The organism is Planococcus rifietoensis (assembly GCF_001465795.2).
Classification (GTDB): Bacteria; Bacillota; Bacilli; order Bacillales_A; family Planococcaceae; genus Planococcus; species Planococcus rifietoensis.
Genome location: NZ_CP013659.2, coordinates 519,045 through 574,880 on the forward strand (window position 1 = coordinate 519,045; position 55,836 = coordinate 574,880).

A 55,836-nucleotide genomic window follows, 5' to 3' on the forward strand; every position below is an offset into this window, starting at 1 on the left:
TACAAACATGCCAATCCCTCGCTTTTTAAATAGTATGCCTTCGTCGACAAGCTGGGTGATGCCTTTGGAGACGGTTGCGTGATTGATTTTGTAGAAATTGACCAATTGATTCGTCGATGGAGCTTGGTCGCCTTCTTTTAATTGATCGTTGACGATTTGGTCTTCGATCAATTCGCGGATCTGCAAAAATAAAGGTTTCGCTGAATCAGTTGGGTTGACCATGAAAACACCTCCTTGGGTGATTAGGTAATATGGCTATATACTTATGTGTATAACCATATAACGTAAACTTTTGTTTGTCAACAAAGTTGTCAGAAAAATTTCAGGCATAAAAAAGAAGCCGCATGAATAGCGGCTTTCAAGAGTGTGGAAAGAATTCAGACAGTGATTGTCCAACTAATTGGATAAAGTGGTCAATCTCGTCGTTGGTGGTTTCTTTATGGAAGGAAACCCGGACGAATTTTTTTGCGGCGTCGCTTTCCGTTCCCATCGCAAGCATCGCAGACATCGCTTCACCGTAGCCGATTTTGCAGGCGGTGCCTGTGGAAATGGCAATCTGTGCGCGGTTGCAGGCGAGCATCATCCACTGCCCTTCAACATGCGGCAAAACAAGTCCATGAATGAACGGGGATTTCGATTTTATGTCGCCCGTCGCGATGATGCCTTCGGGTAAATGTTCAATCAAATAGTCCTGAAGCTTGCGTGCGTGCTCATAGTTCGCGGGTTGTTCCATGACGGCGTGTTTTGCGGCGATGGACGCGGAGACGATTCCCGGAACATCGATTGTCCCGGCGCGGAAACCGCCTTGATGCGTCGTTCCTTCGTACACCGATTCCCAGTGAATGGCCGGGTCGAGGTAGGCGATGCCGACACCTTTGGGGCCGCCGATTTTATGCGCTGAACAAACAGCAGAAGCGACGCCCCATGATCCGATGTCGACTGGCAGCTTTCCGAAGCCCTGGACGATATCCGAGTGAAGCGGCACGCCGAATTGCTGGGCGATCTTCGCACATTGTTCGACCGGCTGTACGGCGCCCATCTCTGAGTTGACGAGCTGCATGACGACGAGCGCCGTTTGCGCGTTGACCAATTGTTCGTAAGCATCCAAATCGATGCGCCCAAATTCATCGACGGGAACATAGGTAATGTCATAGCCTTCCTGTTCGAGTTCATGAAACACAGATAAGACGGAAGCATGTTCGAGTTGCGTCGACACGATCGACCGGCAATGCTCGGGACGTCCTTTCAATAAAGAGCGTATGGCGAGCTGGTTCGCTTCTGATGCGTTGCCGGTGAAATAAATGCCATCTTGTCGCACGTTCAGGAATTGTCCCCATAATTTCTTGCACGATGCGAGATAGTCTGCTGCGAGAGATCCTGCATCGTGCAAGCTTTGCGTATTGCCGAATGCATTGTTAGCCGCTTCCACGTAAGCGTCGATCGCTTCTTTTCTCATCGGGGCGGTCGCCGCCGAATCCAAGTAAATCGTCATTTTCCATCAACTTCTTTCCCTAGCCGAGTTTCTTCTTGTAATCACTGTATCTTTATGTCATTAATAGTGTCAAGACACTTGTAAAGAAGGTGTAAAGTTTGTTCGATGTTTGCATCATCGGGGGAGGCGTCGCCGGGCTCATGCTTGCGCGTTCGCTACCAGACAATTATTCCATCGCAGTCGTCACGAAAGAACATGACGGGACAGGAAATACAAGCCTTGCGCAAGGTGGAATCGCCGCAAGCCTGAGTTTTGATGACCGTCCCGAATCCCATGCCACGGACACTTTGCTCGCCTCGGCACATCACGCCGACGCTGGGCGCGTAGAAATTTTGGTCAATGAAGGATCGGAGCTCATGAAGAATTTGCTGAAGCAAGGGCTGCCATTCGACGGGGATGAACGCGGGCTGCCAGCGCTCGGCATGGAAGGCGCACACAGCCAGCGCCGAATCGTCCATGCAGGAGGCGACCAGACCGGCAAGATGCTCATCCACTATCTAATGGAAGAAACGTCCGGAAAAATCATGCGTTTCGCTTTTCATCAAGCCTTGGCATTAAAGATGAAGAACGGCCACTGCACTGGCGTCGTCGTTTCGGATCGGTCCGGACAACGTTCAGTCATTCAAGCACGCCACGTCGTCCTCGCGACAGGCGGCATCGGGCAATTGTACAACGAAACGTCCAACTCATCCGTTGCGACAGGCGACGGATTGTCACTGGCCTATCACGCAGGCGCCGTACTGGAAGATCTCGAATTCGTCCAGTTTCATCCGACTGTCCTGACGCTAGAAGGCAAGTCGTGCGGGCTCATCTCAGAAGCTGTGCGCGGTGAAGGCGCTGTATTGGTGGCTGGAAATGGCAAGCGTGTCATGGACGGCATCCATCCGCTCAAGGAACTCGCACCGCGCGATATTGTTGCAAGGGCGATCGAACGGCATTGGCAAACCAAAGGGCCGGTCTTTCTCGACGCCAGGCATGTGGCTGATTTCCAACAGCGCTTTCCATCGATTTATGACAATTGCTGGAACCATGGAATCGATCCAACGAAAGAGTTACTGCCAGTCCGTCCGGGCGCCCATTTTCATATGGGCGGTGTCAGGACGGATAGTTGCGGCCAGACGTCCATTCCTGGGCTTTATGCTGTCGGGGAAGTCGCGTCGACCGGTGTCCACGGCGCCAACCGCCTGGCGAGCAATTCATTGCTGGAAGGCTTGGTATTCGCTAGGCGGCTTGCGGAGCGGATCAACCAAGAGCCGCAGCCATCCGAAAAGATAAAATCAGTGCAAGCAGATCATGAACTGCCATGTACATATTTTCACGGCGTTGATGAAAATCAGCTGAAACGAAACATGACAGAAACGGCAGGGATTTTAAGAGAACCGTGCGCACTGCAGAAGTTTTTACAAGCACATCCCTTAAAAGTGCAAGCGCTCGAGGATTATAAGGATGAAGTCATCGCACAGATCCACCGGGAAACCTCCTGCAGCCTTATCGCAACTGCAGCCTTATTGCGGGAAGAAAGCAGGGGCGGCCATTACCGGGTCGATGCGCCTGAACCGAAAGCCGAATGGGACGGAAAAGTCATCGGCATTTCAAAAAGCGGCGTCCATTTAATTACACGAAATACGAAGATCAAGGAGACCATATGATGAATCGCTTAAAAGCAGAACAAGCATTAACACAATTTCTACTCGAAGATATTGGAGACCGCGATGTCTCCTCTGTATTGTTCGATCGAACGGATACAGGCGCAGCGCTCGTACGCATGAAACAAAGCGGCGTCGTGGCAGGTCTCGATTGCTATGAATGGGGCTATCGCCTGCTCGACGCGTCGGTCGAAGTGGAATTATTGAAACAAGACGGCGACCGTGTAGAAGCGGGAGAGGCGATCGTGAAAATCACGGGACCCATCGCTTCGCTCCTGGCGGGAGAGCGGGTGCTGTTGAACTTGGTCCAGCGCATGAGCGGCGTTGCGACATTAACGGCGAAATGCGTGGAGGCATTGGACTCTGGCCATACGCGCATCGTCGATACCCGCAAAACGACGCCAGGGTTGCGAATGTTCGAGAAATACGCGGTCCGCGCGGGCGGTGGTTTCAACCACCGAAACGGCTTGTACGATGCGGTCATGCTAAAAGATAACCACATCGCAGCGGCCGGATCGATTACCGAAGCGGTGAAAAAAGTACGCGATTCGCTCGGCCACATGACGATGATCGAAGTGGAAGTTGAGACAGAGCAGCAATTGATGGAAGCGATTGACGCACGTCCCGACACGATCATGTTTGACAACCAGACCCCGGAAACGATCCGGCGCTGGGTGCAGCTGGTGCCAGATACGATCCGCACGGAAGCGTCCGGCGGCATTGACCTCGAAAAGCTTTCCGATTACCGTGATACCGGTGTCGACGTCATTTCCATCGGTGCTTTGACGCATAGTGTTTCGAACCTTGATATCAGCATGAATCTTTCCATATCCCCGAAGGAGGCAGTAATTTCATGACTTCATTGCTTGAAGAACTTCAAATGGCAGATGCCATGCCAAAAAGCTATTTAACAGCATCAACAGATGAATTGCATGAACGCGCAAAACGTGCACGTGCAGTTCTCGGAGAACGATTGTATATCCTCGGCCATCATTACCAGAAAGACGAAGTGATCCATTATGCCGATGTGACCGGCGACTCGCTGCAATTGTCGCAAATCGCTGGTAGGCAGACAGCGGATTATATCCTGTTTTGCGGCGTCCATTTCATGGCAGAGACCGCAGACATCTTGACCGAGCCGCACCAAGCGGTCATTTTGCCGGATATGCGGGCGGGTTGTTCGATGGCGGATATGGCCAATATCGACCAAACCGAACGCGCTTGGCAAGAGCTTCAGAAATTGTATGGCGACACGATCGTTCCGCTTACTTACGTCAATTCAACAGCGGCGATCAAAGCGTTTGTCGGCCGGAACGGAGGCGCGACGGTGACTTCCTCGAATGCTGAAGAAATGGTCGAGTGGGCTTTGTCCCAAAAACAGCGCATGCTGTTCTTGCCCGATCAGCATTTAGGGCGCAATACTGCCGTGAAGCTTGGCATTCCGCTCGAGCACATGGCGGTGTGGGACCCGATCAAGCAAAAACTCGAACTCGGTTGTGCGGTAGAAGACGTGCAAGTAATTCTCTGGAAAGGGCATTGCTCGGTGCATATGAACTTCTTGCCGAAACACGTCGACAATTTGCGCTTCAAAGAACCGGACCGCAACATCCTCGTGCATCCGGAATGCACCTATGAAGTCGTCAGCGCCTCTGATTTTGCGGGCTCCACAAAATACATCATCGATATGATCGAAGCATCCGACCCAGGCTCCAAATGGGCGATCGGTACGGAAATGAACCTCGTCAACCGGCTCATCAAGGATTTCCCGGACCGCGACATTGTTTCCTTGAATCCTTTTATGTGCCCATGCCTGACGATGAATCGTATCGATTTGCCGCATTTTACATGGATCTTGGAAGAACTGGTGGAAGGCCGCGTCCTCAACCGTATCCAAGTGGACGAGAAAACGGCGAGTGAAGCGAAGATGGCTTTAGCGAAGATGCTATAGGAAGAAAACCCGCTGTCCTGGAGATGGGCAGCGGGTTTTTCATCGCCGGTTGATGGATTCAAAGAGGCTGCCCGTTCATCTCGCGCTTTAACCGATGCCGGTTTTCGTGTAAAATTTCCATGGAAGATAGTTTCTTTTCTGGATATAACGACAACGCAAAAACCCGCAGATCTGGTATCTGCGCAGAATTTTAGATACATGAAAGCCGGGGGATTTGAGATGGTTTCATCAAAAGATGTGGCAAAATATGCAGGTGTTTCACAAACTACAGTTTCACGTGTTTTGAATACTCCCGATCGAGTGAAAGGGCCTACTTACAAAAAGGTGATGGCTGCCATCGACGCGTTGAATTACATTCCAGACGCTAATGCGCGGTCGCTTGTTCAACAAAAAACCGATACGATCGCGTTGATTTCAGGTCCTTTATACAATCCTTTTTTCGTGGAAACGACGACTTCAATCGTTAATTACGCCAACGAAAATGGCTTTAAAATCAACGTTCATTTCTCCAAAAATGAAAATATTACCGATACGTATCATTCCATATTTGAAAACAAAGTGGATGGCATTATCCTGTCTTCGATTTTATTGGACGACCCCATTTTCGAAAAACTGGAGAAATCGGGAATTCCCTTCATTACATACAACAGAAAGCATGAGAGCAACAAAAATTTTGTGGAAATGGATAACGAACAGGCCGGTTTTTTGGCTGCGGATTATTTGCTTTCGCTTGGACACGAAGCGATTTGCTGGGTAGGCGGGCCGCTGGAAATCAGCACATTCAAAGGACGCTACGACGGCTTTTTAAGAGCATTCCAAAAGAACAGAATCGCGGTGGAGCAAGAGCGGATTTTCCTCACCGACACGAGCAAAGAACAACTGCGTGAAACTTTTTTGAAAATGGAAATGCTCGAGGAAAAGCCGACGGCAATTCATGCAGCAACAGATGCTATCGCTATCCAAATGATGGATTTCTATATTTCAGCAGGCTATCGCGTCCCGGAAGACATTAGCATTATCGGCATCGATAACGTCGAGATCGGCCAGCATGCCTCCATCAATTTAACAACGGTGGGCATTTCTTCGCCGGCGAACTTGGGGCAATTAGCCATCGAAACGCTGATTGACATGATTCAACAAAAAAATAAACCTTGTATTCAAATCACAAAAACTGTTAGACTATTCGAAAGAAAGACAACAATTGAAAGAAGGAGGGTATGAGCCCTTTTTTTAACGCAAAAATGGTTACGTAACCATTTTTTTCTAGTTAATTAATGATGGCGCTTTCATTTTCATGGCAGGATGAGTAAAAATCCATCCTGGTATCAAAGGGGTATTAATATCAATCAGAAACAGGGGGATGTATATGAAGTGGAAAGAGCGTGAGTATGGAGAAGAATCACCATTTATTCCAGCTGGGCCGTTTAAAATTCGCTTGCCTTTTATTCATTACCGATTTGAATGGCCGGATTATGTGCAAGGCTTGTTAATGTGTGCAGTTGATTTAGCAGCAATTCCATTATTGATTGAACTGCTCGGCATGCCATTTGAAGTCGCTTTGGCGATTGTATTGCTAAACGGAGTTTTTTATTTGTTGCACCATTTACTTGGGGATCCAGCCGTACCGGGATGGATTACACCAGCGATTCCGCTGATCATGTTGTATTGCATGCAATTTCCAGAAGGGACAGAGAGGGTGCACGCATTAATCGCTTTTCAGATGACTTTAGGGGTCTTGGCGATTCTTCTCGGTTCAACCGGTTTAGCGGCTAAAGTGGTATCCAGTATTCCTTCTGCCATCAGGGCCGGAATCATTCTCGGTGCCGGGTTTGCCGCCGTCGTGTCGATTTTCGAAGTAGGCGGGCGGTTTGAAACTTTCCCATGGACGATTTCAATCGCTGTCGGAATCGGTTTCTATTTACTGTTTTCAAAGCATTTCAACAAACTCAAAACGACGCATCCGATTTGGGGGCTGGTCGGGAAGCTCGGGATTTTCCCGATTATCATTATAGCCATCGTCATTGCGCCGCTGTTTGGCGAAGCGCCATGGCCGACGATCGAGTGGGGACTCATCTCGCCTGACTTTATGGGCTTATGGACAAACTATACAATGTTCGGTTTGGGCTTCCCGCCACTAATGCTGTTTGTCACTGGCATTCCAACCGTACTAGCCGCTTATATCGTCCTGTTCGGCGATGTATTGCAGACGAAAGCCTTGGTAAAAGAGGCAGATTTATCGCGTCCAGACGAAAAGCTCGACTACAACCCGAATCGTGCGCACTTGATTTTTGGCGCAAGAAACTCAGCAATGAGCGTACTCGGACCAGACGTCACAATGGCAGGTCCATTATGGGCAGCCATGCAAGTCGTCGTCGTTCAGCGTTATAAAGATGGCAGAAAAGCGATGGATTCTTTCATCGGGGGCGCAGGTTCCTTCCGTTGGGGAACGAATACCGGCTTATTGTTATTGCCAATCGTCAGCTTGGTTGAGCCGATTCTCGGAATTGCGCTCGCCTTGACGCTTTTGATCCAAGGGTATGTCAGCGTAAAAGTCGGTATCTTGGAAGCCAGAAGCCAAAGCGATTTGGGAATTGCTGGCATCATTGGGGCCGTATTGGTCATCAAAGGCGCGGCATGGGCATTCCCAGTCGGTATCGCATTGTGCTTATTGATTTACGGCAAAGACTTCTTCAAGAACGAATCGGATGAGACATTCACGAAAGACCTGGCGCCAGAAGCGAATGAAAACGTTTAAGAGATGAAAGGATGTCATGTATGAAAAAGAAACTTTATGTAAGCGGTCAATGGCAAGAAACGAAAGACTATGCAGAGTTGTTCTCTCCGTACTCCAATGAAAAAATCGGTGAAATTCCGAAAGCTTCCGTATCCGATGTGGAGGCAGCCATCGAAGCTGCGTCTAATGCACAGGAGGCCATGGAAGCATTGACTGCCTATGAGCGTGCGGCGATCCTTGAGCAATTGGTTGCGCTGTTCATTGAACATAAAGAGCAAGCAGCGAAAATCATCGCCCAAGAATCCGCCAAACCTTTGAAATTTGCCTTAGGGGAAATTGAGCGGACAATTGAAACGTATAAATTCGCGGCTGAAGAAGCGAAACGGCTGTCTGGGGAAATGATCCCGATGGACGCAGCAAAAGGCGGCAGCAATCGCTTAGCCTATACGATGCGCGAACCTTTGGGCGTCGTGGTAGCGATTACGCCGTTCAACTTTCCGCAGAATCTGGTCGCCCATAAAGTCGGGCCGGCGATAGCAGCCGGCAATACGGTCGTGTTGAAGCCGGCGTCCCAAACTCCGCTTTCGGCATTTTTCCTGGCTGAACTTCTCGATCAGACCGATTTGCCGAAGGGCGCGTTCAACTTGGTCACGGGCAGCGGCAGAACAGTCGGCGATGTATTGGTCGAGAGCGACCAAGTGAAAATGGTGACCTTTACAGGTAGCCCGGCTGTCGGCAAAGGCATCCGGGACAAGGCAGGACTGAAGAAAGTTGCCTTGGAACTGGGGTCAAATGCAGGGATGATCGTCGATGAAGGAGTCGACTTGGACGTGGTTGTGGAGAAGGCGATTGCCGGTGCCTTTTCGAACCAAGGGCAAGTGTGCATCTCCTTGCAGCGGATTTACATTATGGACAGCTTAGTGGATGAGTTTTTGTCCCGTTTCAAAACGGCGGCCAGTCAATTGGTGATCGGAGATCCACTGGATGCGAAGACCGATCTTTCAGCGATGATTTCCAAACAAGAGCAAGAGCGGGCTGTGCAGTGGGTCAAGGAATCGGTTGATGAAGGGGCCACGCTAATCGCTGGAGGGACAGTTGAAGATGAAGTGTTCCAACCGACTATCCTGTCGAATGTCGCAACAGATTCAAAAGTGTCGTGCCAGGAAGTGTTTGCGCCAGTCGTCATCGTCAACGCCATCCAATCGGTTGAGCAAGGCATTAACGAAATCAACAACTCGGATTTCGGACTTCAAGCCGGGATTTTTACGAATGATATCAAGACAGCTTTCCACGCATCGAAAAAGCTGCAGGTCGGCGGCGTATTGATCAACGATATTCCGACATTCCGTGTCGACCAGATGCCTTATGGCGGTGTGAAAGAAAGCGGCAACGGGAAAGAAGGACTTAAATACGCAATTGAAGAAATGACTGAAATGAAGTTGGTCATCTGGAATCAATCATAAAGAACTATAAAAAGGAGTGGATGATGTGTCGAGCAAAATCACATTCATGCCGATCAGCTATACCGGCTGGGGGGCATTGGAGCAATTAACGAGCGAAGCGGAACGCCTGAACGCGAGCAATATCCTCATCGTCACCGACCCATTTCTGGAAGAGCTCGGGATGACGCAAAAAATCGTCGAACCGCTCGAAGCAAAAGGGTGGAAGACGAGCATCTACACAGAAGTCGTGCCGGAGCCGCCGCTTGAAGTCGGTGAAAAATTGGTTGCTTATACGAAAGAAAATAAATTCGATTTAGTCATCGGCCTGGGCGGCGGCAGTGCCTTGGACCTGGCAAAATTAGCAGGTGTCCTGGCGACCCATGAAGGGAAAGTGGCCGACTATTTGAACTTGACGGGCAAGCGTTCCTTGACGGATAAAGGCATCCCGAAAATATTGATTCCGACGACGTCTGGAACGGGTTCCGAAGTGACCAATATTGCCGTATTGTCGCTGGAATCCTCAAAAGACGTAGTCACTCATGATTATTTATTGCCGGACGTGGCGATTGTCGACCCGGAATTGACGGTTTCCTTGCCGCCGAAAGTGACAGCTGCAACAGGCATCGACGCGTTGACGCATGCGGTGGAGGCGTATGTGTCGAAAAACGCCAACCCGGTAACAGATGGCCTGGCGTTGCAGGCGATCCGCTTGATCAGCGGGTCGATCCGCACGGCAGTAGAAGACGGGGAAAACAAAGAAGCGCGCACGAATATGAGCTACGGCAGTTATTTGGCAGGATTGGCCTTTTTCAACGCTGGCGTTGCCGGTGTACACGCCTTGGCGTATCCGCTTGGCGGTCAGTTCCATATCTCGCACGGTGAATCCAATGCTGTTTTGCTTCCGTATGTCATGGGCTATATCCGCCCGAGCTGTGAGAAGAGAATGAAGGACATTGTCGAAGCGATGGGTGTCGACGTCACACAAATGGATGACCAACAAGCTTCCTATACATGCGTCGAGGAGTTGAAAAAACTCGTCGCCGACGTGAATATTCCCGTGTCGCTGAAAGGCTTCGATATTGGGGAAGACGCCTTGGACAGCTTGGCGGACGATGGCATCAAGCAAACAAGAATCTTGGCGAGAAGCCCGATGCCGCTTGAGAGAGAAGATATTTACGCAATCTACCATGCCGCCTATTCAGGAGAAGTCGCTGAAAAGAAAACGGTATGATATGAAAAGTTTGGAACCTTTACTTGAAAAGAAGGGTTCGTAGTACAAAAGAATTCTTCAAGTATGAGATATGAATCTCTGCTTATATCAGTGAAGTGGAAGCCGGCGACTCCTGCGGGAACAGTGACGCAGCGAAGCGAAGGAGCGACACGAGCCGAAGATCCTGCAAGCGAATGAACGAAGTCATTCGTTTGCGAAGCTCGAACTTTGTGAGAGTTGAGCAGGAGGTTTTTAGCGTCAGCGACTGTGCCCTGGCAGCTGGCAGCGCGACGTCCTGTCGCGCCAGCTGCATGACCCACATCCTGTGGGCCCGAAAACGTCCGGCTGGAACGAAACATAAAAAGCTGAAGCAGGAACCCATTCAGGTTCCCGCTTCAGCTTTTGTGTTTCTATAGAAGAAAGTGAGATTTACAGTTTAGCGAACTCAGGGTCAGCGACTTTCACCAATTGCTTGCCGAGGTTGCTGCCTTCGAATAGACCAAGGAATGCTTCCGGTGTTTTCTCGAAGCCTTCTACAATCGTTTCTTCGTATTTCAGTTTGCCTTCTTGCAGCCATTTGCCGAGATCTTGTGCGCCTGTTTTGAAATCATGCGCGTAATCGCCGAGCGTGAAGCCTTTCATCATCGAGCTCGTCGTGATGAATTTCCACTGAATGCGCGGGCCGATATCTCCTTCTGGGTTGTTGTAAGCAGAGATGGCGCCGCACAACACGACGCGTGCGTTGCGGTTGATTTCAAAAATGACCGCGTCCGATACCTCGCCGCCGACATTATCAAAATAGACGTCAACGCCGTTCGGGACGGTTTTTTTGAATGCTTCTTTGAAGTTATCGTCTTTATAGTTTACGGCTTCATCGAATCCAAGTTCGTTGATCAGGTAGTCGATCTTATCCTGTGAACCGGCGATGCCGACGACGTGTGCGCCTTTCAATTTGGCGATCTGCCCGACGACTGAACCGACAGCTCCTGCTGCGCCTGAGACGACCACCGTTTCGCCTTGTTGCGGCTTGCCGATATCGAGCAGGCCGAAGTAGGCTGTGAGGCCAGTCAAGCCGAGTATCCCGAGACGAGTCGTAATCGGTGCAATGGATGGATCAACCTTCTGCACTGATTTCGCATCCGCGACATTATACTGTGCCCAGTCCAATGTGCCAGTGACGATATCGCCTTGTTTAAAATCATCGGAATTCGACTCGATGACTTCAGCCAGCACGCCGCCGGTAATGGCTTTGTTCAATTCGAACGGTGCCACATAGGATTTCTGGTCTTTCATGCGTCCGCGCATATACGGGTCAACGGAAAGGTATAAAGTTTTCAGCAATAATTCATCCGTACCGATTGTCGGGATATTTTTTTCGACAAAATTAAAGTCGCTGTCAGTCGGCGTGCCTTCTGGGCGGTTCGCCAATTGGATTTCTTTGTATGTGTTTGGTGTCATATGAATTCCTCCTTGGAATAAGTTTGCATAGAAGAGCGTACCACTCCCAAAGAAAGGAAGTAAAATTTCCAGCTCGCCAAGCTCGTATTGTTGTAGTTGTCCTAAGGCTATGATATTTTAATATAACTAACTTTAATTCAAGGGAAGAGGTAATTAAATGAACCCGCACTATAAACCATTATTCGAAGAAATCACGTTGCCAAACGGCGTTGTCCTATCTGACCGTTTAGGCGTCGCACCAATGACGACCTATTCAGGAAATCCAGACGGCACTGTCTCAGATGGCGAACTTTCGTATTACCAGCGCCGTGCAGGACTCGGCAGCCTGTTCGTCTCTGCCTGCATCGCAGTTTCCGAAAACGGCATCGCCTTCCCAAATCAATTCGTCGCATTTAAAGACGACGTCATGCCGCGCTTAAAGCAACTCGCGACTGAAATGAAATCACAAGGCAGCAAAGCCATCCTGCAAATGCAGCACGGCGGTCGCCAAGGCCAGCCGGATTTGATCCGAGCGGGCGAAACGGTCGCACCGAGCGCCATCGCGGAATCTGCGGACAAGCCGACACCGCGCGCGTTGACGGGAGAAGAAATCATCGACATCATCCGCGATTTCGGTGAAACGACTCGCCGTGCGATCGAAGCCGGATTTGACGGTGTGGAAATCCACGGCGCCAACACGTATTTAATCCAGCAATTCGTCTCAGCTACTTACAACCAGCGTGAAGACGAGTGGGGCGGCAGCTTAGAGAACCGCTTGAAATTCGGTTTGGCGGTCTTGGATGAAGTGAAACAAGTGGCTGCGAAACATGCAGACGACAGCTTCATCATCGGCTACCGTTTGTCACCGGAAGAAAACAATGCCGATTCCGTTGGCTACACGATCAAAGAAACGCAACAATTAGTCGAGCGTTTGATCGAAGGCGGCATCCATTATATCCACGTATCGCTGATGGAGTTCAAAAAAGCGCCGCGCGGCATGGAAGATGGGGACAGCATCGTTCAAATCCTGTCGAAACAAATCGATGGCCGCGTCGCATTTGTTGTAGTCGGCGGCGTCACCCAGCCTGAACATGTGGTAGCTGCGCTTGAAGAAGGTGCGGACATCGTCGTCATGGGCCGCCAAGCACTGGTCGATCCGGAATGGACCGAGAAAGTGAAGCAAGGAAACGAAGCAGACATCAACGAAACTATCCCGCAAGAACTGGTCGGCAAACTCGACATCCCGGAAACGATGTGGAACGCCATCACGTCTTACGGCATGGTCAAAGTTGACGCGAAAGTATAAAGAACAGCAAGCTCCCATGCCGGATATGGCCTGGGAGCTTTTTTGTACAACGAAAATGTCTTTGATAGACTGGTACTACTAATAATCATAAGGAGTGATTACGTGTCGCTGATTCCAGCTGAACACTTGAAGCAAATCTTTTCGGTCGAGGCAAAGTTTTATCATGTCGAAATAGAGAACGAAAAGATTCTCATGCGCCGTGAAGCACGCATCAGGCGAAATGGCGTTTTTACCACTCGAGCAGATGCGGTGATCGTCATGATCAACCCATCCAATTGTGCGCAAGCTGGCGAAACTTTAAAGAGCCCGCAGGACGCGCAGTGGATCCCCACCAAACCGAATCCGACGCAATACCAGTTGATGAATTTGATGGAGCGGCAAGAATGGAATTTGGTCACGCTCATCAATTTATCGGATATTTGCGAAGGGAACATCGGGAACTTCAACATCATTGAAAACCAGTTCAATAGAATGGGAATGTCCCACTCGCTATTTCAAGAAGATAATGCGCAAGAGCGTCAAGCTTTACTGGCGTCCGCAGATCATCTCATTTTTGCCTGGGGCTCGTCGACTGTCGCCAAAAGGCTCGCTGCACAGTTCGGCTTGTTCCAAGAGGGCAGCCCAGAAAAGTCGTATGCACATGCGAAAGCATGGGTGGCAGCTGATAATGGTTTCCCGCGCCACCCGAAACCCGCGACGGTTGCGGACCGGGTTATCTGGTTAGATAAGATGGATGTCTTGCTTCAATAATTGGAATAAGTTCATTACTTGAAAAATCCCTATGCTATTATTAATGTCTGTTCTATATAAAAGGGGGCGGCAGGATGGACTACCGGATCAAAGAGCAAACAGGATTCTCGCCGAAAGTCGGTGAACTTGTCTCGATGCTCGAGTATACGCGCGCGGTTACATTGGCGGATGTGGAAGGTTTGTCGACGGAAGAGCTTGATTATTTGGCTGACGGACATTCGAATTCGATCGGGGCGCTATTGATGCACGTGGCGGCGATTGAATTTGTCTACCAGGTCATCGCATTCGAAAACCGTGACTTGACGGAGCGAGAACTGGAGCAATGGATTGTCCCGCTTGAACTGGGGGACAGGGCAAGAAATGAAATTCGCGGCCATTCACTTGATTATTACCTGGATGAATTTAAAAAGGTCCGGGACCGTACGCTATCGCTATTGGAAAGTGTCGACGATAGCTGGTTGTACGAAGAAGGGCAGTACTTTAACGGAGTTATCTACAATAAGTATTATCTCTGGTTTCATGTTGTGGAAGATGAAACAAGCCACCGGGGGCAGATCCGGATTCTCAAGCGGATGCTTAAATCATGACACCAAAAAAGCTCAAGGCACACGACGCCTTGAGCTTTTTTTATGCGTCCGTCATGACGATGCTTGTGCTTTTACCTGTTCTAAAAAGCCAGTGGCATAGCGGATGAATTCCTGGACGGCGTCGGTTTGATGACGGTCTTTATGCCACACCAATCCGACGGTGCGTGTACAGACGGGCTGAGAGATTCTCAATTCTTTCACTGGCAGAGTCGAAAGGCGCTTGCTTCGGATGAGGGACGGGCTGAAAGCGACGCCGAGCCCTTTGGAGACCAGCTCATACGTGACACCCGTTTCATCTCCTTCAAACGCGAAGTCAGGATAGAAACCGGCTTCTCCGCAAAATTGCTCGGTCATGTCCCGGAACCCGTAGCCCGGGGGCATGACGATAAAAGGATCATTTTTTACTTCGATCAATGCGATGTCTTCGCGATCGGCAAGTGGATGGCTGGACGGGACGGCGAGAAAAATTTCTTCTTCGATGATCGGGCGCCATTCCAAATCTTCTCCTTCAATCGGAAAGGTGGAAATGGCGACATCGATTTCGCCGCTTTCAAGTTGGTTTTTCAAACGCTCCGCAAATGCCTGGTATTGGCGGAAGCGCGCATTCGGATAGACATCTAGAAACCCGGCGAGCAGTTCAGGCAAGATGGTTGGGATGGTCACGGCGACAGAGACGAGATTGTTTTGCTTTTCCGCCAAAAACGCCAATTCCTTTTCGCCTTTTTGGATTTCCCGAAAAACATTATCGACGACTTGTAAATAGGCCTCGCCAAGCGGGTTCAATTGGATTTTCCGGCCGGAGCGGTTGAATAGTTTATAGCCCAGGCGCTGTTCGAGCTTGGAAATGGTTTTGCTGAGGGCGGGTTGTGAAACGTTCAAAGCTTGTGCAGCTTTCGTTAAATGCTGGTGCTTGGCTACTTCCTGGAAATAGCGCATTTGCAATAAATCCATGGGGCGGGCTCCTTTCGCTGGAGGCGTGTTCTATCTGTCAGTTTAGCCTACCCCGAAGCCATTCCGCAAATCGATTCAAGAAAGCCGAAGCGTTTGATGGAAGCGTGTAAACCAAAAAAACCGTAGTTCCGAAGAACCACGGTCCAAGCTTATACGAGTGAGCCGCCTTCATCCAAGTAGCGCTGGATGCCTTCCGATGCACGGTAGGAAAGCGCGCCGAGCGTTCCGGTCGGGTTGAAGGAGCTATTGTGCGGGAAAGCGGAAGCGCCAACGACGAAGACGTTGTCAGCGTCCCACATCTGCAAATACGTATTAACGGCAGAGGTTTCAGGGTCTGTCCCCATGATGACGCCGCCTGTATTGTGCGTATTGGTGTCTTTATTGACGTTGAAATCGTTTTGGGTGTCGTTTGTATCAATGATATCCGCACCGATTTCTTCTGCAATTTCATGCGTTTTTTGCGAAATATACTTCACTAGTTCACGGTCGTGTTCTGTGTAATCAAAGGTCATGCGTAGCAAAGGTTTGCCGTAAGCATCTTTATAGGTCGGATCCAAATCCAGGTAATTGTAGCGGTAAGGCATGCTGGCACCTTGCGATTTGACCGGGAAGAAGCTATTGCTGTATTTGATCGATTGGCTCTTGAACTCCGCGCCCCATGCTGGCGTGCCTTTTGGAACGACATTATTGGCAATCGGCCGGTTGCCATACTGCGTGACGCGGATGCCTGCACCGTGGATGAACTTCAAGTCTGAATGGTCGAAATTGTCGCCTACGTATTCCGGGATTTCGATTCCCAAAGCACCGGCGCCGCCGTATAAATTGAATTCCTGGTCTTCGAAAAACATCATCGAAGAAGCCGAGCTGACTTGATAAGCATAGTTTTTACCGATCACGCCAGTGTTGGATTTCGAGTCATACGGTTTGCCGAGGCCTGAGTTCAACAACAAGCGGACGTTATTGAAGACGTAGCTGGTCACAACGACAACTTCTGCTGGCTGTTCAAATTCTTCGCCGGTGATCATGTCGATGTAGAGGACGCCGGTCGCTTTTGTCCCGTCGTTCAAGATTTCGGTGACATTGGAATGGGTGCGTAAATCCAATTGCCCGGTATCTTTGGCGACGGGGATGACGGTCACGGCAGGGTCTGCTTTCGCGCCGTACTCACAGCCGAAGTTCTCGCAAAACGCGCAGTACTGGCAGGCGCCGCGTGAAATGCCATCCGGGTTTTCGTACGCTTCCGATAAATTGGCGGACGGCAAGACGTATGGTGTATAGCCGAGATTTTTCGTCGCTTCTTCAAACATTTTCATGATGGGCGTTTTAAGCATCGGGCCGGTCGGATAAGGATTTGAGCGTTTGCCGTAGGATTCGACTGTCTCACCGGAAATCCCCGCCATCTTTTCGAACGTATCGTAATACGGCTCCATCTCATCATAAGTCAGTCCCCAATCCTGGATCGGGTAATCTGCGCCGAGTTTGCCGGGGCCATATTTTTCATCGGTCATCGATTTGATTTCGAAGTCATACGGCAAGAAGCGGTAAGTTTGGCCGTTCCAATGCGACCCGGCGCCGCCCACGCCGTCGCCGACGATGAAGGTGCCGTAATCACGCATCGGCAAGGCACGCATCTTTTCGTTATTGCGATGCGTGATCGTTTCTTTCGATAGATCCTGCATCAATTCTTCGCGGTGCTGATAGCGCAGCTCGTCGTGCGCCATCAAATAATCGCTCGTCTTGCGGTCTTTCCCGCGTTCGAGGCCGACGACCGGGATACCGGCTTTTGTCAATTCTGCCGAGACAATCCCGCCAGCCCAGCCCATGCCGACAACGACGACGGGTACTTTAGGCAATTTTGTAGCCATGTTCATTCATCCTTTCTTTCCTCAATGCCCCATATGGCTGTTCAAGCCTTGAGGCGGCAATTCCACAAATTCGTCCTGTTGAATTTCTTTGACGTACGCCATGCGGGAGCCTGGGTATTTACGCATCGCCCAGCCCTCCATATTTTTATTGCCGCCATATAACGGGTCGGCATAGACGCCTTCGATCGTCAAGGTGCGCAGCAAGCTGAAGAACAGCGGCGATTTGACGCCTGAAATATCCGGTACCTTGCCGTCGCTGAAATCCGTCAAGACCTGATCCTGCTGTTCCGGTTCGAGGTCGATGAATGGATTATCGTATTGTTTCTGGCTATAGGCATCGAGTGCTTTCAAGCCAAGAAGGAATAAATCTTTGCGCAGGATGCGGATTTGGCTGCCTTGTGTTTCTTCGGCTTCAAAGAAAGGCGCAGCCATGTATTCTTTGGAATTGATTCCCCACGGGCTTGCGAGCTGATGGTCTATGTAGATGGCCGCGTTCAATTCCATCGCGCCGGGGCCGTGATCGTCTTTCGGATAAATGCGTTCGGCTGCGGCTTGGGTCAATCGGTATTGATCGGGAGTGAAGAATTGAAGCGCTTCTGCCGGGTTGACCGTCAGCTGCGGGGCAGGGGCGACATCGTGTGTAGCGACTTGTTCTTTGCCGCCGAGCAGGCTGCCGAGCGCGCCGCCCAATACGACACCGCCTACCGTGAGTCCCGAATTCCTCAGAAACTCGCGCCGTGTCGATCCTTTTTTCGCCGGGGATTTAGCGTCTTCTGCCATGGTAAAACCTCCTGTATCGTGTTGAATGAGCATCAATGAGAAACTGCCGGCTCTAGAAAGCACGGGGTGATGAGAGAAAAATCCCGCCTTCAGAAGCCGGTTTATACAGTCGTAAAACTTGCACAATGAATGATTATACGCTTAGGGACACGAAAAAAATAATACTTGTTTTCACATATTTACATAACCTAATGGTTATATTGATGAATAAAAAAGACCGCTCCGAAAAAGAGCGGCGCTGCCATCAAGAAAAGATAGCGTGGAAATTATTGCTTAATGAAAACAAGGCAGTGCTGAATAATAAAGCAAAAATGAACAGCCAGTATTTCGTTCCGCTCCAAAAGAACACGATCATTGCCAGTCCTAGTCCAGTTCCAGCTAGTGCAAACCAAGGAAAGGGGCTATAGAAGAGGGAGAGGAAATAACTGAAGTCCAGTGCGATGAAGATGCCGAGAAGGACTTGATTGATCATTCTCAATTCCTCATCATTGTATTTCGTCATGTTTATTTCACCTGCCTACAAAATTATTGATAACCGTAAATATATGATTTACAAATCATTAATTAAGAGTATAATGACTTTTGGAAAGCCGAGTCAATCTATATTTTTTCACGCAGCCTTTAGCCGGCAGCCAAAATTGGAGAACCTTCCATATAGGCTGAACAGCAAAAGATGCGTGCACATACAAGCACGATGGCAGGCAAGAACTACAGACAGGAGGAGAGAAAATGCCGAATATCGGAGTCCCAGGACTGATTTTGATTTTAGTGATCGCGTTGATCGTTTTTGGGCCGGCGAAGCTTCCGCAACTTGGGCGGGCTGTCGGAGAAACCTTGAAAGAGTTCAAAAGCTCAACGAAAGAATTGATGAGCGATGACGATGCGACTGACAAAACCAATGATACAAAAGAAACGAAAAAGGACTGAAGCCGAAAGCTTGAGCTTTAGAGCGGGCCGTTCAATGCTTTTGCTTCGTCTTTACTAGGTGGTACAGGAAATGGAACAGGAATTCACGCTTATCGAACATTTAACGGATCTTAGGAAACGGCTGATCATCACCGTGCTGGCGTTTATCGCATCACTCGCCGCAGGATTTGCGAGCGCTGCGCACATCTTGAATTTCATCAAGTTGCAGCCGACAGCGGTGAATGTCGATTGGAACGTTTTCGGCTTTACCGATGGCATCATGATTTATTTTAAATGTGCATTGGTCTTGGCGGTGTTGTTGACATTGCCGGTGGCGCTGCATCAAACCTGGCTATTCGTCAAACCTGCTTTATCGGAGACGGAGGAAAAAGGGACCTATGTTTATATCCCGGCATCGTTCTTATTGTTTCTGCTCGGGGTGAGCTTCAGCTATTTCATCATGTTCCCGATGATGCTGAACTTCATGTCGGATATCAATCAGTCGATCGGGGCTACGGAAACCTATGGGATGAGCCAATATTTCACCTTCCTATTCAATTTGGTCATTCCGGTCGGACTGGTCTTCGAGATGCCGCTTATCGTTATGTTTTTGACGAAGCTTGGCATCGTCACGCCGCAATCGCTGCGGAAAATGCGCAAAATCGCTTACTTCGTTTTGGTGGTGGTCGGGGTGTTGATTTCACCGCCTGACTTTCTATCGGATGTGCTGATCATTGTGCCGCTGTTTGCGCTATTTGAAATCAGCATCATCATTTCAGCCATCACGATGAAGCGCTCGGCGAAAAACAAATTGGAACAGAAAGCATGACGCCAGCGAAAGGGGGAGGACCAGCATGCCGAATATAGGAATCCCAGGATTGGTTTTGATCTTGATCATTGCCTTGATCGTCTTCGGTCCAGCCAAACTGCCACAGCTAGGAAAAGCGGCAGGGCAGACTTTGAAGGAATTTAAAAGTTCGACAAAAGGCGTCATTGATGAGGTCTCAGAAGAATTCAAGATGAATGATGCAAGCGGTCAAGAAGCAAAAAGAAATGACGACAAGAAAAACTAAACTTGACCCCAAAGCACGCTCCCTGCAAAGCCATTAAGCAGGAGAGCGTGCTTTTTTCCGGTGAAGAATTCGTTCTTGACTTATTTGGGGGAGATGCTAAGATTTAAAGCAATTGCAAAAAGTAACGACGAATATGTTGAATGATGAATGAGTAGGCTCATTGCGCGCAGCACAAAGAGACTGGACGGAGGGTGGAAGTCCAGGCAGCAATCGGGATGAATTACGCCATCTGTAATTTCAACGGTCAATTGAGTGGATGTTCTGGAGTGGAACATCAACTAGGGTGGTAACGCGGAGAAAACCTTCGTCCCTTTTTTAGGGATGATAGGTTTTCTTTTTTTATTTTCACAATACAGGAGGAACTGGACATGTTTCATATTAAAGCGATTTTATCACCGGGTACAAAAGAAGCGGCGGCACTCGTCGCACTGGTCGTCGCGATCATCAGCGTCAGCATCATCGGATTTGAAGCGGCTCCGCATGTGCCGATCTTACTGGCGATCTTGTTGCTGATGTGCTACGGATTGGCTAAAAAATTATCGTACCGCGAACTGGAGCGGGGCTTGATCGAAGGTGCGGGCGCAGGAATGGGCGCCGTGTTCTTGTTCTTCTTCATCGGCATCCTCATTAGCAGCTGGATGATGAGCGGGACGATCCCGACCTTGATCTATGCCGGGTTCAGCTTGGTGACGCCTGTGTTTTTCTTTGCGGTGGTCTTTGTGGTGACGGCGATCATCGGGCTGTCCATCGGCAGTTCCTTGACGACGGTGGCAACAGTAGGTGTGGCGTTGATCGGCATCGCCGGAGCGCTGGATTTGTCGCTGGCGATCACGGCAGGCGCGATTGTCTCGGGCGCTTTTTTCGGGGACAAGATGTCGCCGTTATCGGATACAACCAACTTGGCTGCTTCCATTGTCGGCGTGGATCTCTTCGAGCACATCCGCAACATGGGATGGACGACGATTCCTGCTTTTATTCTGACGCTGATTTTCTTCGGTGTGCTATCGCCATCAGTTACCTTGGACCATACAGAAGATATCGCCTTGTTCAAGGAAGGCTTGCTTGAGACGGGGTTGATCCATTGGTACGCCATGGCGCCGCTCGTCGTCTTAATTGCCTTGACGGTATTCAAAGTACCTGCGGTTTTGACTTTGGCTGCTAGTTCAGCGGTAGCGCTTGTTGTTTCCTTGTTCCACCAGAGCCTGCAAGCCTCGTCGATGCTTGGCATCCTGTTCGGCGGCTACGAATCATCGACCGGCATTGACGAAATCGATGCGCTGCTTTCACGCGGCGGCATGGAAAGCATGTTCTTCACCATCGCTTTAGTGCTGCTCGCCCTCAGCATGGGCGGATTGCTATTCAAACTCGGCATCATACAAAGTTTGCTGGCGAAAATCGAAAGCCTGCTGAAAAAAGTGTCTTCTGTCATCGTCGCATCCGCCTTGACGGCGATCGGCACGAACATCCTCGTCGGGGAACAATACTTATCGATCCTGCTGACCGGTCAGGCATTCCAGGAACCGTATAAACAAGTCGGATTGGCCGGAAAGAACTTGAGCCGCGTCATGGAAGATGCCGGGACGGTCGTCAATCCGCTCGTGCCGTGGAGTGTTTGCGGGATTTTCATCGCCTCGGTGTTGGGTGTTTCGACATTGGAGTATTTGCCGTTTGCATTCTTCTGCTTGCTATCGCCTCTTTTGACGGTGTTGCTTGGGGTGAGTGGGAAAACCTTGACGTATATTGAAAAATCTCCTGTAAAGTGAATAGTAAGCAAGCCAAAAGGGCTGTCGCCAAGATCATGAAGATGACTTGGCGACAGCCCTTTTTCTATATTTCTACTGGTTAAGGATGCCCTTGCTAGCCTGGGAACCGGTTCTGAACTTTTTAAAAACGCCGTACAAGCCGAGTCCTATTTGGATGAAACTGAGGAAGAAAAAGAAGACGAGCGGCAAATACCAGTCACCCAGCAATACAATCGGCAGCGCCGCGCTTAGCGATAACAGGATTCCTAAACTAATAGTAGCGACGAAACATGTCCGCGCTTGCCTAGTGAATCCACAAACCGTTGCTACAGCGTTTCCGATTCCGAAGACAAGCATTCCATAAATAGCTAAAGCGGACCAACTAGTAAAAGGCATGACGCCGACCCACTCGGGCGGGAACTCCACGAACACCCCCATAACCGGCAGCATGGAAATGCCCATATAAAATGCGCCTAATGACATTGCTAAATTAAATGCAGCGACCAGTTTTGTCAGCAAGATCTTTTCCTCCTTTGTGTTCGAAGAATGAGCGAGATGCTATGAAATTTACTGTTTCCAAGAAGTGAAGGAAGTTTGGATTACTCTTCCTCCCGGTATTCCAATACGTCTCCAGGCTGGCAGTCGAGCACTTTGCAGATGGCTTCGAGTGTGGAGAAGCGGATCGCTTTCGCTTTGCCGTTTTTCAGGATGGACAAATTGGGCATGGTGACGCCGACTTTTTCGGATAGCTCGGTCATGCTCATTTTGCGCTTAGCAAGCATGACGTCGAGATTTATGATGATTGGCATTAGATCACCTCAGACCGTAAGATCATTTTCTGATTTGATGTCGATGGCGTGCGTCAGCAGCTTCTGCAAAACCGCTGCAAAAACGGCGACGACAAAGGCAGCAAAGCCGATGCCAGCTCCCATCAAGATGAGGCCTGGCGCATCGTCGATTTCTGCGATCATGTAAAACAGCGGCATCGCGAGAAAATAGATGCCCGTGATCGCAAGGGCACAGAGCTTGATGTTTTTGATCGCCTTCACTGAGCGCACAGAAAAGGCGGTGTTGTCATCGATGAAACTCAATAATTTAAACGTCTGGTACAGCGCCAGGAAATAAGCGACCGCGGTTGCGTAGAGCATGAAGATAAAGACGTACTGCAGAAATGCCAGCTGGTCCGGGCCGTCCTGGATGATGCTCGAAAGCGGCAGCACCACGAAGATGCATAACGCGATGACCGGCAGCGCCATGAGGAACAGCACCACTTTCAAAAACAAAGTCTCCCGTTTCATAAAACACACCTCTTTGCTTGTTAATAATTAAAGTATAGCGATTTATTTATCGTTTATCAATAAATAATTGTCGTTTAGCGATATTACAATGATGAAAGGTAGAGGAGGAGATAAGCGCTAGTGAACCAAGCTCTATTGATTTGGCTCTCCATCTATAGTGTTTTTGAGGCAGGTAGACGCTAGGTGATTCTTTAGCGAAACCACGCTCTAGAGGATCTAAAAACAATTAAAAAAAGCGCAACCGATTTGAGCTGCTGCGCTTTTGAAAGTTTATGAATAGGCTAGTCATTTCGGGAAATGGGATTGGCAATTTATGAATAAACTTATTCCATCAATTCTGGATAGACCGTTTCCGCAACCAACTGCACCGCTTCACCGATGCGGGGTCCAGGGCGGGAAGTGATGTCGGAATCGATGAAGTGCACTTCGTCGTTTTCGATTGCCTCTACGGCAGACCAGCTGTCGCGGGCTTCGATATCACCGACGGCATCTTCCACGTAAGATACGGTCGTCAAGATGACTTCCGGGTCGCGGGTGATGACTTCTTCTTCAGAGATACTCGGCCATCCTTCAAGATCTTCAAAGGCATTGGTTACTTGGGCGTGATCAAGGATTTCCTGCATGAATGTCGATTTGCCGGTTGTGTAGATTTCTGGAGACGGGCTGATTTCCACGTATACTTCTTTTTGCTCTTCGACCGCTGCAAGGCGTTCTTGGACATCTTTGATTTGCGTTTGGATGCCTTCGATCACTTCAGCACCTTTTTCTTCCTTGGCAAGAACAGAGGCGATTTGTTCGATATCGCCGTATACTTCGTCGAATGAAGTGGCCGATTCGATAACGAATACCGGAATGTCGGCATCTTCAAGTTGGGAAAGGGCAGGCGGTGCCTCGCCGGTTGAATAAGCCAAAACGACATCCGGGTCGAGCTGGATGATTTTCTCGGCATTGAATTCCACGGAATCACTGACGCGCTCAATGTCCTGCGCCGCTTCCGGGTAGTTGTCATAGTCAGTAACACCGACCAATTGATCTCCGGCATCGAGTGCGAAGACGATTTCGGTGTTGCTCGGAATGAGCGATACGATCGTTTCAGGCGCTTGTTCGAATTCGAGTTCTTCGCCGCGATCATCGGTAACCGTGTACGGTGCGTCGCTTGCAGTTTCAGTTGAGGTTTCTTCAGGTGTTTCTTCTGTTGCCGGTGCTTCGGCAGTATTATCTTGGCAAGCGCCGAGTGTTAAAGCGAGTGGAATGCTGAGTAAGAGAAATGATTTGATTTTCACGAGTGAGTCTCCTTTTTCTTCATGCGTTTTGTTGGATAGGACTTGCTGACGAACGGGATTTCCCGGGCGCCATGCTGTTTATTGGCGTAGACGGCCATCACGAAAAAGACATTGGCGAGCAGGTTGGCGTAGTCCATCAAATGCTCCGGCACTTCACGTTCAATCGTCACATGGTGCAAGGCGCGGACGGACTTTTTCGCTTCGCTGCGGCATACGTGGAGAATACAGGCACCGTGCGTTCCTTGCGGCAGGACGAACTGGTCGATTTCTTCCTTCACTTCCGCTACGTATCGATCGTACAAGCCACTGAGATCGGCAAGGTCTTGTTCGGTAATGGCGAGTTTCCCGCGCACCGAGCCGTTCAAGTGGTAGACCATCGGCTGCAGGTAGCGCAAATCATCGATGATTTGAGGGACATCGTTGACCGCGATGGCTTCGCCGATTCGCGTCGTCAAGGAATCGGTGCGAATCTCGAAATCGACCGTTGAAGCGCTTTCCCTCATGAATGGGTAGCACAAATAGCGCATGTCTTTTTTCATCTGTTCACCTCCAAAATAGTGTCCGTAAATATCAGCAGACGTATCGCTTTCTAAAAGAGACAAAAAAAGCCACTCTCAACGAAGAGAGTGGCACGATTGCGAATATCCAGCACAAAGCTGTCCATAGGAAAAAGTTGCCGTAGATCCTCTTATCTTCCGAAGAGCAAAAATACGTTCAGAAAAAGGTAGGTCTCCTGGCTTGTGCATCGATTTACTCTAAGGCCTTCCCGGGTCTCCCCAGTGGCATCTCTTATTTCATACGCACTTACAGTTGCGGAAACAGCTCCGGATTTTCACCGGATTCCCTGTTACGCTGACGAATCAGCACCTTTTCCCTGCATGATTATTTACTTAGTTTCAGTGTAGCACTTTTGTTTTGAGTTTAGGAGAGGGGAATGAAATTGTTTGGAGCTTAAGTAGAAAGGAGAGAAGGGGGCTTAAGAGCTTTTGTGAGTTGGGCATATTGGTAAACAAAAAGGGTAATTGAACAATAGTATGGAGAGTAGGTATTTTTTGTATAACCTTAAGGAGGGGAACTATGGAAAATCACAATGGCCTGACATGTCCATTTTGCCAATCGGAAATGAAAAAAGGATTTATCCAGAGTGGCACAAGACTCGCATGGGTGCCAAAAGTATCCAAACTGAGTGCTGAACCGAGCCTGACTAAAGGTTCTGTGTTGTTATCGGAACAAAGCCGTTTTTCCATCAACCATGTCGATGCTTTTCTGTGTGAATCTTGCAACAAGGTCATCATTGATTATGAAAGCAACGAACAAGAACAATAACATTTCTTCACTTGAGAAAAACGGCAATTTAGATTTTCTATCAAAAAAAAAAGAGTAGCGACGTCGCTGCTCTTTTTTGCTTTGAATAAATGAAGTATTCAAGTCATTAATTGCAGATTTGATCAGTAGCGGCTGTGCAGCCAACACTTCCTACAAGCGCACATATCGCAGCAAGGCCAAGACCGCCAAGGCCTGTTGTGATTCCTAATGCGCCAGCAAGAGCGTAACACGCCACACCGCCGCCCGTTCCGCAAAGAGCACCTACTGCATATTCACAAAAAGAAGCATACGCAACAAACTCGTTGCCATTTTCACTGGCATTTTGACTAGCGCCTTTAATGTTCTTTTCGGCATTGGCCACAAAATCTTCATGGCTTACTTCTAAACCATCTTGATCCAACAGGCCTCCTTCATTATCGACCGTTACGTTGTAAACTTCAGTTTGTTTTCCGTCTAGGTTAAAGACTGCCTGGATATTGATGTTGTCGCCATCCATTTGTTTAGCAAAGAGGGCTTGGTCTGTGATGACATCACGGTTTGCCACATCATACGTGAATTGCACATAAGCAAGATTCTCGCTTTGTTTGGCAAGCTCATCGAAGATAAATTCGACATATGCGATATCGCCTTTAGGACCTGGGACTGTGTTGATGATGATGTTATCAGTCGAGATGGCATTGATTTTACTGATCTTTTTATAAACTTGGTATTCATCCGTTTTTTTCAAGGTATTTCTGATTTGATTAAATTCCTTTTGACTAACATTCGAGGTCCCTTTTTCAAACATCGGGCCTTCAGCTTGAGCAGCGCCTACAGAACTGAATGCTGATGAAACCAAAAGAATGGCCACTGCTACTAACATGAAGACTTTCTCAAAAGATTTAATCGACATAGTTAACTTGCCTCCTAATTTTTTCTTTTTTGTGATACAAGCATGAAAGAAACAACCAAGGCGAAAATAAACAGAAACAACACAATCCCTAATTCCAAATTCGAATCAAACATGTGCCTCCCCTCCTTCTTAAATGAGTCTTTACTATAATTTCCAATTATTTGACTTTTAAACATATTTTTAGAAAATTAAAAATATTTTTGAAAAATAAATAGCCATAAAGCATTCCGAGTGAGAACGTGCTCCCCTTTTTCTTGCCAACATTATTGATAAAGGGGCAGCAGAAGCAGTATGTCATTTATTGATTAATAAACGCACGTGCTATAATGACGCTAAACAAGATAGAGGAGGAGTTCAATATGTTACCAACAAATTTGACAGAAGCGTTAAACGCTCAATTCAATAACGAAATTCAAGCAGCACATGCGTACACAGCGATGGCGTCATACTTTTCAGGAAAAGGATATCACGGCTTTGCCAACTTCTATTTGATCCAATCAAGAGAAGAACATGTCCACGCGATGAAATTCTATCAATACTTGGTGACGATGGATGAACAACCTGTACTCCAGGCGTTGACAGAGCCGAGAAACCAATATGCAAATGCCCTGGATGTCGTGGAAGCGTCACTTGCACAGGAAAAGTCAGTGACGGCAAACATATATAAATTAGTAAGCTTGGCCGATGAACTGCAGGAACATGCTACGCTTTCATTTTTGGATTGGTTCATTGAAGAACAGATGGAAGAAGAAAAAATGTTCCGGGACATGATCATTCGCATAAAAGGCATCGAAGAAGGCGGCGAGTATTTCCTGAAAATGGACGACGAGTTTGCTGCAAGAAAACTGGAAGAATAATAGGATAGAAAACAAACAGCACACGGCTTAGCGTGTGCTGTTTTTATGTGAATTGTGAAGTACTCTAATTATCGTTCAGTTTTTTTTGGAGCTTCAGAACAATTCGTGTGATCGGGCTATTTTTTGTTTTCATCAAAAGTGCTTGTTTATAATAGATCTCCAACACATTATTCACTATGCTGATCGAATTATCCCAAGTCGTTTTTAGATAGGTATTAAGAATAAAGGAATTTATATAAGTTGCAGATTATAAAAAGATGAGAATCCTAATACCTAAATTTTAAAAGTATAATCATGTTAAATGATATAATTAAATGTAAGAAAATAGTTTTATAAGAGGAGTTTATTTAAGGATGGATAACGAGAAAGGTTTTACTTTAATTGAAGTAGTTGCATCAATTGTCATACTCACACTGTTGCTTACTTCCTTTCTTTCTCTCTTAATGGTCGCTGCAAAGTCGACCCAAGTATCGAAAGAAATCATAGACTATACGCTTGTTGCACAGACGGAGGTAGAGACGGTCTATCAGGCGGCGCAAAAAGCTCTGAAATCCAATCATCAAACCATTTTAGTCGACGACTTAGAGTATCGTCTTAGTTTAGACCAAGGCAGTCGGGTAATTTATGAAAAGACTACAGAGCAAGCCTTTATCCAATTAACCCTTTCAGATTACGAAGACAATAGCGTGCTCAATGAAACGCTCAGCGGACTGAAGGTCGAAGTATTGTCTTTAGAAGATTCGAGTGAAGGCGCACAAATTGAGTCGATTATTGAATGGGGTAAAAATCATGAGTAATCAAAAAGGTATCACATTAGTCGAGTTGCTGGCTGCGATTACGCTACTCTCAATTGTTTCTGTTCTTGTGATGAGTATCATCATCCAGTCACAGAACACATATAAGAGAAATCAGCTCACCAATATGACCACGACGGAAATGTCTCTTTTGATTAACACGATGACTAGAGATATTCGACAACATCCACAACAAGTGGCTGTAGTAAGCAATGTTCTTACGATCTCTCCTCCAAATGAAGACCCTATTGTTTATCGCTTCGATTCAGCACAAGACGAGCTGAAAAGAAACAATCAAGTGGTCATTTCAAACGTTCATGATTTCACTATCGCTATTGAAGAAGGAATTATGAAATTGGAATTGGAAGATAGCAATGAAAAAGAGTGGACATCAACGATCGCTATCCGAACAGGGGGAGAATTGTAATGAGACAACAAGTAGGAGATGAAAAAGGATACTCCCTCTTTATCACCCTCCTGGCAATCATGTTGGTGGGAGTTTTAGGGTTAAGTCTTATTACGATGGCTACAAATACAATGAGTTTTTCACAAAGCGAGCGCGGGAATCAATCCAGCTTCTACATTGCAGAAGCTGGATTGACGGCCAAACGGGCAGAAATTCAGCTATTGGTCGAACAGGCTTTCAAAAAAACGCATCAACAGTTTGAAGCGATTTCTTCTCCTCAGGATAAGGCTCAATTTAATTTTGAACAAGAATACAAAGACAACGTGCAAGGCTTATTGACTCCTGAATTGAACCTCGTAGACAGCAAAAACTATGAGTCCCAGCAAGGGAATATTCCAGTATCCGAAGCGGCTCTCAGCTTAGTTTCTACAGACCCGCTTGTATACAATGTAGAATCGACCGGAGTAGTGCCGATTCCTTCTGGCCGAAATCAAACGAAGGTGCTTTCGCAACTACTCGAAATTCAATTGAACGTTGATCAAGAAACCGTGGTGGAAGAAATCAACGGTGAAAAAATTGCGAAACTAAAAGCGTGTTTCTCGCTTTACACAACAGAAGATCTTTACCATAATACAAACAGCTTGAAGGGACCCATCTATGTAAACGGGACAACCTATATTCAACGCGGCGGTGCTTTTATAGACGGCAACTTATATTCAGTGGGTGATGTCCGAATTACTGGAGGAGGTTCGGGCATAAATGGAGATGTCTACACCTCGGGGAAAGTCATCATTACACAGGGAGGTTCGAAGGTTAATGGAAAAGTCTTTCAAAATGTTGATTTGAGCCAAGTGGAGAATGAGTGTGTTCAAGAGCTGCCACAGCTTCCTGACGTGGCTACCGTTTTTTCTGCTCCAACCATGTCTCCGCTGATATCTGCGGATAATCAAAGTGGGAGTAACATCGTGACAAATGGTGTGCTTTCATTAAAAGGAAACAATAATTCTACTTGGACGCTTTCAGAAGATGTATATCTCAAAAAACTGTCAATTGAAAGTGGAGTTAATTTAACACTCGATCTTAAAAATCAAAATCGCACTATATTCGTCGACGACTGGGATGTGAAAAATGGTTTTATTCATCTGCAGAATTCGGCAAATTCAAAGCTCAGAATCGTGATAAAAGATAAGATGACCCATTCGAATGGGGATCTGAATGTTAATGGAAGCCCGGATAACGTAGAAGTGTTTTATGCCGGAGCTACGACGCCTTCACTAGGAGGTAACTCAAAATACAATGCCACGTTTCATGTCAAAAGAGCCGATCTGACCGTAACAGGAAGCAACGGGCTTATGGGAGATCTGATTCACTATGGAACAGGAAGCACCATTACAGTATCCGGCCATGGAGATATGGGAAACAAACTCATTTTGGCACCAAATAGCAATTTCTTTCTTACTGGAAGCGGTAGTATTTTAGGGAATATCATCGCCAAGAACTTTACAGCCAGTGGCGCAGGATCTATTTCTCCTCCGTCGAGTGACTCTGGGGAGTGGGAGTACACTGAGGGTCAAAAAGAAATTATCGAGTACACCAGCTTCGAAAAAGACGGAAGTTTAATCAAAGCAACTCCGATAAGCGAGGAGTAAAGAAGAATATGGAGATGAATGCTTTTAGCTACCTTCAAAAACTCACATTATTTGCTTCATCAAGAGATTTCGCTCTTAGATTTACTCTACTATCACCCCCATATATCAGAAATTAAAATGAAAGTGCAAGGAATAAAATTAGAAAAGATGACTTCGGCACAATGCCAAAGTCATCTGCTCGCAGCTTGGCTGCAATATGTTTTTATTAAACTACTTATTGAATGAAGCTTAGTTTAGAGATTGCTACATGGGCGTACTTAATAATAGTTGCTAGCCTTAGATTATAAAACGTGAACTTCAAAAACAGCACACGGCTTACCGTGTGCTGTTTTTATGCGGATTATAAAGTTTTCATGACCCACTCTGACCTAAGGAATGATCATTTTCTAACCAATCAACAATCAAATCCACAATGATTTCTTGTTGTTCACTAACTGTGATCTGGGCCTCATTGTCGCCGGATTGACTGCCATATACGCCAAAATAAGCGTGGTTGCCGCCTGGAATTTCAATGAAATCTGTTGTTTCCGGCAAGTTCGAGCTGTTTTCCTTAATTTTTTCAGGCGTACTTAAGCCATCTTCTGAACCGCTGATGGATAAAACGGGTAACGTGGATTCACTCAAATAGTCATTGCTTGCTGCGTATGCCCCAAGCAATATGAGTCCGTTTACGCGATCTAAATGTTGATCAGCATACATAGCGGCTGCTGCGCCTCCCATGGAATGGCCCGAAACATACCACTCGATGCTGTCGTCGCTTTCGATGATTTCATCAGCTTTTGAAACATCTAAAATTGATAAATTTAATCGAACTGAAGGGATGGCGACTGTGATATCTTGCTTCGATAATTCTTGAGCCAAATAGCCATATGCTTCAGGTTCGACTTTTGCGCCGGGATAGAGGATTAACCCTTTTTCTGCATTTTCTGCTCTATAGATATACCATCCGTCCTCGGGTTCGATAACTTCCTCCATTTCGATTTGATCAGCATCTACTGCTTCAAATGTATCTTGAGACCATATAAAAAAGATAGTGAAGCTCAGAATTACAAGTAAAGCCAGTGTGAAAAGCGAGATGAATAGGGTTTTTTTGTTTAGAATTTTTTTCATTATGAGTACCGAATTATTCCTAATCCAATCAAGTAGAAAGATAGAGGCAATCCACTGATTAACATTTTAAATAATTTTCCTTTCTGGATTTTTTGAAAATGTTAATTTAGATTGAATTAAATTAATACTTCTTATAATTCAAGTATAAACATTGAGAAATGTCGTTACTATTGTCATTTTCGCACATGATGATGTTTCGTTTTTTGTTTACACGTTGAAACCCGCCTTCACCTTAACCCTGAAACATAGGAAAAAGCACAAACAAAAAAGAGTGGCTCTCGCTACCCTTTATTCTTAATTAATCGCATCGATTGAAATATAGTTACCTTTTCTCTTCCATTTCAAATGATGGTTGGGCCGAACTTAAAGACACATTCTTCATTCCTTCCCAAGTAGAGAAACGAACGGTATTTGTAGTAATCCATTCCTCTTTACCCAAACCTAAAATACCTTCAGGATCGATACTTGACGAATGATCCCAAACTATTATGGAAATTGATTGATCATCAAGGCGCTTGCCAAGAAAACCATACTTTGTCTTGAAAAAATCATAAACATAAGTTGTTTCCCCTAATGTCGCATGTCGGTATTCGATTACTAGTGATTGCTGGCTATGGGGATTAACGATTTCAGTGTAATTGTTATCCAGCCATAGAACGATAAAACCATGAAACAATAGTATAGGTATACCAACGAAAAGGGTGGCAAATGTCCATACTTTAGAAAGTTTTGATTTGAAGGCGATTACACTAAGAACAATAATGTTTAAAACTAAAGGGATGATATATCCTGTTGGTTTAAAAAAGAGTAGAACATAATCTGTATAATGCATGACGACAAGGATGAAGTCCATGATTCCCAAAACGGCGAGTATCCATTTTTCCTTTGTCATAAGCTTCCCCATTCTTACTGATTTTTGTAATTTTTATAGTTAGTTCTTTAGAAATTTGGTCCGTTTATTGAACATTAACCTCTCTTAATCACACAGGCATTTAACCCGACGTGCTAGTAAGCTATCGCATTCAAAGCATCAATTATAATTGTTTTCAATCAATATACCACTTAATTATATGAAATAGAGGATCGTCGTTACTCAAAAAGTTAAAAAACATAGAAACAACTTAAAGAAGGGAGTTGTGTACACTAAACGAATCAATCGACTGGGCGGGATTGTGATTTCGAAAGAGATTCCCGAGATCTTCTAGTTAGAAGAAGGAGATTCCATCGACATTATGCATAGTGAGCTACAAACCGTCATTGGGTCGCGTAAACAGCGCTATGTTTATGCTTGGCTGGGAAGATAACGAATGAAGCGAGCTTTATTGAAAAAAATTAGAACAGCAAAGAAGACATGAGTGAGACGTTAAGGGTATGGGGAGTGAATGCAGGAAAGACTGTCAGATTAGTTAAATCCGACAGTCTTTTCATTTGATAAATTAAATGGATTCTGAGTGCCATAAGTTGCATTCAGACTATCGCAGCGTGTTTATCTACTTATGGTATTTCTGAAAATACTTCACTGAGATGAAATACAAAACAAAAGCAGAAGTGCTGGCAATTATTATTGAAGTAGTATAAGAGTTAGGATCACCTGCAAAAAATAAAACATAGAGTAAAAACACTAAAATACCTGAGGCTATAATTCTAATGACATTTTCCATAAGAACCTCCTTATCCAAGATAATTAACTGTTGATTTTAACGTGAATAAGATAGAAGTAAACAGCGCTTTTTTAATCAATCTATAAAATGCGTTTCCAAATATTGTACATATACCCTACAATAGGAATATATAGCCAGTAAAGAGATAACTGCAAATAAATATTGAAGCCTTTCAATGCCTTCAGACAGTAGAAAAAATGCTTTAGAAGAGGTGGAACATATTGAAGAAAAGTCTAGCTGGCATAGTATTATGTTCAGCATTATTCTCCTCAGCATGCTCAGTGGAGCTCGTGGAAACCGATGATTTGACTGATACGGAAGCAAAAGTAGAGTTAGCACAAGAGGAAAAGAGCAAACAAGTTCAACCGATTGAACCATCTACTATGAAGGTAGGGAACCAAAAGTTTGGTTTGTTTTCGTATTATTCATCATTTGATCATTACATAAAATTAGCCAAGAAAAATCCGAATTCACTGGAGGAGTCTTATGCTCTAGCCGTTACAGAGCCGTTCCAAACGAATGCTTTTGGGGAAGTGAAGGGCACAATGTATGCAGATTACTGGTTTTTTACGCCACCTAAAGACATTATTCCGTTGCAGAGTGAACTCCAGGCCTTATCGGATCGGGAAGAGTCTCTATACATAGCAATCGAAGATGCTTTAAAGAAATCAGCAGAAATGCTGCCCGGTAGTGACAAGACCGTACATATCTTTCTAGCGAATCCAGCATATACACATGGGAAGACGCAAGAACTAAATCCTCTAGGATTTGCACTTGCGCAGGATGTAATTGTTCTATTTGTTACTTCCATTCTCAATGAAGAAGACTTGCAACACACCATTGCCCATGAATACTTTCATATGATCGATATGGAAAGAGGAACAGCGGATAATTCAATGTCTTCCACATTGTTAGAAGTTGCAGTAATGGAAGGAAAAGCTGAGGCTTTTGCGAGAATGAATTATCCAGAAACGAAACAAGACTGGATATTGAACGCAGATGAAAAGATTACAGAAGAAACCAAAGCACTGTTCTTGGAAGAAAAAGATTCTCCCGAGATCGAAATTTGGAATGATTTTTATTACGGAAATCCTGTTGTCGAAGTGCCGCCGTTTGCTAGTCATATAATTGGATATGACATTATGCAGAAGTTTTTAAAGCAGCACCCTGATATGCCAGTTGAGGAATGGCTCGAATTGACTGCAGAAGAAATTCTGGCAGGGAGTGAGTATGCTACATTAAAATCAAATTAATCTAACTATCGCTTCCTTACCAAAAGAGGAGCGGTTCGAAAAAGGAGGATTGTAAGTTATTGTGGGAATTGTGAGCAAAGACAATCAAGAAAATGTCTATCTATTCATATCACTTTTTGTTCTTTCCATTGTTACGTTTCGTAAAATAAAAAGAATCGAGTGTAAAAGAAAGGAAGTCACAGCAGCTTTAATGGAACCCTATGACCCTAATATTTTATGAGGCCTGAAGGTTATACGGGAGTGAAGCTGACTTTCTATTTTAATGAACATAAGTTTTCTATTGCAGCACATTAAATAAATCGTCGCACCCAATGTTTGTCATTAGAGGCGCTACGTTCGAAACTAGTGAAGTATTTAATATTTATCTTCTATCATGAGGCTAGTAGGATGCCAAATTTCTAGGAGGAGAAATCCAATGACCGAGTTTTTATCAGCTTTGCTGTTCACCTTTCTAATTTTATTTGTGATTTTTTCTGTTGTGTATAAGCTGCTGCTTCCAGAGAAAAGAATAATGAACATAAAGAACATCTCAATCATAGTGGGCCAGGCTGTGGTCATCACTTTACTTTTGACGTTCATTTAACTGCCACTCATCATTCTCTGAGGTATATAATGATGTCACTCGAAAACAATAGCAAAATAGTGATGACAAGAGAGGGTCTCTTTGAGAAACTTAAAAACTCTAATGATTGGTATTTGCGTATTGTTCATATTGACTGCTTGTAATCAGTCCGATTGGTACGATACGAGGGATGAGGCAATTGAAAACGGGTTGCAAGAGGAAGGCATCGGGGAATCGTCCACTGTATCCATTGAAGAATATGACGGCGAGACAATTGTGTTGTATGCACAGGATAACTCTTTAGGCGTAGCAAGTATCACAGAAAGTGAAGAAGGCTATAGCTGGTACCGAAGCGCTCCAAATCACAGATTTGAAGTCACTGGTGACTTACCTTATACGACGGGGAGCTTTGAGGTTGAAACTGAATCTGGAATGCAAGTCACTATATTCTATGGAGAAATCTTTGATTCCACTATTCAAGTTAATGATGTAGCAAGCCGTGAAGGTTTAGATGAATTGACCCTTCTTGGAGACTCAAAGCTTTTCTACGCTGTTTTCGAATAAGCTTTGGTAGATCTGGATAATGCCTTCAAGAAGTATATTTTAAAAGAGTGAATTTCTTTTGGTAGATGGAACAGATTTAGTAAAGACAAGAAAACTTGCTAGAAGGATGATCCAATCCGTAATTTTAGGGGGAAGTTGATGATTTCTGTGTTAAAAATACTAAGCATCATTCTATTGTTCTCACCTGCTGTTCTGATTTATACGGAAACGACGAGCATATTCATTGCCGTAATTCCATTCGTGCTAGGTGCTTTGCTCTACACGTATGTTCAAAGCAAAAAGCGTACTCAAAATCATCCGAATTAATTAGGCAGGAATCAGTAAACCAACTTAATTTAAGTTGGTTTTTATTTTTGAATGTAATGCATTCAGCAAACTAGCGGGTGCTGCGGTGGGTGTGTCTCAACAACCCAATTGCTGCAGAACTTTTTATTTTTATTAATTTTATGTAATTTTTACTAAATAATATTGACGCTATAGAGGGTGTTCTGTAAGGTTAAATGTGCGAGAAGAAAAAACTGTAAATTAGAATAATTAAGTACCAGTAATTTACAGAAGAGAAACCAGCAAACCAGCACTGCCTAGTTAAACGCTTTTACAAAAAGGAGGACGACAATAAGATGGACAACAGCTTATGGAACAAATCGGCAAAGGCTTTATTATCAGTGGGCCTGGTGGCGAGTCTTTGGGTGCCGGCTTCGCAAACAGCGGTGCAGGCAGCTGCCCCGGCGAGTGACCTTTTTATTTCTGAATACATTGAAGGCAGCAGCTTCAATAAAGCGATTGAAATTTATAACGGGACCGGTGCTTCCGTTGAATTGAGCCCTTATTCAGTCTCGCTGTACACAAATGGCAGCACGTACGCACAGAGCGAAATGGCGCTTTCCGGGACTGTCGCAAACGGTGAAACGGTAGTTATTTATCATAGCGGCGCAGATTCAGCGATTCAAGGCAAGGGAGATTTGCAAAATAACAGTGTGGTTAATTTTAATGGCGATGACGCATTGGTACTTGAAAAATCCGGATCTCCTATCGATTCGATCGGCCAAGTAGGTTCGCGCGTTGAAAACATGAAAGATGTCACACTGGTCCGCAATCCGGATATTCAGACTGGCGACAGCGCAGTGAATGATGCGTTTGATCCTTCAGCTGAATGGACAGCTTATCCTGCAGATACATTTACATACCTAGGAAGCCATGCGATAGAAGAGATTGATGAAACGCCAACTCCAGATCCAGATCCAACTCCTGTGCCATCTGGTTATTATGAAACAGCGGATGGTTTGCAAGGATCTGCATTGAAAGCGGAACTTCATGAAATCATTGATGACCATACGCAACTCAGCTATTCGCAAGTATGGGATGCATTGAAAATAACGGACGAAGACCCGAATAATCCGAACAATGTGCTGTTATTGTATACGGGCGAGTCGCGTTCGAAATCTTTGAACGGCGGTAATGTCGGCGATTGGAACCGCGAGCATACATGGGCGAAGTCTCATGGCAGCTTCGGCACAGCAATGGGAGCGGGAACGGATATCCATCATTTGCGCCCGACCGACGTACAAGTGAACGGGCTGCGCGGCAATTTGGACTTTGATTACGGCGGCAGTGCCGTAAGTGGTTGCGACGGCTGCTTGCGAACAGCGACTTCCTGGGAGCCGCCGGATGAAGTGAAAGGCGATGTCGCCCGGATGCTGTTTTATATGGCGGTCCGCTATGAATCGGGCGACGCGGTAGATTTGGAACTGAATGACTTGGTGAATAATGGCTCGACGCCTTACCACGGCAAGATCTCCGTGTTGCTCGAATGGCATGAGCAAGACCCTGTCAGCACTTGGGAACAGCAGCGCAACGAGAAAATCGAAGACATCCAAGGCAACCGCAACCCGTTCGTCGATTATCCAGAATGGGCGGAATCGATCTGGTAGGCAGTTGTTGAGTGGATATTCGATAAGAAAAACGTGAAAATGGCGTAGGGAGAGAATCATTTATTTTAGCCATGGGATTTGTAGATACTTCTATAATGAAGCAATAGGAGAAAAGCGGTGCTAAGCCACGCTTTTCTCTTTTTGTTTGCTCGGGTGTTCAATGGATTATACTAAGTGGAGAAGGAAGGGGTGGTGGAGATGTTTACGACACGTGACGCCAAAATTTTAGATGGGACTCCCAATTACTTGGTGATGGAAGAGATCGGAGAAGTTGATTCTGTAAAACACTTTGAAGAGATTTTGAGTGAATTGAAGAACTACATTACGGAAAGAGGAATTCAATCAGTATCCATCATCCTTAATGAACAACAAGCTGAACAGGCTCCCTACATAGAGTTGCTTGAAGAATTCAGTTTTCAAAAACAAGACACCCAATTTTTTTATGGGCGGGATTTGTCTGCTTTTGAAGATGTGGAGATAAAGGCGCCGTTTTCGGTTAAATCATTGCAAGAAACAACCAGTGATGTATTTTTAAAAACATGGATAGAAGCTAGCGCTGGTTCGCTGAATGCTTCCGCTCCTTTCACGTCCCTGTCTGCACAACAAGAGTTTGAAGGGATGCAATCTGAACTGGGCCCGGAGTATCAAAAAAGCTGTATCGTTATTTTTTATGAAGACCAAGAGATTGGCGTAACCATGCCCCAAATTGAACAAGGAACGGTCGATGAAGGAAGGTTGTTTTATTTCGGGATCGTCCCGGCTTTTCGCGGCAAGGGCTTGGGCGAATACCTTCATAAATTATCGTTGCATTTTCTTAAACAACTGGGCGCCGCTTATTACATTGGCGCGACGGGACAAAACAATATTCCAATGCAGCGAATATTTAAAGCGAATGCTTGCGAACTGATTGAGAAAAAGTTTATTTATCGAATGAAGGATGGCGGTAAATGAATAAGGTCACCGGCTGTGAGCCTAACGTGATAGGAGGAGTAGATTCGGTATGCGATTGGATACGGAACGGTTAGTCATTAGGCCATTTCAAACAGAGGATATACAGGACGTTTTTAAGATTTTCAGGGACGCGGGGATTTGTGAACTTTGTAGAACCCAGTCATTCTTTTGTGCTTTTGAATTCTAAAAGTAGGGGGATGATATTTAGTAAAATCGAAATGATCGTCAACACCCATAACGCTGTTGACATGATCGGCACGACATCCGATAGCGCAGACCAATCCTCCGCCTGGACCCAATCGGCGACCATGCTGTAATCAGCCGCAAGAGTAAGAGCGGTAAACGACAGTCCCATGGCCATCGCTAATTTATAATTTTTGCCTAGTGCATACAGATAAAGATTTACGCAAGTGGCTGCGATTGCGATCAGCCCGAATAGAAACCACATAGTTTTGCCTCCAATTTTATAGGGAATTAGTAGTAATAGAGACAAGATAAGGTGATCATTAGTTTCCTAAAGACTCTTGGATATTTACGGCAACCATTGAACGATTAGTTTAGTAGATTATAAAATTACTGAAAATACCGATTTTTGAAACTTTATGCAGTTGTAAACGTATTATAAGGCAAAGGGAAAATGAGTAAGAGCTGAAATGAAAGGGGAGGATTTTATGCATTGGATGATGTGGATCTTCTGGGGATTCTTCGGGGCTTTATTTATTGGGAGTTATGTAGTGGACAAATTGACCAAAAAGAAATACAGCTTAGACAAAAAAGAAAAGACTTTAAACCAAAGTACGGCAGAAGCTGATGCGAGCCGCCATACAGTGCGAAGCAACCACGAAAGCGGCATGTTTTAACAGAGTAATAACAAGGGTTCTATTCAAGCAGGTGTAAGTTCCGGATGAGCGGGTACAGTATACAAAATGCACGACAAGGAGGAATTGCTGTATGGCTAGAAAAGGAACAGCTGGACGCACACCTGAAAAGCAAGTCGGAGCTCGCGAATCTGCGATCGATAAAGCAGTCAATAAAACAAAAGAAGCCTTGGATGGAGATAACGAAGCAACGAATTACAGCGAAGAAAAAGGCCGGGACGAGCAGGAAGATGCGAAAGAGTACTCGAAGCATGTATCTGAAGAAGACGAACGTGACGTGCCAGATAGCGAACACAAATAAAAAATGGAGCTTGAGGGGATTTCCCTCAAGCTCCATTTTATTTTAGGACGGGTTGGTCGACCATAATCCAGCGCTTTTGACGAAAACGCGCGGATGTAATTTCAAGCTGGCGACGATCAAATCGGCCAAATCTTCTGGATGCATGACGCGTTCAGCGTCACCCGTGATCAGGTTAGACTCGTGGGCCAGGTCCGTGACGACTGTGCTCGGCGTCATCGCTGTGACACGGATATTGTGCTTGCGCACTTCAAGTGCAAGTGATTCGGTCAAGCCCATGACAGCGAATTTAGAAGAGCTGTACGCGCTTGTAACCGGTGCGCCTTTTTGTCCGGCAGTGGACGAGATATTGATGATGTCTCCTGAACTTTGCTCAATCATGCCTGGAAGTACGGCACGTGTTGCGTTATAGACGCCCATCAAATTGACGTCGACAATGTTTTTCCATTCTTCCGGTGACAATTCCAAAAAGCCGCCGAATTTCCCCGTGCCTGCGTTGTTGATGAGGATATCGATATCGCCTAGTTCGGTTTTGAGTTTCTCGATCGCTTGTTCAATCGCAGCGAGATCCGTAACGTCCGCAGAGGCAGTTGCCACTTTCACATTCGCATCTTGTAGTTCGACGGACACTTTGTCGAGGTTCTCCTGTTTCAAGCCGATCAAGCCAACATTGACGCCTTCATTAGCAAGAGCGATGGCTGTCGCACGGCCGATGCCGCGTCCTCCACCTGTAATGATCGCAGTTTTCCCTTTAATTGATTGCATCGTAACACTCCTTAAATTCAGGTACGCCAAAGCCGTCCCGTAATTAAATACTTTCCTATTATCTGTGATTTGATTCTGAAATGCATGTGAAGCGTCTTGAGTAGAAATGAAAATATTTTAATGTTTGTCTAGCTGACAAGGGACTCTGAAAATCGTGTTTTCCGAAGCTTACCGCTCGCTTTCCGTGGGCTCGCGCCCAAGCCTCCTCATCCGCTTCGCTTCTTGCGGTGTCTCGGTCGTCTCGCTTTACCACAGGAGTCGAGCGGACGCTTCTCCAAACACTTAGACAGCTCAAACACTTATAAAGCAATAAAAGAGTTCATGTTTACGTAAATCAAGTTTTTGGAGATAATCAAAAAAACAACCCGGGAAATCCCGGGCTGTTGGTGTGATCAATATTTATAGGATTGGCCGCCGTCGATCGGGATGACGGAAGCGTTGATGAATTTCGCTGCATCGGATAACAAGAAGGCGACGAGGTTGCCGACTTCTTCCGGTTTGCCAAAACGTTTCATCGGGTTGACGCTGACGAATTCTTTGCCGGCTGCTTCCCAATCATCACCAGCCATTTGCTTCAAGGAGCCTTCAACCATTGGGGTCATGATGGCGCCTGGTGCGATCGCGTTGATGCTGACGCCGTACTGGCCATATTCGATGGCTGAGTTGCGTGTCAAGCCAACGACGCCGTGCTTGCTCGCCGCGTAGCCGGACTGGTTGCCGACGCCGCGGATGCCGCCGACCGATGCGGTATTGACGATCGAGCCGTAGCCTTGTTCTTTCATTACTTTCAAGACACGCTTCATGCCATAGAATACGCCGTTTAGGTTAACGCTGACGACTTTTTCGAATTCAGCGGAGCCGTATTCTTCCGTCAAGTTCTGTTTGCCTTCGATGCCGGCATTATTGAAGAAGCCATCTATTTTGCCGAATGTATCGAGCGTGAATTGGACGTAGTTTTTCACTTGTTCTTCATCGGTCACGTTCGCTTCGACAATTTCAACTGAAGCATCTGTCGAATGTGCCAAGATTGCTTTTCGGCTTTCTTCGAGTGATTCTTTGTTCATGTCGACAAGGACGAGCTTGCCGCCTTGAGCTGCAATCGAGTCGGCAGCGGCGCGGCCAAGACCGGACCCTCCGCCGGTGATAATGATGACTTTGTCTTGGTAATTAATCATGGAAATATCTCTCCTTTTCATGGGTATGCTAAACTTGAAAATAGGCTACTCTTTTACTGTAAGCCTTTGCAAACTAGCTCTCAATCAGTAAAATTTTAGGATCTGTCGAGTAACTCGACAGATTTTTGAGAAGTGTCGAGTTTTAGGGGGATGGGCGATGAAAAGCAAGAAAGAGAAATTGTCTCCGCAGGCGGAACGGACCAAACACCACCTGCAAGAAGCATATATCGAATTGATCAATGAAAAAGGATACAGCCATGTGTCGGTGACGGATATCGTCCAACGAGCGCAATACAACCGGGCGACTTTCTATCTGTATTATCTCGACAAGCCCGACCTCACTGAGGAACTGCTTAGTGAGATGTTCCAGCAAATCAAACGGACGAGCACCGAACGCTACGAGAAGGGGGCGGATATTCTCACTTCGGCGATGGATGCGGATTCGTTTGAGCTGATCAGTTTTGTGTATGATAATCGTTCATTTTTCAATTTATGTTTAGTGGAAGATACCATTCCAGGCCTTCACGGGCAATTGCCGCAAGCAATTTTCGAGATGCTTGATGAAGGATTTACATTCGAAGGAGTCGGCAAGGGCGACATCAACTCCAAACCGTTCAAACTGTATATGGCGCATGGCACTGCAGGTCTCATTTTGGAATGGGCCAAGACAGGCTATGAGAAATCCCCGAAAGAAATGACCGATACCTTGATCAGCATCGTGCGGTCATTCGCGGCGGCATTTCGCGTGAATTAAAAAATCCAGCGTTCCCGGTTATGGGAACGCTGGATTTTGTTTTAATCAGACGCCTGAACTTTTCAGGAAGCTTAGGAGTTCATTATTGAAACGCTCCGGTTCATCGGCATTGATGCCGTGTCCGCTGTCTTTAAACGGTACGAGTACAGAATTCGGGATTTCCTTGTCCAGGATTTCGCCAAGTTCGTAAGGGCAAATCTGGTCTTTTTTGCCGTGGAAGATGGCGGTTGGTACTGTGATGGATGACAGCTCGCCGCGCAAGTCTTCATCGCGCAAAGCTACGGCTGAGTTCAGCGTGGAATGTGCGCCGGCTTCAAGTGCCAGTGACTGGAACCAATCCAGGAATTGTGGTGAATGTTTTTGTTCGAAAAACAGGTCCGCAAATTCTGCAAGAAACGCTGGGCGGTCTTTTTCGATTTGGGCGATGATGTCGTCCACTTCCTCGGGCTTCATGCCGACATTAAAATCGTCACGCTGCGTGAAGATCGGAGCTGCAGCGCCCATCAATAGGAGTTTGGCGACATTGTCCTGGCCGAATTTCGTTAAATAGCGGATCGCGATCGGGCCGCCCATCGAAAAGCCGGCGAGCACGAATTGCTCCAGGCGAAGTTCATTGACGACCGCTTCAAGGTCTTTGGCCATTGTGTCGTAGTCGTATCCTGACCACGGCTTATCGGATTTTCCGTAGCCGCGCATATCGACGCCGATATAACGGAAGCCGTTCTTCGCAAGCAGGCTCGTCTGGTATTCGAACGCTTTGTTGTTCAACGGCCAGCCGTGAAGAAATACCACTGGCTGTCCTGAACCGATATCTTCTACATGAATTTTCACGTTTTCTTCAACTTGAATATAATGTCCCACTAAAGTTCCTCCTAGAGTTTTGATTAACTACTCCCTTCTATTTCCTTTTTCGAAGTTTCTGTAAACTTAAAAACGAAAATAATCTTTAATTGAAATATCTTTAGTTCAAAAGAGATGTGATTTTCACTAGCGCCAGAGGATGGTTCTTTTCATTCCAGCCAAATCAAATGAAACCATTCAAGTGGCTATTCCGTATTCATACTATTCTGCCAACAACTTGGGCGGAAGGGTTAAGTGTTTGGCGCAAAGGGTAATCTGACAGGTAACAAGGCTTGTGCCACAGCCAACTAAATCAATGGAAGAGGAGAATGAAAATGGAAATCCTAAAACGTTTCAGAGACATTATGACAAGCAATATTCATGCGATGCTGGACAAAGCGGAAGACCCGGAAAAAATGATCGACCAGTATTTGCGCGACTTGAATAGCGATCTCGGCAAAGTTAAATCCGAGACGGCCGCGATCATGGCTGCGGAGAAACGCGAGCGCCGCGAGCTTGATGAGTTGAAAAAAGAGATGGACGATATGCAGCGCTACGCAGTCAAAGCGCTTGAAGCGAACAACGAAGACGACGCCCGGAAATTCCTCCAGCGCAAAGCTGAACTGTCGGAACGCGTGACGGACAAAGAGACAGCAGTCGAACTTGCAGCAACGAATACGCAGCAGATGCGCCAAATGCACGATAAATTAGAGAGCGATATCGGCGAACTCGAATCGCGCCGCCAGGAACTAAAAGGCAAAGCGGCGGTCGCGAAGACACAGCAACGCATGAATGATTTTGCGTCCAGCGTCGGAGGGGCAGGCGAACGCATCTCGGCATTCGATGCGATGGAGAAGAAAATCAACCAGCAATTAGACGAATCAGCAGCGATGGCTGAACTCAATAAAAGCTCTGAGACGAGCATCAAGGACTTGGCGAAGAAATACGATGACGGCCCGAACGTCGACGAGGAACTGGAGTCCTTGAAATCAGGAACGAATGTGGACGCTGAACTGGAAGCGCTGAAAAGCCAAATCGGAAAGAACGAGTAATGTCCGGCAACTGGACGCGATCCTGAAGCACGAAGGGAGGAAACTCGTTTGGTCATCCATTACAAATGCCCGAATTGCGGAGCCGATATGGCGTTCGACAGCGACTCGGGCCATTTAAGCTGCCCGAGCTGCGGCCATGAAGAAAGCATCGAGACCTTTCCGGAACAGAACATCGAACGGAAATTCGACGAAGGCGAAGCGAAAGAATACCATTGCGAAAACTGCGGGGCGATCATCCTGACTGAAGCGGAAACGACCGCGACCCACTGCAGCTTCTGTGGGGCGCCGGTCGTATTGGCAGACCGGTTGACGGGAGATCTCGCACCGGCCAAAGTCATTCCGTTTACCGTCAGCAAAGATGAAGCGGTCGCAGCGTTCAAGAAATGGACGCGCGGCGGGCGATTGACCCCGCGCGGCTTTATGAGCGGCGACCGCATCAAGAAAATGACCGGCATGTATGTGCCGTTCTGGCTTTACGATATCGAAGGCGAGGCCCATATCCAGGCAATCGGCACGCAAGTCCGGACCTATCAAAGCGGCGATACGATTTATACGGAAACGAATTTTTATGACGTGTTCCGGGAAATCGATTTGAGCTATTTGAAAGTGCCGGCGGATGCTTCCGAAAAAATGGACGATGTGCTGATGGATAAGCTGGAGCCTTATGATTACAGCGAATTGAAAGATTTCCGCATGCCGTATTTGGCAGGCTACTTAGCCGAAAAATACGATTTTGACGACGAGCAATTGTTTTCCCGTGTCGAATCGAAAATCGTCCCGTACATCGACGCTTATATCAGTACGACCATTTCGGGCTATTCATCGGTCAGCTACACGACCAAGCAGATCGATGCGCAAAAAAAGAAAGTCTATTACACCTTATTTCCAGTGTGGATGGTGTATTACGATTTCGACAATAAAGAGCATACCTTTGCGATGAATGGCCAAACCGGCAAAGTGGTCGGCAAGCCGCCGATCAGCGCCGGCAAAGTCGCGTTGTGGTTCACGGGCATCGCCGTATCGAGTTTTGCGGCCATGAAAGCCATCGCCTTTGCGGTAGGGGGTGTCTTGTGGTGAAAAAGTTTAAATGTAAACGGGCGTGGGTGCCGATTGTGGCTTTGCTGCTGTTTTTCATTGGCGGATTGTCCGTTTCAGCACAAACCGGTGATTTGATATACGACGAAGCCGGCTTGCTTAGCAGCGAAGAAACGCAGGAACTCGAAGCCTTGGCAGAGCAATACGGCGCAGAACAAAACGTGGACTTTTTGTTTTTGACGACCGATAGTACCGAAGAGCAACCCATCGAAACTTACCTGGGTGATTTCTATGACGAGCGCGCCGAAAGTACCGGTCGGGAAGACGCAGTGCTCTTGACGATCGATATCGGCGGCCGTGAAGTATACCTTGCAGGTTTCGGTACGGCCGAGCGGACGCTGGATGCAGAGCGTGTCGATCTCGTGCTTGACCGGATCATTCCTGAGATGCAATCGGGCGATTATGCGGATGCGTTCGAAGAAACAGTCGTCACTTCAAGCGAATACATGGAATACCGGCCGGGTGTCAATCCGGAGAGCATTTTTTTGAAAACCTGGTTTCATTTAGCTATCGCGCTGCTGCTAGGAGGCATTATCGTCGGATCGATGCTTTATAACGCCGGTGGCAGGGTGACGACAACCCCAGGAACTTATGTTGACCGCGACCATACACGCGTGCGCAGCCAGGATGATCGCTTCCGCAATAAAACCGTAACCCGCAGAAAAATTCCAAAGAATAAGGATGGCGGCGGGTTCGGTGGAGGCGGCGGCATGACTGGCGGCGGGCGTTCATTCAGCGGCGGTGGCCGTAGCTTCTAAGCAATCGAAAGAAGGAAGGAATGAAGAACATGGCATTTTTCGGCAATCAATTTTCAGATGTGGTGGAATGGGAAGAGTTCCGCGATGATATGATTTTTTGGAAATGGACGAATAAGGAAATCAAGAAAGGCAGCCGGTTGATCATTCGGCCAGGCCAGGACGCAATTTTCCTCAATAACGGCAAGGTGGAAGGGATTTTCGAAAAAGAAGGCGAGTACGATATCGTCTCTGAAATCGTGCCGTTTTTGTCGACTTTGAAAGGTTTCCGTTTCGGCTTCAATAGCGGCATGCGGGTCGAAGTGCTGTTCGTCAATACGAAGGAATTCACCGTCAAATGGGGCACGAAAAGTCCGATTAACATTCCTGCACCGCAGCTTCCAGGCGGCATGCCGATCCGCGCGAACGGCACCTTTCATTTTAAAGTGAATGATTATGTCAATTTGATCGACAAAGTCGCCGGTGTCAAAGACAGCTACCTCGTTGAAGACGTCCAGCTGCGCATTACGGCGTGGCTCGACCAATTATTGATGAAATGGATTACGCGTGAAGGCAAGGACATGTTCAATCTGCAGTCGAATTCCCATGAGATTGGCAAGGGCATTCAAGATGATTTGAATATGGAAATCATGGACGATGGCATGAAAGTGACCGGCTTCCAAGTGATGAGTTTCAACTACCCGAAAGAAATCCAGGACATGATCAATAAAAACGCATCGCACGGCATGGTCGGTGATGTCTCCAAATACCAGCAGATGTCCGTTGCCGATGCGATGGGCAAATCATCAGGATCGAATACCGCGTCTGATATGGCCGGCATGATGATGGGGATGAACATCGCCAAGGAAATGATGGACGATCAAAAAGAATCATCCAGTGCGAGCGGTCAAACGGGCGGCGGTTCTACCGCCTCTTCAGGCAGCGCTGGCGAACAGCAAGGGCCGAATTTCTGCCCGAATTGCGGCGAGAAAGTAAGCGGCGCCAAGTTTTGCCCAAATTGTGGGCAAAAGCTGGTCGGGTAACAAATCAAAAAAACAGGGAGAGAGCATATCGCTCACTTCCTGTTTTTTTAGTTAGTTGCGGATGCCGCGGAACAATAGTTCCAGCCAGCCGTCGATTTCACCGGCTAAATCGAAGTCGCCGTCAAAGATTGCCCAGTCATAGAGTGTTCCGCGCATGCTACGGGATAACAGCAGCGCAAGCCGGCCGGATGATACAGAGGATGTCAATTCACCTTTTTCTTGGCCCTCGGAAACCAATTGTTCGAGAATCGCATAAAGCGGGCGTTCTGTATCGGACAGGGAATTATCGACGGATGGGGTAAGTGCATAAGCATAGAGTGAACGGATGCCGTCCCGTCCGAGCTCATCCCGCAAATATTCCATTTGTGCAATCGCGAGTTTCCGGATCTTCTCCTCTGACGGCAAACTGTCGGACAGGCTTTTCTGGAAGTCTCGATAGAATTGGTCGATCTCCTTGAATTTTTCAAGGAAGATATCGTATTTGGACGTGAAATGCCCATAGAACGCCCCTTTGGAAGTTCCGCTTTCCCGGACGATTTCATCAACCGATACCCGGTCAAAACCCTTTTCACTGAACAGGTCAAGAGCCGTGCGGAGGATGCGTTTTTTCGTTTCAATCGCTTTTTCCTGTCTGCTCGTCATAATGGCCACCTTTCTTCTAGTTTAAGCATATAACACTAATGAGAGATATCGGTATAGTAAAAGAAAGTGATGAAGTCGTTTCATCTGAACTATTCAATAGATATGGAGCAAAACAGCGCAGACTCCTTGGGGAGCAGAAACGGAGGTGGCTTTCCAACTTCGTTTCGACGAAGTGCTGAAATCCATTCGGGCAGTAAGCCCGAATTAGTTCAGCGCAAGCCCCCAGGAAAGCCAGCTGTTTTGCGGAATATCGTCTACAGTAGAATTTCAAATAACAAAGGTATCTGTAATGGAGTGTATTCTATAATTCGACTGAATTGTTTGAAAATAATTGACAAAGCTCTGTTGGATTGAATAGACTATAGTCTATAGATTATAGACTGCGGTCTATGGAATTGACAAGATGAGAGAGGATGTTGATGATTTTGACAGCGCAACAGACATTGATCGATCTCTTAAACGCCCAGTGCAAAAAACGCAGCGAGCAGCCCTTCCTGGTTTTTGAAGACAATCAGGAAAAAGTGACAGAATACAGTTACGGCGAATTTTTGGAGCGGGTGGAAAAGTTCAGCGGCGCGCTTTATGAACGCGGCATCCGCAAAGGTGATAAAGTGACGCTTCATTTGCCGAATTCAGCGGAATTTGTCGTCTGCTGGTTCGCCCTCGCAAAGCTCGGAGCCATTATGGTGCCGACGAATATCCTGTCGACTGCCGCGGAAATGGATTATTTGATCGGTCATTCGGAATCGGTCATGATCATCACGGAACCAGAGTATATCGAAAAATTTACAGCCATCCAAGAGAATCTGCCGAAGCTGCGCCAGATTGTCCTGGCACGTACGGACGAGTCGGGTGAATTTGAAAGCGTTAACAAAATGATTGGGGAATTCTCGGGCGAAGTGCCGGAATCGGATATCCAGCCGGAAGACGTGGCAGCGATTTTGTATACCTCCGGAACGACATCGAAACCGAAAGGCTGCCTCATTACGCACGCCAATTACATCTACACTGGACATGCTGTGGCGGAGCATATTGGCTTTACTGAACAAGACCGTGCGCTTGTCGTCTTGCCGATGTTCCACGGCAACGGCCAGTATTATATGATCATGCCGAGTTTGGTTGCGGGAGGCAGCGTCGCCATCACCGAACGCTTCAGTGCGAGCCGCTACGGGCGCCAAATTCAACGTTTAGGTGCAACGCTCGGTTCGCTCTTCGCGGCACCGATCCGCATGATCCTTGCGCAGCCATATGATGAAGATGAGCGGAGTAATAAACTGCGGGCAGTCATTTTCGCCCAGTCGGTAACTTCCGAAGAACTAAAGGCGTTTGAACAACGTTATAACACTGCACTTTACCAGATTTACGGCATGACGGAAACGGTTGCGCCGCCTTTGATGAATCCATTGCAAGGCGCTAAGGACAATACAAGTGTCGGCAAACCGATCGCAGGCTCTCGCATCAAGCTGATTGATGAAGAAGGGAATGAAGTGCCGGACGGGAATCCGGGAGAGATTTTGCTTGAAGGCATTCCCGGCCAGACGATCATGAAAGCTTACTTCAATAACCCGGAAGCGACCAATCAAACTTTGCAGAACGGCTGGCTCCATACAGGAGACAAGGCGCGCAAATCGGAAAATGGCTTTTATTATTTTGTCGACCGCCAAAAAGATATGATCAAGCGTGCCGGTGAGAATGTCGCCGCAAGCGAAGTGGAAAATGTCATCATGGAGTATCCCGCCGTCTATGAAGCGATTGTCATCGGAATACCGGATGCGATGCATGACGAAGCATTAAAAGCATTCGTCATCCTGAAGCAAGGACAAACGGCGACGGAACAGGAAGTGATTGATTATTGCAAAGGCCAGCTCGCGAAGTTCAAAGTGCCGTCAGCAATCGAGTTTGTCGAAGACTTCCCACGCACGTCCGTCGGCAAAATCCAAAAACATAAATTGAAAGAAATCGAATTGAAGAAACTGGCTGAATAGAAAGGAAGAAGTCTGCATGGAAAACACATTAAACAATCAAGTGGCGCTCATCACCGGAAGCGCACGCGGCATCGGCTTTGCCTGCGCGAAAGCACTCGCAAAACGGGGAGCTTCAATCGTTTTGACGGATATCCTGGATTGCGATGATGCAAAACAGCAGCTGGAATCGGAGTTTCCAGGCATCCGCGTGTTGGCGCTGCAAGTGGACGTCCGCGACAGGGCGCAAGTCGAACGGGCGATTCACGAAACGGTAGAGGAATTTGGCGGAATCGACATTGTCGTCAATAACGCCGGTACCGTTTCACGCCTTAGCTTGAAAGATATGACGGACGATGATTGGAGCCGCGATATCGAGACGAACTTGCGCGGCGCGTTCTTGTTCACACAAGCGGCCATCTATCCGCATATGGTCAACCAAGAGAGCGGGCGCATCATCAACATCAGCTCGATTTCCGGCATGATGGGCGGCGCCATTTCCTACGGCGAAGACGGCGAACGGCAAGGGCGTTCAGGCCCTGCCTATGCCGCGTCAAAAGGGGGCATCATTGCCTTCACGAAATGGGTCGCAAAAGAAGTCGGCGAGTTCGGCATCACGGTCAATAGCGTCGCGCCAGGACCGGTTGAGACCGCCATCACCAAAGGCGTCAATTATCCGCTCGAGCTGCAATCGATCAAGCGTCCCGGACAGCCGGAAGATATCGGCGAAGCGGTCGCCTATTTGGCATCACCGGCTGCGAGCTATGTCACGGGCGAAGTATTGAAAGTGTGCGGCGGTGCAGGCATCGGCGCATAAGAAAAGGTTCCAAGGGAATTGTCCCTTGGAACCTTTTTTGTTTATTTCGTACTGGTAAATCCGCCGTCAATGCGGATGACGTCACCGTTGATATATTGCGCTTTTGATGTCAGCAGGAATGCCACGAGTTCAGCGACTTCATCTGCAGTGCCGAGCCGTTTTTGCGGAATGCCTTCTTCTGCGCTTTGTTTCATTTTCGGGTTGGCGTCAAAATACGCTTTGACCATTGGCGTTTCGGTTGGGCCTGGCGCGACGGCATTGACGCGCAAGCCGTCTTTTGCGTATTCGGCGACCAGTGATTTGGTCATTCCGACAATGCCGTGCTTGGTCGCAGAGTAAGTGACAACGGTCTCCTGGCCGATGACGCCGGCGCTTGATGCGGTATTGACGATTGACCCGCCGCCGTTTTTGACCATTACTTCTGCGACGTAGCGCAGGCCATAGAGCGCCCCAAGCATATTGATGCCGACGATTTGCTCAATTTCTTCTATATCGGTGTCGAGGAATTGTTTGCCGCTTCCGGAAATTCCGGCATTGTTGAAGAAATAATCGATCGAGCCGAAATGCTCGACCGTTTTGTCGACGTAGTTTTTCACTTCTTGTGCTTTTGATACATCTGCACGGATAAAGATGGCATCCGGCCCGAGTGCTTTCACTTTCTCTACCGTTTCATTGCCGCCTTTTTCACTGATGTCGACAACTGCGATATTGATGCCTTCTTGTGCTAAGCGCAGTGCGGTGGATTGCCCGAGCCCGCTTCCGCCGCCCGTGATGATTGCTGTTTTTGCCACGTACATCTCCTCCTTATGCTGATAGCTTCATTTATTTCTTTACCCGCAATAAAGGAAGGATAATCAGCAGCGTATAAGGGACCTGGCTTATTGCGCAATAGCAGCTTTGCGGTCTTGTGCGGCGTGCAGCTTGACCATCGCAAGGCGAGCCAGCGGTTGGATGAGCAAGCTTTCCGCCATTAGGACAATGAGGAAATTGCGCGGCCAATTGGCGAGCCAGTTGCTAAAGATCTCGCCGTGGAAACCGTTGGCGGCCATGTCACCGATAAAGGTCATCGCGACCGACATGCCGATGACCGTGAAGACGATGCGCAATAAAATCTTTTGATGGAAAGAAGACGAAGTGTTCGTCAGTTTGGCTGTTAATGATTCCGCGATTCTTCCGAAGACAGCTGCTTCAAGAACCATCGCGCTAATCCACATGACCGGCATGATTTTGAGGATGATCCATAGGGTGTCCATCGTCAAATGGTTTGTGTAAAGCAGGACGCTGTAGCTGGTCATCAACAGCACAGTCATCGTCACTATAAGCGAGCCGTAAAGCAGCCCTTCTTTGCCATTATGAGGCAGTCGTTTGTCTTGTTGCATGAATGTTCCCCGTTTCTACTGTATTGGCGCCCATTGAAAAGACAGGGCGAAAGGCGTTGTTTCAATAACCATTCCAACACTATAGCAATCAGGAAGTGAATTTCGTAAGTGTCTGTTTTGTGAAGGATTAGTAGAAGTTATTAATGACTGTTACCGATCAATTGCTGCAAGCCTTCGTAAATTTCCACAATTTCAGCTTGTTTCATGCGCACGAGTCCGCTTGAGGAAGGGGCGACGTATTCGATGACTCCCGGAATGACCGGATCCGGCTGTTTGCCCCAATGCGCTGATTTTTTGCCGCTAAACTGGAGGTAGACGCCTTTGCCGACAAAACAGACGGCTTTTGGGTGGTAGCGTTCGATTTTTCGTTTCAATTGTTCGGCGCCTTCTTTGTATTCTTCTTTTGTAATGTCGGCTGCCGCTTTAGTCGGGCGGGCGACGATATTGGTCAAACCATAGCCGAGTTCCAGTAAATCATGGTTTTCCTCAGGGGCATATTTTCTGGGTGTCAGTCCCGATTCAAAAAGGATTTTCCAAAAGCGGTTGTTTGGGTTGGCGTAATGATAGCCAGTTTCACTCGAGCGGATGCTTGGGTTGAATCCGACGAACAGGATGTCGAGATGGTCTTTCAAATGATCCGGTATAGGTGTGAGTTCCATAAAAAAGCTCCTTTCACATAAATGCAGTTGCAGAGTATTAGCGTAGCAAAAAAATATAATATATTCTGCACTGAACCATCGTATAATAGAAGAAAATGGCAATGGTTAATTGATCTTGCTAAAAGGAGCGGCGCCATGCAGGAATTTTCGTACGAGTTGACGGAACAGCAATTTGTTGATTTCAACCTTTATCATGCCAAACATTCCGAAGCGGTCAAGCGTTCATTGACGATCCAGCGCTTTGTCATTCCAATCATTTATTTGATGATGTCATTCGTGATGGGGCCAATTTTTAATTGGTCGGTATGGGGGCTGATGATCCCTTTCATCCTATTCGCGGCTTTGTGGATCATCTTCTTTCCGCCCTATTTCCACTGGAACATTAAACGCATGAGCCGGAAAATGGTCAATGAAGGGAAAAACAAAGGCTTGCTCGGCACCCATGAACTGTTCATTGATTTACAAGGAATCCGGGAAGTGACGAAAAATGGGGAAACGCATGTGCGCTGGTCAGGCATCGAAAAGTGTGGGGAGGATGCAGTCAATGTGTATTTGTATAATAGCGCCATGTCTGCATTGATCATACCGAAAAAGGCAGTGCCCGAGCTGGAGTCATTGCGCAAGCTATTGGCTGAAAAAGTTCCGGCAAGCGTTGGGAATTGAATAGACGAAAAAACCCGAACCGCGCTTGGCGGTTCGGGTTTTCTATTCGATCGTATGCTCAATTTCCGCTGGATAATTCGTGCCTTCTGTTGGCGTCATCCACACTTCAAGCGTGTAGGTGCCAGGTTCGAGATTGGCTTCCGGAACTTGGATCTCGTATTGAAGCTCTTCGCCTTGTCGCAGGATTTCCTCGCCGAGTGCCTGGGTATACATGCTGACAGACGACATGCGGAACACTTCGTTGCCTTGTTCATCAGTCAATGTGAAATCATAACGCTGCCCGCTCGTGAAGTTGAAAGTCACAGCTTCTTGTGTATCGTTTTTGACGCTGTAGCGGTAAGTCCCATTGTCGGTTTCTTCTATGGTCGATGTCACTTCACCTTCGATGATTTCATCCCCTGACTCCGGATCTTCCGGCAGATTGTCGCTTTCGGTGCCGCATGCTGCGAGCATCAAAGCGGCCATGATTGCCATTAGCCAGCCGATTGCGGCCTTTCGCTTCATCGGGTTCGCCCCCTTTTTTGTCTATAGAGTAGACCGCAAGAGGTCATAAAAAGTTACAGAAACGAATGCATTGTGCTGTTCTCAGGCCCTCTTGCTGCCCTATACTAGCACTATACCCTGAAGGAGGGCGTTGTAATGCCCGGATTATTCAATGATTTCCGTGAAGCGCTGTTTGCAAAGATGAAATGCCTCGGCATGAGCACATTCACAGTCGCCAAGTACATGGCGATGGGATTGGTGCCGCTGTATATCATCTATTTGATGATGAATTAATTGACACACTGGGGGCTCTGAAAAGAGTCTTTTTCATTTCCAATTATTGGAATATTGACTATATTTTCAGAATATTATAATATTGAAGAACTACCGATCAGGCAGAAGGGGAGATTCATGTACAAACAAAGGAGGAATGGGAATGAACATCACAACATCATTGACGATGAATGCAACGCGGCAACCCAATTTACTGGCATTGAACTTTGAAGGGAAATCCTATACGTATCAAGAATTGAACGCGGAAGTGAATCGTTTGGCGAACGGCTTGGTGCGGGAAGGGATCTCAAAAGGCGATAAAGTGGCACTGTTCATGAAGAATTCGGATGCATATGTGATTGCGTTTTTTGCTGCGTTGAAAGCAGGCGGCGTCGTGGTTCCGGTCAATTACAGGCTGAATGCAGAGGAAGCCGGCTATCTATTTGGCCAGTCCGATGCAGTCTATGTGTTTTGCGATAATGAATTCGAAAGCTTAGTGGCCGAAGCGAAGGAATTGGACGACCTGCTGCATCAGGTGGTCGTCTATCCGAAAGCGCAAGTTGAAGCCCATCTCAGTTGGGACGAAGCACTGGACAATGACCGCTCGGAGCCGAAAGTCGAGATCTTGCCGGAAGACGATGCAGAAATCCTCTATACGTCGGGCACGACCGGCCCGCCAAAGGGAGCGCTTTTCGACCATCAGCGAATCGTCAATGTCAGCACTTCGTTCATTCTCGGAACGGGCGTCAACCACGATGACCGCTTGCTTCATGCGGCGCCGTTTTTCCATCCTTCCCAACTTAATCTATTTCTCGTGACCGGGGTTATGCTCGGCATCCCACAAACCATTCTCCGTGAATTCGCGACGAGAGATGTAGTGGACGCAATCCACCAGGACGGCTGTAGCGTATTTTTTGGGATGCCGGATATGTACCATGCGTTGATGGAAGCACCTGAGATCGCAAATTATAATCTGGGCACAATCCGCAAATGCATGTACGGGACCGACCCGATGCCCAATGGCCTTGTCGCGCGGGCTATGAAATTCTTCGGCCACGAACAATTTTACAATTTGTGCTTCCTCACTGAAGGGGGTCCGGGAGGCGTCTATTTGCTGCCAAGCGAGCATGCCCATAAAGAAGGAGCGGGCGGCAAATCGATGTACATGACCCATGTGCGTGTGGTCGATGAGGAAATGAATGACGTCGCGCCTGGCCAAGTCGGGGAATTCATCATGCGCGGCGAGACGATCATGAAATCGTATTACAATATGCCGGAAGAAACCGAAGAAGCGTTCCGGGACGGCTGGCTGTTGACGGGGGATCTTGCGACGATCGATGAAGACGGCTATATTACGCTTGTCGACCGTAAATCCGACCGCATCATTTCAGCAGGAAATAATATCTATTCCATCGAAATCGAACAAGTGTTGAATCGCCATCCGCAAGTCCAGGAGGCGGCGACCGTCGGCATTCCGGAAGAAGAATGGGGCGAAATCGTCGGTGTCGTCATCGTCCCGAAAGACGGGGCGCCGATCGATGAAGTCGCGCTCTCCGAATACTTGCTTGAGCATTTGCCGCAGCATAAAGCGCCGAAAAAATTCAGGTTCGCGGACGAATTGCCGCGCAATGCTTCAGGCAAGATTTTGAAATACCAATTGCGCGAACTGCATATCAGCGAATATACATGGTTCCGCCATACGTTTATCGAACGCTGAAAAATGGCGCCCTGATGCTCCGGGGCGCCATTTCTCTGTGTTATGATGGAACAGGATTTGAATAGAACATGGCAGGAGGATTTTTCATATGGACAATAACGATATTTTGATCCGGCTGCGCTATGCGCTGGACTTGAAAAATAGCGATGTAAAAGAAATTTTCGCACTCGGCGGCGAGAAAGTGGATGCTCTCGATGTGCCA

62 protein-coding genes and 1 riboswitch (2 of these 63 running past the window's edge) are annotated in these 55,836 nt (G+C 47.1%); of the genes, 37 read left to right on the plus strand and 25 right to left on the minus strand.

The features are described from left to right. Both AUC31_RS02405 and AUC31_RS02410 read right to left on the minus strand, forming a co-directional pair. A protein-coding gene (locus AUC31_RS02405) for a GntR family transcriptional regulator (protein ID WP_058381546.1) crosses the window boundary here: on the minus strand, positions 1–222 show its 5' portion. It extends 153 nt beyond the left edge of the window; only the first 222 of its 375 coding nucleotides appear in the window; the start codon lies at positions 220–222; its stop codon lies off the left edge, out of view. 136 nt (positions 223–358) lie between these two features. Continuing rightward, positions 359–1,492, minus strand: coding sequence for an IscS subfamily cysteine desulfurase (locus AUC31_RS02410; protein ID WP_058381545.1), 1,134 nt, complete (start codon positions 1,490–1,492; stop codon positions 359–361). 98 nt (positions 1,493–1,590) lie between these two features. On the opposite strand from AUC31_RS02410, the gene nadB reads away from it, so the two are divergent. The 7 genes from nadB (at position 1,591) to AUC31_RS02445 (ending at position 10,493) form a co-directional block, all read left to right on the plus strand. Then, the gene (nadB, locus tag AUC31_RS02415; RefSeq protein WP_058381544.1) at positions 1,591–3,141 is read left to right on the plus strand and encodes an L-aspartate oxidase; all 1,551 of its coding nucleotides are present in this window, start codon (positions 1,591–1,593) and stop codon (positions 3,139–3,141) included. Next, entirely contained in the window at positions 3,141–3,995 is an 855-nt protein-coding gene (gene nadC / locus AUC31_RS02420; RefSeq protein ID WP_058381543.1) for a carboxylating nicotinate-nucleotide diphosphorylase, read from the plus strand. The genes nadB and nadC overlap by 1 nt, the downstream gene beginning before the upstream one ends. Next, positions 3,992–5,086, plus strand: coding sequence for a quinolinate synthase NadA (gene nadA, locus AUC31_RS02425; RefSeq protein WP_058381542.1), 1,095 nt, complete (start codon positions 3,992–3,994; stop codon positions 5,084–5,086). The genes nadC and nadA overlap by 4 nt, the downstream gene beginning before the upstream one ends. Before the next feature lie 219 nt (positions 5,087–5,305). After that, positions 5,306–6,307, plus strand: coding sequence for a LacI family DNA-binding transcriptional regulator (locus AUC31_RS02430; protein WP_058381541.1), 1,002 nt, complete (start codon positions 5,306–5,308; stop codon positions 6,305–6,307). Positions 6,308–6,452: 145 nt separating this feature from the next. After that, positions 6,453–7,841 carry a hypothetical protein gene (locus AUC31_RS02435; protein WP_058381540.1) on the plus strand — a complete coding sequence of 463 codons (1,389 nt, stop codon included), beginning with the start codon at positions 6,453–6,455 and terminating at the stop codon, positions 7,839–7,841. A gap of 20 nt (positions 7,842–7,861) precedes the next feature. Next, positions 7,862–9,283, plus strand: a complete 1,422-nt coding sequence (locus AUC31_RS02440; protein ID WP_058381539.1) for an aldehyde dehydrogenase family protein — start codon at positions 7,862–7,864, stop codon at positions 9,281–9,283. Positions 9,284–9,329: 46 nt separating this feature from the next. Then, positions 9,330–10,493, plus strand: a complete 1,164-nt coding sequence (locus tag AUC31_RS02445; RefSeq protein ID WP_418054981.1) for an iron-containing alcohol dehydrogenase — start codon at positions 9,330–9,332, stop codon at positions 10,491–10,493. Positions 10,494–10,901: 408 nt separating this feature from the next. On the opposite strand, the gene AUC31_RS02455 is transcribed toward AUC31_RS02445, so the two are convergent. Continuing rightward, a complete protein-coding gene (locus tag AUC31_RS02455) occupies positions 10,902–11,930 on the minus strand; it encodes an NADP-dependent oxidoreductase (protein ID WP_058381536.1) in 1,029 nt (342 codons plus the stop codon). A 157-nt stretch (positions 11,931–12,087) separates the two neighbouring features. Between AUC31_RS02455 and AUC31_RS02460 the strand changes: the two genes are divergently transcribed. The 3 genes from AUC31_RS02460 (at position 12,088) to AUC31_RS02470 (ending at position 14,552) form a co-directional block, all read left to right on the plus strand. After that, positions 12,088–13,215 carry an NADH-dependent flavin oxidoreductase gene (locus AUC31_RS02460; protein ID WP_058381535.1) on the plus strand — a complete coding sequence of 376 codons (1,128 nt, stop codon included), beginning with the start codon at positions 12,088–12,090 and terminating at the stop codon, positions 13,213–13,215. 102 nt (positions 13,216–13,317) lie between these two features. Continuing rightward, entirely contained in the window at positions 13,318–13,965 is a 648-nt protein-coding gene (locus tag AUC31_RS02465; protein ID WP_058381534.1) for a DUF1643 domain-containing protein, read from the plus strand. Positions 13,966–14,039: 74 nt separating this feature from the next. After that, positions 14,040–14,552, plus strand: coding sequence for a DinB family protein (locus AUC31_RS02470; RefSeq protein WP_058381533.1), 513 nt, complete (start codon positions 14,040–14,042; stop codon positions 14,550–14,552). Between the two features lie 51 nt (positions 14,553–14,603). Here the strand turns inward: AUC31_RS02470 and AUC31_RS02475 are convergent, their stop codons facing one another. The 4 genes from AUC31_RS02475 to AUC31_RS02490 form a co-directional block, all read right to left on the minus strand. Beyond that, positions 14,604–15,503: a LysR family transcriptional regulator gene (locus AUC31_RS02475; protein WP_058381532.1), complete on the minus strand. Its 900-nt coding sequence runs from the start codon at positions 15,501–15,503 to the stop codon at positions 14,604–14,606. A 149-nt stretch (positions 15,504–15,652) separates the two neighbouring features. Then, the gene (locus AUC31_RS02480) at positions 15,653–17,368 is read right to left on the minus strand and encodes a GMC family oxidoreductase (RefSeq protein WP_058381531.1); all 1,716 of its coding nucleotides are present in this window, start codon (positions 17,366–17,368) and stop codon (positions 15,653–15,655) included. A gap of 21 nt (positions 17,369–17,389) precedes the next feature. Next, the gene (locus AUC31_RS02485) at positions 17,390–18,148 is read right to left on the minus strand and encodes a gluconate 2-dehydrogenase subunit 3 family protein (RefSeq protein WP_058381530.1); all 759 of its coding nucleotides are present in this window, start codon (positions 18,146–18,148) and stop codon (positions 17,390–17,392) included. A gap of 244 nt (positions 18,149–18,392) precedes the next feature. Continuing rightward, positions 18,393–18,650: a hypothetical protein gene (locus AUC31_RS02490; RefSeq protein ID WP_058381529.1), complete on the minus strand. Its 258-nt coding sequence runs from the start codon at positions 18,648–18,650 to the stop codon at positions 18,393–18,395. Positions 18,651–18,877: 227 nt separating this feature from the next. On the opposite strand from AUC31_RS02490, the gene tatA (AUC31_RS02495) reads away from it, so the two are divergent. The 4 genes from tatA (AUC31_RS02495) (at position 18,878) to nhaC (ending at position 21,890) form a co-directional block, all read left to right on the plus strand. After that, positions 18,878–19,075: a twin-arginine translocase TatA/TatE family subunit gene (tatA, locus tag AUC31_RS02495; RefSeq protein ID WP_058381528.1), complete on the plus strand. Its 198-nt coding sequence runs from the start codon at positions 18,878–18,880 to the stop codon at positions 19,073–19,075. Between the two features lie 70 nt (positions 19,076–19,145). Continuing rightward, entirely contained in the window at positions 19,146–19,883 is a 738-nt protein-coding gene (tatC, locus tag AUC31_RS02500; protein WP_058381527.1) for a twin-arginine translocase subunit TatC, read from the plus strand. A gap of 25 nt (positions 19,884–19,908) precedes the next feature. Continuing rightward, positions 19,909–20,127, plus strand: a complete 219-nt coding sequence (tatA, locus tag AUC31_RS02505; RefSeq protein WP_058381526.1) for a twin-arginine translocase TatA/TatE family subunit — start codon at positions 19,909–19,911, stop codon at positions 20,125–20,127. A gap of 368 nt (positions 20,128–20,495) precedes the next feature. Next, entirely contained in the window at positions 20,496–21,890 is a 1,395-nt protein-coding gene (gene nhaC, locus AUC31_RS02510) for a Na+/H+ antiporter NhaC (RefSeq protein WP_058381525.1), read from the plus strand. A 72-nt stretch (positions 21,891–21,962) separates the two neighbouring features. Here nhaC and AUC31_RS02515 read toward each other — a convergent pair whose 3' ends face one another. The 5 genes from AUC31_RS02515 to AUC31_RS02535 all read right to left on the minus strand — a co-directional run bounded on the left by AUC31_RS02515 (position 21,963) and on the right by AUC31_RS02535 (position 24,989). Beyond that, a complete protein-coding gene (locus AUC31_RS02515) occupies positions 21,963–22,388 on the minus strand; it encodes a hypothetical protein (RefSeq protein WP_058381524.1) in 426 nt (141 codons plus the stop codon). A gap of 80 nt (positions 22,389–22,468) precedes the next feature. After that, positions 22,469–22,678, minus strand: a complete 210-nt coding sequence (locus AUC31_RS02520) for a helix-turn-helix domain-containing protein (RefSeq protein WP_058381523.1) — start codon at positions 22,676–22,678, stop codon at positions 22,469–22,471. Between the two features lie 9 nt (positions 22,679–22,687). Continuing rightward, on the minus strand, positions 22,688–23,167 hold the full coding sequence (locus AUC31_RS02525) for a DUF2975 domain-containing protein (RefSeq protein ID WP_058381522.1): 480 nt from the start codon (positions 23,165–23,167) through the stop codon (positions 22,688–22,690). A gap of 323 nt (positions 23,168–23,490) precedes the next feature. Next, positions 23,491–24,450, minus strand: a complete 960-nt coding sequence (locus AUC31_RS02530) for an ABC transporter substrate-binding protein (protein ID WP_058381521.1) — start codon at positions 24,448–24,450, stop codon at positions 23,491–23,493. Then, positions 24,447–24,989, minus strand: coding sequence for a hypothetical protein (locus tag AUC31_RS02535; protein ID WP_058381520.1), 543 nt, complete (start codon positions 24,987–24,989; stop codon positions 24,447–24,449). Before AUC31_RS02535 ends, AUC31_RS02530 begins: the two co-directional genes overlap by 4 nt. A gap of 167 nt (positions 24,990–25,156) precedes the next feature. After that, a riboswitch (cobalamin riboswitch) is annotated at positions 25,157–25,336 on the minus strand. A 191-nt stretch (positions 25,337–25,527) separates the two neighbouring features. On the opposite strand from AUC31_RS02535, the gene AUC31_RS02540 reads away from it, so the two are divergent. Beyond that, positions 25,528–25,776 (plus strand): PF20097 family protein, encoded by a 249-nt coding sequence (locus AUC31_RS02540; protein ID WP_058381519.1) that lies wholly within the window; start codon positions 25,528–25,530, stop codon positions 25,774–25,776. A gap of 106 nt (positions 25,777–25,882) precedes the next feature. Here AUC31_RS02540 and AUC31_RS02545 read toward each other — a convergent pair whose 3' ends face one another. Then, positions 25,883–26,668, minus strand: coding sequence for a halocin C8 precursor-like protein (locus AUC31_RS02545; RefSeq protein ID WP_058381518.1), 786 nt, complete (start codon positions 26,666–26,668; stop codon positions 25,883–25,885). A 359-nt stretch (positions 26,669–27,027) separates the two neighbouring features. On the opposite strand from AUC31_RS02545, the gene AUC31_RS02550 reads away from it, so the two are divergent. The 4 genes from AUC31_RS02550 to AUC31_RS02565 all read left to right on the plus strand — a co-directional run bounded on the left by AUC31_RS02550 (position 27,028) and on the right by AUC31_RS02565 (position 30,374). Continuing rightward, positions 27,028–27,525: a ferritin gene (locus AUC31_RS02550; RefSeq protein WP_058381517.1), complete on the plus strand. Its 498-nt coding sequence runs from the start codon at positions 27,028–27,030 to the stop codon at positions 27,523–27,525. Positions 27,526–27,878: 353 nt separating this feature from the next. Then, positions 27,879–28,322 (plus strand): prepilin-type N-terminal cleavage/methylation domain-containing protein, encoded by a 444-nt coding sequence (locus AUC31_RS02555; protein WP_058381516.1) that lies wholly within the window; start codon positions 27,879–27,881, stop codon positions 28,320–28,322. Then, positions 28,315–28,746 carry a prepilin-type N-terminal cleavage/methylation domain-containing protein gene (locus AUC31_RS02560; protein WP_058381515.1) on the plus strand — a complete coding sequence of 144 codons (432 nt, stop codon included), beginning with the start codon at positions 28,315–28,317 and terminating at the stop codon, positions 28,744–28,746. The genes AUC31_RS02555 and AUC31_RS02560 overlap by 8 nt, the downstream gene beginning before the upstream one ends. After that, positions 28,746–30,374 carry a hypothetical protein gene (locus AUC31_RS02565; protein ID WP_058381514.1) on the plus strand — a complete coding sequence of 543 codons (1,629 nt, stop codon included), beginning with the start codon at positions 28,746–28,748 and terminating at the stop codon, positions 30,372–30,374. Before AUC31_RS02560 ends, AUC31_RS02565 begins: the two co-directional genes overlap by 1 nt. A gap of 351 nt (positions 30,375–30,725) precedes the next feature. On the opposite strand, the gene AUC31_RS02575 is transcribed toward AUC31_RS02565, so the two are convergent. The 3 genes from AUC31_RS02575 to AUC31_RS17635 form a co-directional block, all read right to left on the minus strand. Next, positions 30,726–31,484: an alpha/beta fold hydrolase gene (locus AUC31_RS02575; protein ID WP_058381512.1), complete on the minus strand. Its 759-nt coding sequence runs from the start codon at positions 31,482–31,484 to the stop codon at positions 30,726–30,728. A 322-nt stretch (positions 31,485–31,806) separates the two neighbouring features. Continuing rightward, the gene (locus tag AUC31_RS02580; protein ID WP_058381511.1) at positions 31,807–32,376 is read right to left on the minus strand and encodes a hypothetical protein; all 570 of its coding nucleotides are present in this window, start codon (positions 32,374–32,376) and stop codon (positions 31,807–31,809) included. Between the two features lie 598 nt (positions 32,377–32,974). Continuing rightward, positions 32,975–33,145: a hypothetical protein gene (locus tag AUC31_RS17635; RefSeq protein ID WP_157073447.1), complete on the minus strand. Its 171-nt coding sequence runs from the start codon at positions 33,143–33,145 to the stop codon at positions 32,975–32,977. Positions 33,146–33,366: 221 nt separating this feature from the next. Here AUC31_RS17635 and AUC31_RS02585 point away from each other — a divergent pair, with 221 nt between their 5' ends. The 5 genes from AUC31_RS02585 to AUC31_RS02600 all read left to right on the plus strand — a co-directional run bounded on the left by AUC31_RS02585 (position 33,367) and on the right by AUC31_RS02600 (position 38,406). Next, a complete protein-coding gene (locus tag AUC31_RS02585; RefSeq protein WP_058381510.1) occupies positions 33,367–34,398 on the plus strand; it encodes a DUF2268 domain-containing putative Zn-dependent protease in 1,032 nt (343 codons plus the stop codon). A 664-nt stretch (positions 34,399–35,062) separates the two neighbouring features. Beyond that, positions 35,063–35,524 carry a hypothetical protein gene (locus AUC31_RS02590; RefSeq protein WP_058381509.1) on the plus strand — a complete coding sequence of 154 codons (462 nt, stop codon included), beginning with the start codon at positions 35,063–35,065 and terminating at the stop codon, positions 35,522–35,524. A 138-nt stretch (positions 35,525–35,662) separates the two neighbouring features. Then, a complete protein-coding gene (locus tag AUC31_RS17640) occupies positions 35,663–35,830 on the plus strand; it encodes a hypothetical protein (protein ID WP_157073448.1) in 168 nt (55 codons plus the stop codon). A 314-nt stretch (positions 35,831–36,144) separates the two neighbouring features. After that, positions 36,145–37,455 (plus strand): endonuclease, encoded by a 1,311-nt coding sequence (locus AUC31_RS02595; protein WP_058381508.1) that lies wholly within the window; start codon positions 36,145–36,147, stop codon positions 37,453–37,455. A 198-nt stretch (positions 37,456–37,653) separates the two neighbouring features. Beyond that, on the plus strand, positions 37,654–38,406 hold the full coding sequence (locus tag AUC31_RS02600) for a GNAT family N-acetyltransferase (protein ID WP_058381507.1): 753 nt from the start codon (positions 37,654–37,656) through the stop codon (positions 38,404–38,406). A 160-nt stretch (positions 38,407–38,566) separates the two neighbouring features. Here AUC31_RS02600 and AUC31_RS02605 read toward each other — a convergent pair whose 3' ends face one another. Then, positions 38,567–38,854: a hypothetical protein gene (locus AUC31_RS02605; protein ID WP_058381506.1), complete on the minus strand. Its 288-nt coding sequence runs from the start codon at positions 38,852–38,854 to the stop codon at positions 38,567–38,569. Between the two features lie 223 nt (positions 38,855–39,077). On the opposite strand from AUC31_RS02605, the gene AUC31_RS02610 reads away from it, so the two are divergent. Further along, positions 39,078–39,266 (plus strand): hypothetical protein, encoded by a 189-nt coding sequence (locus tag AUC31_RS02610; protein WP_058381505.1) that lies wholly within the window; start codon positions 39,078–39,080, stop codon positions 39,264–39,266. A 91-nt stretch (positions 39,267–39,357) separates the two neighbouring features. After that, positions 39,358–39,585, plus strand: coding sequence for a hypothetical protein (locus AUC31_RS02615; RefSeq protein WP_058381504.1), 228 nt, complete (start codon positions 39,358–39,360; stop codon positions 39,583–39,585). A gap of 42 nt (positions 39,586–39,627) precedes the next feature. Here the strand turns inward: AUC31_RS02615 and AUC31_RS02620 are convergent, their stop codons facing one another. Both AUC31_RS02620 and AUC31_RS02625 read right to left on the minus strand, forming a co-directional pair. After that, the gene (locus AUC31_RS02620) at positions 39,628–40,347 is read right to left on the minus strand and encodes a 3-ketoacyl-ACP reductase (RefSeq protein ID WP_058381503.1); all 720 of its coding nucleotides are present in this window, start codon (positions 40,345–40,347) and stop codon (positions 39,628–39,630) included. A 392-nt stretch (positions 40,348–40,739) separates the two neighbouring features. Continuing rightward, complete coding sequence (locus AUC31_RS02625) at positions 40,740–41,522, minus strand: glucose 1-dehydrogenase (protein WP_058381502.1); 783 nt, start codon at positions 41,520–41,522, stop codon at positions 40,740–40,742. Positions 41,523–41,679: 157 nt separating this feature from the next. On the opposite strand from AUC31_RS02625, the gene AUC31_RS02630 reads away from it, so the two are divergent. Further along, positions 41,680–42,276 carry a TetR/AcrR family transcriptional regulator gene (locus AUC31_RS02630; RefSeq protein WP_058381501.1) on the plus strand — a complete coding sequence of 199 codons (597 nt, stop codon included), beginning with the start codon at positions 41,680–41,682 and terminating at the stop codon, positions 42,274–42,276. A 45-nt stretch (positions 42,277–42,321) separates the two neighbouring features. Here AUC31_RS02630 and AUC31_RS02635 read toward each other — a convergent pair whose 3' ends face one another. Then, entirely contained in the window at positions 42,322–43,137 is an 816-nt protein-coding gene (locus AUC31_RS02635) for an alpha/beta fold hydrolase (protein ID WP_058381500.1), read from the minus strand. A 314-nt stretch (positions 43,138–43,451) separates the two neighbouring features. Between AUC31_RS02635 and AUC31_RS02640 the strand changes: the two genes are divergently transcribed. From AUC31_RS02640 to AUC31_RS02655, 4 genes are read left to right on the plus strand one after another with little or no spacing between them, the layout of a single operon-like run. Next, positions 43,452–44,168, plus strand: a complete 717-nt coding sequence (locus AUC31_RS02640) for a PspA/IM30 family protein (RefSeq protein ID WP_058381499.1) — start codon at positions 43,452–43,454, stop codon at positions 44,166–44,168. Positions 44,169–44,216: 48 nt separating this feature from the next. After that, the gene (locus AUC31_RS02645; protein WP_058381498.1) at positions 44,217–45,245 is read left to right on the plus strand and encodes a TFIIB-type zinc ribbon-containing protein; all 1,029 of its coding nucleotides are present in this window, start codon (positions 44,217–44,219) and stop codon (positions 45,243–45,245) included. Next, positions 45,242–46,021 (plus strand): TPM domain-containing protein, encoded by a 780-nt coding sequence (locus AUC31_RS02650; protein ID WP_058383686.1) that lies wholly within the window; start codon positions 45,242–45,244, stop codon positions 46,019–46,021. Before AUC31_RS02645 ends, AUC31_RS02650 begins: the two co-directional genes overlap by 4 nt. A 29-nt stretch (positions 46,022–46,050) precedes the next feature. Further along, the gene (locus AUC31_RS02655; RefSeq protein ID WP_058381497.1) at positions 46,051–47,040 is read left to right on the plus strand and encodes an SPFH domain-containing protein; all 990 of its coding nucleotides are present in this window, start codon (positions 46,051–46,053) and stop codon (positions 47,038–47,040) included. A gap of 51 nt (positions 47,041–47,091) precedes the next feature. On the opposite strand, the gene AUC31_RS02660 is transcribed toward AUC31_RS02655, so the two are convergent. Further along, complete coding sequence (locus AUC31_RS02660; RefSeq protein ID WP_058381496.1) at positions 47,092–47,682, minus strand: TetR/AcrR family transcriptional regulator; 591 nt, start codon at positions 47,680–47,682, stop codon at positions 47,092–47,094. Between the two features lie 419 nt (positions 47,683–48,101). Between AUC31_RS02660 and AUC31_RS02665 the strand changes: the two genes are divergently transcribed. After that, positions 48,102–49,667, plus strand: coding sequence for an AMP-binding protein (locus tag AUC31_RS02665; protein WP_058383685.1), 1,566 nt, complete (start codon positions 48,102–48,104; stop codon positions 49,665–49,667). A gap of 16 nt (positions 49,668–49,683) precedes the next feature. Further along, the gene (locus AUC31_RS02670) at positions 49,684–50,460 is read left to right on the plus strand and encodes an SDR family NAD(P)-dependent oxidoreductase (protein ID WP_058381495.1); all 777 of its coding nucleotides are present in this window, start codon (positions 49,684–49,686) and stop codon (positions 50,458–50,460) included. 41 nt (positions 50,461–50,501) lie between these two features. Here AUC31_RS02670 and AUC31_RS02675 read toward each other — a convergent pair whose 3' ends face one another. The 3 genes from AUC31_RS02675 to mug form a co-directional block, all read right to left on the minus strand. Further along, positions 50,502–51,251, minus strand: a complete 750-nt coding sequence (locus AUC31_RS02675; protein ID WP_058381494.1) for an SDR family NAD(P)-dependent oxidoreductase — start codon at positions 51,249–51,251, stop codon at positions 50,502–50,504. 87 nt (positions 51,252–51,338) lie between these two features. Then, complete coding sequence (locus tag AUC31_RS02680) at positions 51,339–51,839, minus strand: DUF2798 domain-containing protein (RefSeq protein ID WP_083509111.1); 501 nt, start codon at positions 51,837–51,839, stop codon at positions 51,339–51,341. Between the two features lie 140 nt (positions 51,840–51,979). Further along, entirely contained in the window at positions 51,980–52,498 is a 519-nt protein-coding gene (gene mug / locus AUC31_RS02685) for a G/U mismatch-specific DNA glycosylase (protein WP_058381493.1), read from the minus strand. A 135-nt stretch (positions 52,499–52,633) separates the two neighbouring features. On the opposite strand from mug, the gene AUC31_RS02690 reads away from it, so the two are divergent. After that, entirely contained in the window at positions 52,634–53,161 is a 528-nt protein-coding gene (locus tag AUC31_RS02690; RefSeq protein WP_058381492.1) for a YcxB family protein, read from the plus strand. A 42-nt stretch (positions 53,162–53,203) separates the two neighbouring features. Here the strand turns inward: AUC31_RS02690 and AUC31_RS02695 are convergent, their stop codons facing one another. Continuing rightward, positions 53,204–53,665: a BsuPI-related putative proteinase inhibitor gene (locus tag AUC31_RS02695; RefSeq protein ID WP_058381491.1), complete on the minus strand. Its 462-nt coding sequence runs from the start codon at positions 53,663–53,665 to the stop codon at positions 53,204–53,206. Between the two features lie 135 nt (positions 53,666–53,800). Between AUC31_RS02695 and AUC31_RS17830 the strand changes: the two genes are divergently transcribed. From AUC31_RS17830 to AUC31_RS02705, 3 genes are all read left to right on the plus strand, one after another. Next, positions 53,801–53,938, plus strand: coding sequence for a hypothetical protein (locus AUC31_RS17830; protein ID WP_167549924.1), 138 nt, complete (start codon positions 53,801–53,803; stop codon positions 53,936–53,938). A gap of 142 nt (positions 53,939–54,080) precedes the next feature. After that, entirely contained in the window at positions 54,081–55,634 is a 1,554-nt protein-coding gene (locus tag AUC31_RS02700; RefSeq protein WP_058381490.1) for a class I adenylate-forming enzyme family protein, read from the plus strand. 88 nt (positions 55,635–55,722) lie between these two features. Further along, positions 55,723–55,836, plus strand: partial view of a YehS family protein gene (locus AUC31_RS02705; protein WP_058381489.1) — the start only. The gene runs 369 nt beyond the window's last position; the window shows 114 of its 483 coding nt (coding positions 1–114); its start codon is at positions 55,723–55,725; its stop codon lies off the right edge, out of view.

Bases quoted from the DNA above. Each gene is read 5' to 3' on its own strand.
- AUC31_RS17640 (WP_157073448.1), top strand. From the start codon at position 35,663: ATGATTTCTGTGTTAAAAATACTAAGCATCATTCTATTGTTCTCACCT.
- AUC31_RS02525 (WP_058381522.1), bottom strand. From the start codon at position 23,167: ATGAAACGGGAGACTTTGTTTTTGAAAGTGGTGCTGTTCCTCATGGCG.
- tatA (WP_058381528.1), top strand. From the start codon at position 18,878: ATGCCGAATATCGGAGTCCCAGGACTGATTTTGATTTTAGTGATCGCG.
- AUC31_RS02615 (WP_058381504.1), top strand. From the start codon at position 39,358: ATGGCTAGAAAAGGAACAGCTGGACGCACACCTGAAAAGCAAGTCGGA.
- AUC31_RS02475 (WP_058381532.1), bottom strand. From the start codon at position 15,503: ATGGATTTATTGCAAATGCGCTATTTCCAGGAAGTAGCCAAGCACCAG.
- AUC31_RS02540 (WP_058381519.1), top strand. From the start codon at position 25,528: ATGGAAAATCACAATGGCCTGACATGTCCATTTTGCCAATCGGAAATG.
- AUC31_RS17635 (WP_157073447.1), bottom strand. From the start codon at position 33,145: ATGGAAAATGTCATTAGAATTATAGCCTCAGGTATTTTAGTGTTTTTA.
- AUC31_RS02455 (WP_058381536.1), bottom strand. From the start codon at position 11,930: ATGACACCAAACACATACAAAGAAATCCAATTGGCGAACCGCCCAGAA.
- AUC31_RS02695 (WP_058381491.1), bottom strand. From the start codon at position 53,665: ATGAAGCGAAAGGCCGCAATCGGCTGGCTAATGGCAATCATGGCCGCT.
- AUC31_RS02625 (WP_058381502.1), bottom strand. From the start codon at position 41,522: ATGATTAATTACCAAGACAAAGTCATCATTATCACCGGCGGAGGGTCC.
- AUC31_RS02560 (WP_058381515.1), top strand. From the start codon at position 28,315: ATGAGTAATCAAAAAGGTATCACATTAGTCGAGTTGCTGGCTGCGATT.
- AUC31_RS02550 (WP_058381517.1), top strand. From the start codon at position 27,028: ATGTTACCAACAAATTTGACAGAAGCGTTAAACGCTCAATTCAATAAC.
- AUC31_RS02670 (WP_058381495.1), top strand. From the start codon at position 49,684: ATGGAAAACACATTAAACAATCAAGTGGCGCTCATCACCGGAAGCGCA.
- AUC31_RS02630 (WP_058381501.1), top strand. From the start codon at position 41,680: ATGAAAAGCAAGAAAGAGAAATTGTCTCCGCAGGCGGAACGGACCAAA.
- AUC31_RS17830 (WP_167549924.1), top strand. From the start codon at position 53,801: ATGCCCGGATTATTCAATGATTTCCGTGAAGCGCTGTTTGCAAAGATG.
- AUC31_RS02620 (WP_058381503.1), bottom strand. From the start codon at position 40,347: ATGCAATCAATTAAAGGGAAAACTGCGATCATTACAGGTGGAGGACGC.
- AUC31_RS02430 (WP_058381541.1), top strand. From the start codon at position 5,306: ATGGTTTCATCAAAAGATGTGGCAAAATATGCAGGTGTTTCACAAACT.
- AUC31_RS02655 (WP_058381497.1), top strand. From the start codon at position 46,051: ATGGCATTTTTCGGCAATCAATTTTCAGATGTGGTGGAATGGGAAGAG.
- AUC31_RS02545 (WP_058381518.1), bottom strand. From the start codon at position 26,668: ATGTCGATTAAATCTTTTGAGAAAGTCTTCATGTTAGTAGCAGTGGCC.
- AUC31_RS02410 (WP_058381545.1), bottom strand. From the start codon at position 1,492: ATGACGATTTACTTGGATTCGGCGGCGACCGCCCCGATGAGAAAAGAA.
- AUC31_RS02575 (WP_058381512.1), bottom strand. From the start codon at position 31,484: ATGAAAAAAATTCTAAACAAAAAAACCCTATTCATCTCGCTTTTCACA.
- AUC31_RS02435 (WP_058381540.1), top strand. From the start codon at position 6,453: ATGAAGTGGAAAGAGCGTGAGTATGGAGAAGAATCACCATTTATTCCA.
- AUC31_RS02595 (WP_058381508.1), top strand. From the start codon at position 36,145: ATGGACAACAGCTTATGGAACAAATCGGCAAAGGCTTTATTATCAGTG.
- AUC31_RS02680 (WP_083509111.1), bottom strand. From the start codon at position 51,839: ATGCAACAAGACAAACGACTGCCTCATAATGGCAAAGAAGGGCTGCTT.
- AUC31_RS02555 (WP_058381516.1), top strand. From the start codon at position 27,879: ATGGATAACGAGAAAGGTTTTACTTTAATTGAAGTAGTTGCATCAATT.
- AUC31_RS02640 (WP_058381499.1), top strand. From the start codon at position 43,452: ATGGAAATCCTAAAACGTTTCAGAGACATTATGACAAGCAATATTCAT.
- AUC31_RS02480 (WP_058381531.1), bottom strand. From the start codon at position 17,368: ATGGCTACAAAATTGCCTAAAGTACCCGTCGTCGTTGTCGGCATGGGC.
- tatA (WP_058381526.1), top strand. From the start codon at position 19,909: ATGCCGAATATAGGAATCCCAGGATTGGTTTTGATCTTGATCATTGCC.
- AUC31_RS02690 (WP_058381492.1), top strand. From the start codon at position 52,634: ATGCAGGAATTTTCGTACGAGTTGACGGAACAGCAATTTGTTGATTTC.
- AUC31_RS02445 (WP_418054981.1), top strand. From the start codon at position 9,330: ATGCCGATCAGCTATACCGGCTGGGGGGCATTGGAGCAATTAACGAGC.
- AUC31_RS02665 (WP_058383685.1), top strand. From the start codon at position 48,102: ATGATTTTGACAGCGCAACAGACATTGATCGATCTCTTAAACGCCCAG.
- AUC31_RS02485 (WP_058381530.1), bottom strand. From the start codon at position 18,148: ATGGCAGAAGACGCTAAATCCCCGGCGAAAAAAGGATCGACACGGCGC.
- AUC31_RS02565 (WP_058381514.1), top strand. From the start codon at position 28,746: ATGAGACAACAAGTAGGAGATGAAAAAGGATACTCCCTCTTTATCACC.
- nhaC (WP_058381525.1), top strand. From the start codon at position 20,496: ATGTTTCATATTAAAGCGATTTTATCACCGGGTACAAAAGAAGCGGCG.
- AUC31_RS02440 (WP_058381539.1), top strand. From the start codon at position 7,862: ATGAAAAAGAAACTTTATGTAAGCGGTCAATGGCAAGAAACGAAAGAC.
- AUC31_RS02610 (WP_058381505.1), top strand. From the start codon at position 39,078: ATGCATTGGATGATGTGGATCTTCTGGGGATTCTTCGGGGCTTTATTT.
- AUC31_RS02520 (WP_058381523.1), bottom strand. From the start codon at position 22,678: ATGCCAATCATCATAAATCTCGACGTCATGCTTGCTAAGCGCAAAATG.
- AUC31_RS02535 (WP_058381520.1), bottom strand. From the start codon at position 24,989: ATGAAAAAAGACATGCGCTATTTGTGCTACCCATTCATGAGGGAAAGC.
- AUC31_RS02660 (WP_058381496.1), bottom strand. From the start codon at position 47,682: ATGACGAGCAGACAGGAAAAAGCGATTGAAACGAAAAAACGCATCCTC.
- tatC (WP_058381527.1), top strand. From the start codon at position 19,146: ATGGAACAGGAATTCACGCTTATCGAACATTTAACGGATCTTAGGAAA.
- AUC31_RS02460 (WP_058381535.1), top strand. From the start codon at position 12,088: ATGAACCCGCACTATAAACCATTATTCGAAGAAATCACGTTGCCAAAC.
- AUC31_RS02700 (WP_058381490.1), top strand. From the start codon at position 54,081: ATGAACATCACAACATCATTGACGATGAATGCAACGCGGCAACCCAAT.
- AUC31_RS02490 (WP_058381529.1), bottom strand. From the start codon at position 18,650: ATGACGAAATACAATGATGAGGAATTGAGAATGATCAATCAAGTCCTT.
- AUC31_RS02470 (WP_058381533.1), top strand. From the start codon at position 14,040: ATGGACTACCGGATCAAAGAGCAAACAGGATTCTCGCCGAAAGTCGGT.
- AUC31_RS02605 (WP_058381506.1), bottom strand. From the start codon at position 38,854: ATGTGGTTTCTATTCGGGCTGATCGCAATCGCAGCCACTTGCGTAAAT.
- nadC (WP_058381543.1), top strand. From the start codon at position 3,141: ATGAATCGCTTAAAAGCAGAACAAGCATTAACACAATTTCTACTCGAA.
- nadA (WP_058381542.1), top strand. From the start codon at position 3,992: ATGACTTCATTGCTTGAAGAACTTCAAATGGCAGATGCCATGCCAAAA.
- mug (WP_058381493.1), bottom strand. From the start codon at position 52,498: ATGGAACTCACACCTATACCGGATCATTTGAAAGACCATCTCGACATC.
- AUC31_RS02580 (WP_058381511.1), bottom strand. From the start codon at position 32,376: ATGACAAAGGAAAAATGGATACTCGCCGTTTTGGGAATCATGGACTTC.
- AUC31_RS02600 (WP_058381507.1), top strand. From the start codon at position 37,654: ATGTTTACGACACGTGACGCCAAAATTTTAGATGGGACTCCCAATTAC.